The organism is Marinobacter sp. UBA2688 (genome assembly GCF_002352785.1).
GTDB lineage: Bacteria > Pseudomonadota > Gammaproteobacteria > Pseudomonadales > Oleiphilaceae > Marinobacter > Marinobacter salarius.
This window is the reverse complement of record NZ_DELU01000023.1, coordinates 58087-105653: the sequence shown is the minus strand read 5'-3', so window position 1 is coordinate 105653 and position 47567 is coordinate 58087. Positions and strand designations below refer to the sequence as shown.

At 58.0% G+C, this 47567-nt stretch carries 55 protein-coding genes; 29 read left to right on the top strand and 26 right to left on the bottom strand.

All coding sequences use genetic code 11. From position 1 onward, the window contains the following. Nucleotides 1-576, top strand: a 576-nt coding sequence (locus B3M52_RS12020; protein ID WP_286749626.1) for a proton-conducting transporter membrane subunit, incomplete at its 5' end; no start/stop codon positions are given. Next, nucleotides 576-2015 (top strand): NADH-quinone oxidoreductase subunit NuoN, encoded by a 1440-nt coding sequence (nuoN, locus tag B3M52_RS12015; protein ID WP_075195895.1) that lies wholly within the window; start codon nt 576-578, stop codon nt 2013-2015. The genes B3M52_RS12020 and nuoN, both read left to right, overlap by 1 nt. A gap of 54 nt (nt 2016-2069) precedes the next feature. On the opposite strand, the gene B3M52_RS12010 is transcribed toward nuoN, so the two are convergent. The 3 genes from B3M52_RS12010 to B3M52_RS12000 are packed head-to-tail and all read right to left on the bottom strand — an operon-like array spanning nt 2070 to nt 4552. Next, entirely contained in the window at nt 2070-2525 is a 456-nt protein-coding gene (locus B3M52_RS12010; protein WP_075195894.1) for an MgtC/SapB family protein, read from the bottom strand. Nucleotides 2526-2574: 49 nt separating this feature from the next. Further along, the gene (locus B3M52_RS12005; RefSeq protein WP_036204413.1) at nt 2575-3741 is read right to left on the bottom strand and encodes an AI-2E family transporter; all 1167 of its coding nucleotides are present in this window, start codon (nt 3739-3741) and stop codon (nt 2575-2577) included. Next, nucleotides 3725-4552: a zinc-dependent peptidase gene (locus B3M52_RS12000; RefSeq protein ID WP_075195893.1), complete on the bottom strand. Its 828-nt coding sequence runs from the start codon at nt 4550-4552 to the stop codon at nt 3725-3727. The genes B3M52_RS12005 and B3M52_RS12000 overlap by 17 nt, the downstream gene beginning before the upstream one ends. A 215-nt stretch (nt 4553-4767) precedes the next feature. On the opposite strand from B3M52_RS12000, the gene B3M52_RS11995 reads away from it, so the two are divergent. Further along, nucleotides 4768-5847 carry an alpha/beta hydrolase gene (locus B3M52_RS11995; RefSeq protein WP_036204418.1) on the top strand — a complete coding sequence of 360 codons (1080 nt, stop codon included), beginning with the start codon at nt 4768-4770 and terminating at the stop codon, nt 5845-5847. Nucleotides 5848-5856: 9 nt separating this feature from the next. Here the strand turns inward: B3M52_RS11995 and B3M52_RS11990 are convergent, their stop codons facing one another. The 3 genes from B3M52_RS11990 to B3M52_RS11980 all read right to left on the bottom strand — a co-directional run bounded on the left by B3M52_RS11990 (nt 5857) and on the right by B3M52_RS11980 (nt 8758). Then, nucleotides 5857-6708, bottom strand: coding sequence for a lipase secretion chaperone (locus B3M52_RS11990; RefSeq protein WP_075195892.1), 852 nt, complete (start codon nt 6706-6708; stop codon nt 5857-5859). A 66-nt stretch (nt 6709-6774) separates the two neighbouring features. Next, nucleotides 6775-7554, bottom strand: a complete 780-nt coding sequence (locus B3M52_RS11985) for an SGNH/GDSL hydrolase family protein (protein ID WP_036204420.1) — start codon at nt 7552-7554, stop codon at nt 6775-6777. Nucleotides 7555-7732: 178 nt separating this feature from the next. Then, on the bottom strand, nt 7733-8758 hold the full coding sequence (locus B3M52_RS11980; protein WP_075195891.1) for a 2-dehydropantoate 2-reductase: 1026 nt from the start codon (nt 8756-8758) through the stop codon (nt 7733-7735). 192 nt (nt 8759-8950) lie between these two features. Between B3M52_RS11980 and B3M52_RS11975 the strand changes: the two genes are divergently transcribed. Then, nucleotides 8951-9622: an SDR family oxidoreductase gene (locus B3M52_RS11975; protein ID WP_075195890.1), complete on the top strand. Its 672-nt coding sequence runs from the start codon at nt 8951-8953 to the stop codon at nt 9620-9622. A 21-nt stretch (nt 9623-9643) separates the two neighbouring features. Here B3M52_RS11975 and B3M52_RS11970 read toward each other — a convergent pair whose 3' ends face one another. The 6 genes from B3M52_RS11970 to B3M52_RS11945 form a co-directional block, all read right to left on the bottom strand. Continuing rightward, nucleotides 9644-10504 (bottom strand): LysR family transcriptional regulator, encoded by an 861-nt coding sequence (locus B3M52_RS11970; RefSeq protein WP_075195889.1) that lies wholly within the window; start codon nt 10502-10504, stop codon nt 9644-9646. Further along, complete coding sequence (locus B3M52_RS11965) at nt 10498-11508, bottom strand: phosphonate dehydrogenase (protein ID WP_075195888.1); 1011 nt, start codon at nt 11506-11508, stop codon at nt 10498-10500. The genes B3M52_RS11970 and B3M52_RS11965 overlap by 7 nt, the downstream gene beginning before the upstream one ends. Before the next feature lie 9 nt (nt 11509-11517). After that, complete coding sequence (gene phnE, locus B3M52_RS11960; protein WP_075195887.1) at nt 11518-12348, bottom strand: phosphonate ABC transporter, permease protein PhnE; 831 nt, start codon at nt 12346-12348, stop codon at nt 11518-11520. Nucleotides 12349-12356: 8 nt separating this feature from the next. After that, the gene (phnD, locus tag B3M52_RS11955; protein WP_036204430.1) at nt 12357-13220 is read right to left on the bottom strand and encodes a phosphate/phosphite/phosphonate ABC transporter substrate-binding protein; all 864 of its coding nucleotides are present in this window, start codon (nt 13218-13220) and stop codon (nt 12357-12359) included. Beyond that, nucleotides 13217-14068 carry a phosphonate ABC transporter ATP-binding protein gene (gene phnC / locus B3M52_RS11950; RefSeq protein ID WP_075195886.1) on the bottom strand — a complete coding sequence of 284 codons (852 nt, stop codon included), beginning with the start codon at nt 14066-14068 and terminating at the stop codon, nt 13217-13219. Before phnC ends, phnD begins: the two co-directional genes overlap by 4 nt. A gap of 171 nt (nt 14069-14239) precedes the next feature. Next, nucleotides 14240-14446, bottom strand: a complete 207-nt coding sequence (locus tag B3M52_RS11945) for a cold-shock protein (protein ID WP_007151952.1) — start codon at nt 14444-14446, stop codon at nt 14240-14242. 312 nt (nt 14447-14758) lie between these two features. Here B3M52_RS11945 and B3M52_RS11940 point away from each other — a divergent pair, with 312 nt between their 5' ends. From B3M52_RS11940 to B3M52_RS11910, 7 genes are read left to right on the top strand one after another with little or no spacing between them, the layout of a single operon-like run. Next, nucleotides 14759-15082 (top strand): antibiotic biosynthesis monooxygenase family protein, encoded by a 324-nt coding sequence (locus tag B3M52_RS11940; protein WP_036204434.1) that lies wholly within the window; start codon nt 14759-14761, stop codon nt 15080-15082. A 6-nt stretch (nt 15083-15088) separates the two neighbouring features. Beyond that, nucleotides 15089-15673 (top strand): CPBP family intramembrane glutamic endopeptidase, encoded by a 585-nt coding sequence (locus tag B3M52_RS11935; protein WP_177190601.1) that lies wholly within the window; start codon nt 15089-15091, stop codon nt 15671-15673. A gap of 46 nt (nt 15674-15719) precedes the next feature. After that, nucleotides 15720-16238 (top strand): RNA 2',3'-cyclic phosphodiesterase, encoded by a 519-nt coding sequence (thpR, locus tag B3M52_RS11930; RefSeq protein ID WP_305956646.1) that lies wholly within the window; start codon nt 15720-15722, stop codon nt 16236-16238. A 20-nt stretch (nt 16239-16258) separates the two neighbouring features. Further along, the gene (locus tag B3M52_RS11925) at nt 16259-16654 is read left to right on the top strand and encodes an acyl-CoA thioesterase (RefSeq protein WP_036204438.1); all 396 of its coding nucleotides are present in this window, start codon (nt 16259-16261) and stop codon (nt 16652-16654) included. Nucleotides 16655-16689: 35 nt separating this feature from the next. After that, entirely contained in the window at nt 16690-17118 is a 429-nt protein-coding gene (locus tag B3M52_RS11920; protein WP_041335346.1) for a PaaI family thioesterase, read from the top strand. Between the two features lie 11 nt (nt 17119-17129). Beyond that, nucleotides 17130-17408: a hypothetical protein gene (locus B3M52_RS11915; protein ID WP_075195884.1), complete on the top strand. Its 279-nt coding sequence runs from the start codon at nt 17130-17132 to the stop codon at nt 17406-17408. 3 nt (nt 17409-17411) lie between these two features. Next, a complete protein-coding gene (locus B3M52_RS11910) occupies nt 17412-18755 on the top strand; it encodes a diguanylate cyclase domain-containing protein (RefSeq protein WP_036204444.1) in 1344 nt (447 codons plus the stop codon). Between the two features lie 11 nt (nt 18756-18766). On the opposite strand, the gene B3M52_RS11905 is transcribed toward B3M52_RS11910, so the two are convergent. Next, nucleotides 18767-19168 (bottom strand): DUF2721 domain-containing protein, encoded by a 402-nt coding sequence (locus B3M52_RS11905; protein WP_036205745.1) that lies wholly within the window; start codon nt 19166-19168, stop codon nt 18767-18769. 217 nt (nt 19169-19385) lie between these two features. On the opposite strand from B3M52_RS11905, the gene B3M52_RS11900 reads away from it, so the two are divergent. From B3M52_RS11900 to B3M52_RS11890, 3 genes are all read left to right on the top strand, one after another. Beyond that, entirely contained in the window at nt 19386-20747 is a 1362-nt protein-coding gene (locus B3M52_RS11900) for a glycine cleavage T C-terminal barrel domain-containing protein (protein WP_036204446.1), read from the top strand. Nucleotides 20748-20819: 72 nt separating this feature from the next. Then, the gene (locus B3M52_RS11895; protein ID WP_075195883.1) at nt 20820-21749 is read left to right on the top strand and encodes a methylenetetrahydrofolate reductase; all 930 of its coding nucleotides are present in this window, start codon (nt 20820-20822) and stop codon (nt 21747-21749) included. Next, nucleotides 21730-23466, top strand: coding sequence for a formate--tetrahydrofolate ligase (locus B3M52_RS11890; RefSeq protein WP_075195882.1), 1737 nt, complete (start codon nt 21730-21732; stop codon nt 23464-23466). Before B3M52_RS11895 ends, B3M52_RS11890 begins: the two co-directional genes overlap by 20 nt. Here the strand turns inward: B3M52_RS11890 and B3M52_RS11885 are convergent. Further along, nucleotides 23458-24570: a GlxA family transcriptional regulator gene (locus B3M52_RS11885; protein WP_036204452.1), complete on the bottom strand. Its 1113-nt coding sequence runs from the start codon at nt 24568-24570 to the stop codon at nt 23458-23460. The two genes, B3M52_RS11890 and B3M52_RS11885, sit on opposite strands and share 9 nt — an antisense overlap. A gap of 329 nt (nt 24571-24899) precedes the next feature. Here B3M52_RS11885 and B3M52_RS11880 point away from each other — a divergent pair, with 329 nt between their 5' ends. Continuing rightward, complete coding sequence (locus B3M52_RS11880; RefSeq protein WP_075195881.1) at nt 24900-26282, top strand: L-serine ammonia-lyase; 1383 nt, start codon at nt 24900-24902, stop codon at nt 26280-26282. Nucleotides 26283-26309: 27 nt separating this feature from the next. On the opposite strand, the gene B3M52_RS11875 is transcribed toward B3M52_RS11880, so the two are convergent. Next, on the bottom strand, nt 26310-28880 hold the full coding sequence (locus tag B3M52_RS11875; RefSeq protein WP_075195880.1) for a GcvT family protein: 2571 nt from the start codon (nt 28878-28880) through the stop codon (nt 26310-26312). Nucleotides 28881-29011: 131 nt separating this feature from the next. Then, nucleotides 29012-30130, bottom strand: coding sequence for a GGDEF domain-containing protein (locus B3M52_RS11870; RefSeq protein ID WP_051946617.1), 1119 nt, complete (start codon nt 30128-30130; stop codon nt 29012-29014). A gap of 176 nt (nt 30131-30306) precedes the next feature. Between B3M52_RS11870 and B3M52_RS11865 the strand changes: the two genes are divergently transcribed. Together B3M52_RS11865 and B3M52_RS11860 are read left to right on the top strand one after the other, a co-directional pair. Next, nucleotides 30307-30702, top strand: a complete 396-nt coding sequence (locus tag B3M52_RS11865) for a DUF2784 domain-containing protein (protein WP_036204458.1) — start codon at nt 30307-30309, stop codon at nt 30700-30702. A gap of 34 nt (nt 30703-30736) precedes the next feature. After that, a complete protein-coding gene (locus tag B3M52_RS11860; protein WP_036204460.1) occupies nt 30737-31774 on the top strand; it encodes a sodium:calcium antiporter in 1038 nt (345 codons plus the stop codon). Here the strand turns inward: B3M52_RS11860 and B3M52_RS11855 are convergent. Next, nucleotides 31771-32274, bottom strand: coding sequence for a C40 family peptidase (locus tag B3M52_RS11855; RefSeq protein ID WP_036204461.1), 504 nt, complete (start codon nt 32272-32274; stop codon nt 31771-31773). The two genes, B3M52_RS11860 and B3M52_RS11855, sit on opposite strands and share 4 nt — an antisense overlap. A gap of 159 nt (nt 32275-32433) precedes the next feature. Here B3M52_RS11855 and B3M52_RS11850 point away from each other — a divergent pair, with 159 nt between their 5' ends. The 7 genes from B3M52_RS11850 (at nt 32434) to B3M52_RS11820 (ending at nt 38183) form a co-directional block, all read left to right on the top strand. Beyond that, nucleotides 32434-34002, top strand: a complete 1569-nt coding sequence (locus B3M52_RS11850; RefSeq protein WP_036204463.1) for a bifunctional GNAT family N-acetyltransferase/carbon-nitrogen hydrolase family protein — start codon at nt 32434-32436, stop codon at nt 34000-34002. A 19-nt stretch (nt 34003-34021) separates the two neighbouring features. Further along, complete coding sequence (locus B3M52_RS11845) at nt 34022-35821, top strand: YdbH domain-containing protein (protein WP_178380788.1); 1800 nt, start codon at nt 34022-34024, stop codon at nt 35819-35821. A 5-nt stretch (nt 35822-35826) separates the two neighbouring features. Next, a complete protein-coding gene (locus tag B3M52_RS11840; RefSeq protein WP_075195878.1) occupies nt 35827-36045 on the top strand; it encodes a YnbE family lipoprotein in 219 nt (72 codons plus the stop codon). A 29-nt stretch (nt 36046-36074) separates the two neighbouring features. Beyond that, on the top strand, nt 36075-36419 hold the full coding sequence (locus B3M52_RS11835; RefSeq protein WP_075196018.1) for a YdbL family protein: 345 nt from the start codon (nt 36075-36077) through the stop codon (nt 36417-36419). Further along, nucleotides 36420-37094 carry a hypothetical protein gene (locus B3M52_RS11830; RefSeq protein ID WP_075195877.1) on the top strand — a complete coding sequence of 225 codons (675 nt, stop codon included), beginning with the start codon at nt 36420-36422 and terminating at the stop codon, nt 37092-37094. It abuts the gene before it with no gap. Between the two features lie 136 nt (nt 37095-37230). Further along, nucleotides 37231-37764, top strand: coding sequence for a hypothetical protein (locus tag B3M52_RS11825; protein WP_041335843.1), 534 nt, complete (start codon nt 37231-37233; stop codon nt 37762-37764). 23 nt (nt 37765-37787) lie between these two features. Then, entirely contained in the window at nt 37788-38183 is a 396-nt protein-coding gene (locus B3M52_RS11820) for a hypothetical protein (protein ID WP_075195876.1), read from the top strand. Here B3M52_RS11820 and B3M52_RS11815 read toward each other — a convergent pair. From B3M52_RS11815 to B3M52_RS11805, 3 genes are all read right to left on the bottom strand, one after another. Further along, nucleotides 38180-39040: a PA4780 family RIO1-like protein kinase gene (locus B3M52_RS11815; RefSeq protein ID WP_075195875.1), complete on the bottom strand. Its 861-nt coding sequence runs from the start codon at nt 39038-39040 to the stop codon at nt 38180-38182. The genes B3M52_RS11820 and B3M52_RS11815 overlap by 4 nt on opposite strands. Nucleotides 39041-39147: 107 nt before the next feature. Next, nucleotides 39148-39516 carry a ribbon-helix-helix domain-containing protein gene (locus B3M52_RS11810; RefSeq protein ID WP_036205757.1) on the bottom strand — a complete coding sequence of 123 codons (369 nt, stop codon included), beginning with the start codon at nt 39514-39516 and terminating at the stop codon, nt 39148-39150. A gap of 47 nt (nt 39517-39563) precedes the next feature. Further along, complete coding sequence (locus B3M52_RS11805; protein WP_041335849.1) at nt 39564-40133, bottom strand: DJ-1/PfpI family protein; 570 nt, start codon at nt 40131-40133, stop codon at nt 39564-39566. Nucleotides 40134-40273: 140 nt separating this feature from the next. Between B3M52_RS11805 and B3M52_RS11800 the strand changes: the two genes are divergently transcribed. Together B3M52_RS11800 and arfB are read left to right on the top strand one after the other, a co-directional pair. Next, nucleotides 40274-41266, top strand: a complete 993-nt coding sequence (locus B3M52_RS11800) for a CobW family GTP-binding protein (RefSeq protein ID WP_075195874.1) — start codon at nt 40274-40276, stop codon at nt 41264-41266. After that, on the top strand, nt 41260-41673 hold the full coding sequence (arfB, locus tag B3M52_RS11795) for an alternative ribosome rescue aminoacyl-tRNA hydrolase ArfB (protein WP_075195873.1): 414 nt from the start codon (nt 41260-41262) through the stop codon (nt 41671-41673). Before B3M52_RS11800 ends, arfB begins: the two co-directional genes overlap by 7 nt. A gap of 13 nt (nt 41674-41686) precedes the next feature. On the opposite strand, the gene B3M52_RS11790 is transcribed toward arfB, so the two are convergent. Beyond that, nucleotides 41687-42703, bottom strand: a complete 1017-nt coding sequence (locus tag B3M52_RS11790; RefSeq protein ID WP_075195872.1) for a permease — start codon at nt 42701-42703, stop codon at nt 41687-41689. A 102-nt stretch (nt 42704-42805) separates the two neighbouring features. Between B3M52_RS11790 and B3M52_RS11785 the strand changes: the two genes are divergently transcribed. After that, on the top strand, nt 42806-43132 hold the full coding sequence (locus B3M52_RS11785; RefSeq protein ID WP_075195871.1) for an ArsR/SmtB family transcription factor: 327 nt from the start codon (nt 42806-42808) through the stop codon (nt 43130-43132). A 6-nt stretch (nt 43133-43138) separates the two neighbouring features. Here B3M52_RS11785 and soxR read toward each other — a convergent pair whose 3' ends face one another. From soxR to B3M52_RS11765, 4 genes are all read right to left on the bottom strand, one after another. Next, nucleotides 43139-43612, bottom strand: coding sequence for a redox-sensitive transcriptional activator SoxR (soxR, locus tag B3M52_RS11780; protein ID WP_075195870.1), 474 nt, complete (start codon nt 43610-43612; stop codon nt 43139-43141). Nucleotides 43613-43728: 116 nt separating this feature from the next. Beyond that, entirely contained in the window at nt 43729-44082 is a 354-nt protein-coding gene (locus B3M52_RS11775; RefSeq protein WP_036204482.1) for a DUF1428 domain-containing protein, read from the bottom strand. Nucleotides 44083-44098: 16 nt separating this feature from the next. Next, entirely contained in the window at nt 44099-44458 is a 360-nt protein-coding gene (locus B3M52_RS11770) for a YciI family protein (RefSeq protein WP_007151921.1), read from the bottom strand. A 79-nt stretch (nt 44459-44537) separates the two neighbouring features. Further along, nucleotides 44538-45764, bottom strand: coding sequence for an RNA polymerase sigma factor (locus B3M52_RS11765; RefSeq protein WP_075195869.1), 1227 nt, complete (start codon nt 45762-45764; stop codon nt 44538-44540). Between the two features lie 107 nt (nt 45765-45871). Here B3M52_RS11765 and B3M52_RS11760 point away from each other — a divergent pair, with 107 nt between their 5' ends. Continuing rightward, nucleotides 45872-46249: a thiol-disulfide oxidoreductase DCC family protein gene (locus B3M52_RS11760; RefSeq protein WP_075195868.1), complete on the top strand. Its 378-nt coding sequence runs from the start codon at nt 45872-45874 to the stop codon at nt 46247-46249. Between the two features lie 77 nt (nt 46250-46326). After that, nucleotides 46327-46644, top strand: a complete 318-nt coding sequence (locus tag B3M52_RS11755; RefSeq protein ID WP_075195867.1) for a DUF2007 domain-containing protein — start codon at nt 46327-46329, stop codon at nt 46642-46644. 57 nt (nt 46645-46701) lie between these two features. On the opposite strand, the gene B3M52_RS11750 is transcribed toward B3M52_RS11755, so the two are convergent. Further along, complete coding sequence (locus B3M52_RS11750; RefSeq protein WP_007151916.1) at nt 46702-47526, bottom strand: DUF6160 family protein; 825 nt, start codon at nt 47524-47526, stop codon at nt 46702-46704. Between the last annotated feature and the right edge of the window lie 41 nt (nt 47527-47567).

Here is a 47567-nt window from a genome sequence, read left to right as displayed (position 1 = left end):
CACATGGGCTTCGTGCTGATTGCCTTGTATTCAGGCTCGGAACTGGCGATTCAGGGTGCGATCATCCTCATGGTGGCCCATGCCTTCTCCAGTGCCGGGCTGTTTATTCTCAGCGGCCAACTGTATGAGCGCATTCACACCCGTGACATGCGGATCATGGGCGGCTTATGGGGTCGAATCCCGGTGCTGCCCGGTTTTACCCTGTGTTTCGTTGCCGCCTCCCTGGGTATGCCTGCCACCGCCAATTTCGTGGGTGAATTCATGGTGCTGTTTGGCACCTTCCCCAGCGCGCCGGTCGTGGTGGTGATTGCCAGCTTGGGGCTGGTGCTGGCGGCGATATACTCCCTGCTGCTGATGCAGCGGGTGCATTATGGCCCGGAATACCGCCAGGGCGCCCTGAGAGGGCCGGACGCGAGAGAATACGGCATGATGTTGGTGCTGCTTGTGCTGACGGTGATGGTGGGGCTCTATCCTCAGCCAATACTCGACATTACCGCCCCGATAGCGGGCCCGGCTGCCGAGCTGTTTGAGCAAGCCGGGGCAGAACTGGCCAGCCGCGCAGGGGAGGTGAACTGATGCTGACCCTGGCAAATCTGGTTGCACTCATACCACTGATCGTCGTTGGTGCCACCGCGGTGATCGTCATGCTTGGCGTAGCCTGGCAGCGGCACCATGGTGCCACGGCGTTGGTTTCGGCCGTTGGGCTGGTATTGGCTCTGGCCTGCGTGCCTGTGGCCTCCACAGCATTGTCATCGCCGCCACTGATGACTATGGATGGGCTGGCGTTAATGGGCAGCGTGCTGGTGCTCCTGTGTGCGCTGGTCACGGTCGCCCTGAGTCATCATTACCTCACCGGTTACATCGGCCCCAAGGAAGAGTTTTACCTGTTGCTCTTGTGTGCGGTGACCGGGGCACTGGGGCTGGTGGCCAGCGACCATCTGGCGACCCTGTTCATCAGCCTGGAGCTGCTGTCGATGCCCCTCTACGGCATGTTGGCCTATAGCTTTCGGGCAGAACGGTCTCTGGAAGCCGGCATCAAGTACCTGGTTCTGTCTGCGGCCGCGACGGCGTTCCTGTTGTTTGGCATGGCGTTGATCTATGCCCGTACCGGGCATCTCGACCTGGCGGGCCTGGCGACGGGGCTGGCAAACACCTCCGATGCGTGGACGCTGGCTGGGGCTGTGTTGATGCTGGTGGGGCTTGGTTTCAAGCTCTCCATTGTTCCCTTTCATCTCTGGACGCCGGACGTATACCAGGGTGGGCCTGCGCCGGCCACCATTTTCCTCGCCACGGTCAGCAAGTTGGCGGTGTTCGTGCTGTTACTGCGTCTGGTGACCGTTGCGCCGGTGTTTAACAGCGACTGGTTGAACACGCTGATAACACTGCTGGCCCTGATCACCATGTTGTGGGGCAACCTGTTGGCGTTGTTCCAATCCAACCTGAAGCGACTGCTTGGCTATTCCTCCATTGCCCATTTTGGCTACCTGATGGTGGCTATCGTTGCAGGTGGGGCACTGGCAGTAGAAACCGTGGGGGTTTATCTGGTGACCTACCTTGTCACCACACTGGCAGCCTTCGGCGTGGTTACCCAGCTGTCCAGCCCATTCAGTGGTGAAGATGCCGCCGGACTGCACTATTACCGTGGGCTGTTCTGGCGCCGTCCATGGCTGGCAGCCGTGATGACCGTGAGCTTCCTGTCCCTGGCTGGCATCCCGCTCACGGCGGGGTTTATCGGCAAGTTCTATGTATTGGCACTGGGGGTTGCTGAAAACCGCTGGTGGCTGGTGGGCGGTATCGTCGCAGGCAGTGCCATTGGCCTGTTCTACTACCTGAGAGTGATGGTGACCCTGTACCTGCCGGAACCCGGCATGCGCCGGATGGACGCCACCAACGACTGGGGTAACCGCATTGGTGGGCTGACGCTGCTGGTCGTGGCCGTGTTGATCCTGGTGCTGGGTGTTTATCCCTCGCCAATGATCCAGTGGGTGGCCGGGCTGTCGACAGCTGCGTTCTGACCTCCGGTTTTGGCCGGATCAGTGATCGTCAATGGCCTAATTATCGTTAATGACCTAATTATCGTTAATGACTTCGTGCTCGAACCGGCCAAGAACCACCATGATGATCAGCGCCAGCGCCGTGACCATGCCGGCCAGGGCGAGGTTGCCGATGCCGCACGCAACGCCAACTGCGCCCGCTGTCCAGATGGATGCACCAGTGGTAATACCCTGAATACTGCCACGGCTCTGAATAATGCTGCCAGCACCCAGAAAACCGATGCCGCCGATGACGCCCTCAACGATCCGCGTGGGATCGATTCGTGCCGAGGGGTCGCCTTCGGCAGTGGCGAACAGGATATGAATCCCCATCATAATGAAGGCCGAGGCCCCCAATGACACTAGCATGTGGGAGCGCAGGCCTGCGGCTTTGCCTCTCAATTCCCTTTCCAGCCCCAGTAACAGGGCCAGCCCAGCCGCGGCCAAAAGTCGGAACAACATATCCATCAGGGGGATTTCACTGTCGAACATCGTGTGTCTCCTTTGTTGTTATTAAGCGATGAATGAGTGAATGGGGCGTCTATTTTCCTAGCAGTTCACCGACCGGGCGTAAATTAACGACATGGTCGCACAATGACTTGACGATCATCAGGATTGGAGTGGCAACCACGAGGCCTACGGGTCCCCAGAGCCAGCCCCAGAACAGCAGGCCGATAAAGATGGCAACCGCGTTGAGGCTGGAGATATGGCTGGTGAGCCAGGGCGTCAGCAGATAGCCCTGAACGCTGGTGATGGCCAGCGACGTGCCGGCAACAATGATCGACATCTCCAATTCGCCAAACTGGATAAAGGCGGCCACACCTGTACCCATAAGCACCAGGAACGGACCCAGGTACGGCACGGCACTGGCGACGCCTGCCAAAACACCCCAAAAGCCGGCCTGTTCAACGCCCAGTGCCAAAAACGCCAGCCAGGTCAGCACGCCCACAAATACGGCACCTACAAACATCACAAACAGGAACTGTCGTACGCTGCGATGGAACTCGTTCATGATTCGGGCGGCTTTACGCATTCGTGCGAAGGATGGCCCGGATATTTTGACGATCTTGCGTCTGTACAGCGAGCCAATGGCGAGCACGAAATACACCAGCAACAACGCCGAGAAGCACTGGGAAATCAGCACCAGCGCTGCCGGGGAACCCTGAAGTACGTAATCTTTGATCTCGAGGGGTTCGTCCACCACGCGCACGGGCGTTGCACCCGATCGGGAGGCGTCTTCGTTGCCCTGATCGGGGCTGGCGGTGGCTTCAATTTTCTTTGCGGCGGATTGCGCTTTTTCCATCATGCTTTCCCCGTCCTTGGGGCGGCTGGCTTCATTCTGCTGAAACTGTTCGATGGCCACCGGTATCTTGTCCAGCATAGCCATGGCTTCCTGCTTCAGGGGAATACTGGCTCCGGCAATGATACCGATAAGCAGAATCAACACCACAGCCGCCGCCAGGGGGCGGGGTACTCTCAACCGATTGATTGTGGCGACAAGGGGTTCGAGGGCGTAGCTGATTAACACCGCCACCACCAGTGGCAAAAGAACCGCCTGGGCCCAGTCAATAAAATAAAGGGTTGCGATACTTGTGAGTGTGATAAGCGACATGCTGCGCATGTTGATGGCGTCAATCAGCGCCTGACTGTTCTGGGAGTTGTTGTCTGCTCCCGACTCCTCACGCTTTGTCTTATCGCCGTTCTCCATGGGATATTGCCTCCGTGTCTAATCGGTAAAACCGTTGCAGCGCTTCGTAGACTTCCGGCTGTTCCGCTTTCAGGTGCTCCGGTTGTTGGTAAAAGGCTTCCGTCAGCACTGCAAAAAACTCGGCGGGTTCGGTGGCGCCGTATGGGTCCAGCCAGGGCTTCTGGTGATGTTGAAGCGACTGTCTCAAGTGTTCATAGGCCTGAGTCATCGTTTCCTGCCAATGTCTTGCCTGTTCGCCGCTAAGTGGCGGAGCGCCGTCCGCAGTGCCGTCCAGATAGTCCAGCTGGTGGGCGAATTCGTGAAGAATGACGTTGTGGTGCCCAGCAGGATTGACGGCACCTTCCTCGCACTGTGTCCAGGCCAGAACCACCTGTCCATAACTTGAGGCTTCGCCGGCGCGAATCTCGTTACTCTCGCTCACCACCAGGCCATCATGCTCAATATCCCTGACACGATAGGCATCCGGATAGACCAGGATACTGCGGATGTCGTCGAAGTCGGAATAGCTGCGGTTCATGATGAGCAGGCAGGCATGTCCCGCGATGGTCAGGCGTACGGTGTCGTCCGCCTCGAACCCATCGCAGCCGTAAAAGGATTTCTCCGCCAGGAACAACTGTACATGCTGTTCCAGTTGTCGTTTCAGCTTGGCCGGCAACCCGGGGAATAGGGGCACCTGGGACTCGAGCGTCGCGCGCCAGTTCTCCGGAAAGGGAGTTTGAAGCTGTCTCTCGCGACGCCAGTTGCGGTAGAAAAACAGATAGAAAACCGAGGCGGCAATCACGGAAATCGCGCAGAGAGTGTAGATCAGCATGGGCAAGATTCCGGGGCCGTGTGGTGATTTGACATTTTAGTTCAGTTTGCTAATTAATTAGGTGTTGGGTAGCAACATTCCCACCGTGCGATTGAATTCTGATGCCGTTCATCATAGGGGGTTGTAGGGCGGCCGTCAGGGAACTTTTCGTTACTTCCTATCAGTAGTGGCCACCAAGTCGTTCCGTGGCATGGAAGCATAAAGGAATCTGCTCCATGTATATCGTAACCAATAGAACCGTCGATGAAAGCAAACACACAGAGAGTGAGGCCTTTGGCAGTAAACCCATTGAAGGCCCCAACGAGTTGCGGCTGGCGGAGGCATCCCGCCGGCGAAACCGCTGGCATATTGATATCCTGCCTGACCAGATCACACCGCAAATGGCGAAGAGTGTCGATCTTAATCCCGACAATACCTACCCGGCGAGCGCCTACGTGGCCCGCAAACTGATCGAGAGATCCGGCCACGGCGCTGGTGCGCGCCCGAACGGAAGAAACCTGCTGTTGTTTGTTCATGGTTACAACAACGATATGACTGATGTGCTTGATCGTGCCGAAAGGCTGGAGCAGAACTTCGGCGTTGAAGTCATTGTGTTCAGTTGGCCCGCCAATGGTGGAGGGTTGCACGGCGTGCTCAGCTACAAGAGCGACAAGCGGGACGCCCTCGCCTCGGTAGGGGCATTCAATCGCGTGCTGGAGAAGCTGGAAGCCCTGGTGAGCGACTTTCATGCGCAGTACGTGATGGATCTGGAGGCGCGTGCGGAAGCCCGGTTTGCAGACAACGCCGCCGCGTGGGACCGCTACTTTGCGAAGGAAGTCGAGAAGCACTGCCCGTTCACTGTGAATCTGATGTTGCACAGCATGGGGAACTATCTCTACAAGCATTTGCTCGGGAGTTCGGTGTACAGCGGAGATCGGCTGTTGTTCGATAACGTTGTGATGGTGGCCGCGGACACCAATAATGAGAACCACGCCGAGTGGGTGGACCGAATTCCCTACCGCAATCGTCTCTATATCACCATCAACGAAAACGACGGAGCACTAAAGGCCTCACGCCTGAAAATGGGCGAACAGCAGAAAGCCCGGCTTGGCCATTACCTGCGCCGGCTGGATTCCAGGGTGGCGACCTATATCGACGTTACCAGCCAGCCTCATGTCGGGGATTCCCACGCCTACTTTGAGGAGTCGCCGTTAAAGAACGCGAAAGTTCTGGATTTCTTCAAAGCATCGTTGAATGGAAAAGTGGCTGAGAAGCCGACTCGTTATGATCCGTCACGAAACGTTCACCGATTGTGATTGCGGATTTCAGTTAACCCCAAATCGCCGCTCTCGCTCAAACCGGAAGAATCCGTCCCGTTCCTCAAGGGCAATGGTTTTGGCAGAGCGCCCGAAGTGTTCTGCACGCAAATCGTCCAGCGCTTTATCCAGTTGATCTCCGGAATAGCGCCGGGCAAGTTGGTTTCGTTCGGCCATGTAGGCTTTGCCATTTTGCCAGCGTTCGTTGCGTTGCTGGTCCTGCTTTGAAAGGCGGCTGATGGCTTCTTCCGGATAGCCCATCTGGCGGCGCAGGCTGTTGATGCGTTCCTGGCGAGCGTCTGCCGATAAGGTGTGGAGGTGGCTCTGAACAGCGTCGAGGCTGAACAGGGTGCGAGCCATCACGTCCGGGCCAATAAGCCGTCGGGCCATATCGTTGTTGTAAAGTTGTTCTACGGAGGTTTTAAGCTGGTGCGCGGTTTCTTCCGGGGTGATTTCGTGGGCTTGGTCCAGTCGCTGCAGTTCCGCCTGAAAGGCGTCCTGATTCGCATGCATGGGAGACTCCCGCTCGCCCCATATACGGCTGGCCTCGTCACCGAACAGTGCCTCCCGTTTTTCCCAGAGCGCTGTCTGGCGTTCGAGCATGGGCATGCCCTGCAACAGCAGCCGGTTGTCTTCCAGCCATTGCTCGTACGCGGAGAGCTTTGCAAGGTCTTCATTGCTCAGGGCTGATGGCCCCTGGGATTGGGCCGGCGGTGATGTAGCTGGTTGGCCGGGCAGCACCGGAGTGGACGAGGTCTCGGACGTCAAAGGCTGTACGGGCGTCGTCGACAGGCTAAGGATAAAGCCGGCCGTGCCCAGAATCACCACGGCCAGCCCTGCAAGCCAAAGGGATGTTTTCACAAAGTATTTTCCTGTTCACCGGTTGTCAGGGAGCCTTTCAACGTCGTTGACGGCCCCCTGGTTGAGTTACAGCAAAGGCTGGAGTTTCGGCCAGATCAACTCTGCGATCTTTTGGGAGCCACTATCGGCCGGGTGTATGCCATCGAAGATGATGTCGCTCTCCGTCACCACCTGTCTTGGGTCCACGAAGGTACAGTCGAGAGTGGAATATTCGCAGGCCCTGGCGAGGATTTTGTTGCCGTAGTCGACCGCCTGTTTCATGCTTTTAAGACGGAAAAGGCCGTTCTTGGTGTAGTAGTAACCCACCAGCACGCCGTTCTCCACGCCCGCATCGGACAATTCGTTCAGATAGTTCACGCCGTCCACATACAGATCATCGATCAGATCCTTGCACTTGCTGCTGAGGCGGCCGAACTGATACCACTGGGTTTTGCAGTTGTATGGGTCAAGGGCAATCGCCGGAATAAGGATGTCGTTACCGCCGCCATTACCAACCATGGTGCGGATGTCGGGATTGTCCTCCTGTGCGGTGGCGAACTGCTCGACAACAGAGGGCGCGAGGAACCCACCGGTGAGTTCGGCGCCGGAGACCGTGTAGCGGCGGAAGGTTTCCCCGGCTTTGGCTTCCAGTTCGTCCTGGATCTTGCCGGACAGGGCGAAGATTGAGTCGCCCAGGAATATCACCTGGTCGTTGTCCGCATCAGAGACCTGGGGATTGCTGAGCAGTTGTCCCAGCTGGCCGCAGCCTGTCATAGCCATGGCCATCGCAGTGACCGCCAGGAGTCGAAACAGGGAATGGCCTTTGGAGGAGGTGTCTCTTTCGTCACAGTGTCGGATCTTGTTCATTATTGTGTCTCCGTTGTTGGGGATGAATGGTGCCTGGCGAGGCACCATTCATTCGCAACTTGCACAAATTGTGATCAGCGCAACAGGTCGGAAGTGGCTGTTTTTTTGTCTTTTTCGGCGGGATGAGCTGGAGTGTGACTGGCCTCTCGAAACGATGTGTTCGCTTTTGACCGGCAGGTTATGGTCTGGAGTGATCGGTGAGCTCATTCAGCAATTCAGAAGCACCCCAGGTTTTTTCCGTTTCCTCCCGTTGATGCATCAGTCGCACGAGTTTGCGGTTGACCGGTGCGTCCGTACCCAGCTTTTCCGCCAGTTTCACCACTTCGCCATTGATCCAGTCAATTTCGGTTGGGCGCCCGGCCTGGAGGTCTTCCCACATGGAGGAACGTGCAACAGGATCGATGGTGAGCATCCGTTTGGCTAGTCGGGTAAACAGCCAATCTGGTAGTGACATCACGGAAGGAATCAGTTTGGTAGGCAGGCCTGTGAGTTTTACCGTGGGTATGCCTGCCGATTTAAGGAGCTCTAGCGTCTCTCTCTGAGCCATTGCCAGGCAGCGGCGATAGTCCCTTTGCGAGAGCTCTTCCAGCAGCGGAACGCCAGAAAGGGCGTTGACCGGGTTATTCAGATTGAGTAACAGCTTGGACCACATCACCGATTCGATATCGCGCCGCAGTTCCAGGGGGAGCCCGGCATGCTCAAACCAGGGCAGGGCCGGTTGCAGTGACGGGTGCCGGTCGGCCATCAGGTGGCCCTGAGTGCCTTGATGGAAATGCCCCGGCTCCTGTTGCAGCACGTTGAATGGAACCATCCCGGCCAATACGTTGGCGTTGGGCATAGCGGCCTGGAGGTGCTCTGCGTTGGAGATTCCGTTTTGCAGGCTGACCACCGGTATGCCCTTGCTCACCCAGGGCGCGAGCTGTTTGCCGGCTTCGGAGGTGGCGGCGGATTTGACCGTTACCAGCACAAGATCGGCGTTGCCTGCCGCCTCGGCAGAGGTCACATACTGATGCTCGGCCAACTGGCTGTGGAAGCGAAACCCTTCATAGTCAGTGACCGTCAGTGGGGAGGTTCGAAGGCGCTCCTGCATGGTCTTTCGGCCCACCATGACCACGTTCACACCGGAAGAAAGCAGCCTGCCTCCGAGGTAACAGCCGATACTGCCAGCGCCAAATATAACGACCTTGAAAGAACTCTGCGTCACGGGCTTTGCCTTATTGTTTTCCCAAATAGTGGAAGGGCTGCCCGCGAGAGTCAACTATCAGGCGGAGCTACGGGTCGAGATGATCTTTCCCGCTAACGACAGTGCCCGGCGATTTTTCTCTCAACTTGAGGGTTGAACACTGCAGTGGTGAGTCCGTATAACGGACCTTTATCCCAATAACAGGAGGCTGTCATGCCTGAACAAAGAACCGTTGTGATTACCGGGGCCAATCGCGGCATCGGGCTTGAGTTGGCCCGTCACTATGCAGGTGAAGGCTGTGACGTGATTGGCGTATGTCGGGAAGCGTCTCCCGAGCTCAAGGAGGTGGCGACTCGAGTCATTGAATCTGTTGACGTCACCACGGCAAGTGGACTTCAGTCATTGATTGACGGCGTGAAGGGCCAGTCGATCGACCTGCTGATCAATAATGCCGGCCTGCTGCAGGATGAAAAACTGGGCAGCATTGATTTCGATTCCATTCGTACCCAGATGGAAATCAACGCTTACGCGCCATTGAGGGTGGCGGAAGCGCTGGTGTCCCAGATACCTTACGGCGGTAAGATTGCCAACATCACCAGCCGGATGGGCTCCATCGCGGACAACGACTCTGGCGGCCGCTATGGCTATCGTGCGTCCAAGGCGGCGCTGAACGCCTTTGGCAAGTCCCTGGCGATGGACCTTAAGCCAAAGGGCATTGCGGTGGCCCAGCTCCATCCCGGTTATGTGCAAACCCGTATGGTGAATTTCGGCGGACTGATTACGCCCGAGGAGTCAGCAAAGGGCTTGGCGGCGAGAATCGAGGGCCTTAACCTGGAAAACACGGGCTCCTTCTGGCACAGCAATGGTGAGGAACTGCCCTGGTAATAACTTGCCAGGGGGCCTCGCTCAGTGGCATAGGTGGCTGACAAAGCTGGAGACCGGTGGATGCCGGGCAATCGTCTCGGGGCAGATAACCACCAGTTCCTTGGCAAGCCCGGGATCGCTGACGGGGATGGCTCGCAGGGTGCCTGCTCGCACTTCGTCAGTGACCGAAGCCGCCAACACCAGCGAAATACCCACCCCCGCCTTGACCGCCTGCTTTACAGCTTCGGTACTGCCCAGTTGCATCGATACCTCCGGAAAAGGCCCGTCGTCGCCAAAGAAATTAGCCAATAAACGGCCAGTGCCGGTCCCTGGCTCGCCGCCCAGCAGCGTCATTCCTGCCAGGGCTTCCCGGTTGATCTGCGTCATATCGGCACAGGGGTGGCCAGGCGGCACAATCAACACCACTGGCTCCTGTTTCCAGTCACGGGCCTGGAAGCCGGGCTTGGGGTGCCACCACTCCATGACTGCGATATCCAATTCGCCGCTGGTGAGCTGTCGTGCGATGGCGGGGTTATTGTCGATCACCAGATCCACGTGCGGAGAGGTCTTCCGGTCCATGAAGGAGCGAACGTGAGGCTGCAGCATGTAGATACCGATGTTGGAGCTGGCACCTACCCGCAGACTTGTTCCCGTGACCGCCTCCCGCGCGCGTTGGTCCAGGCGTAACATGCTTAGGGCGAACGGCATCAGCGCCTGGGCCGCCCTGGTGGGTTCGCAACCGGACTTGCCGCGTTGGATCAATAATACGTCCAGCTGCTCCTCCAGTTTCTGAATGTGCTGGGATAGGGTGGGCTGGGCGATGCCGAGGTGATTGGCGGCGGCCTGGAAACTGCGGTGCTGAACGAGGGTGATAAAACTCTTGAGCCAGACCAGGTTCAGCATACTGTTCCCTTGGGTTCGAGCGGTGAGTTGACCGCGTCCTGGGGCTGATGGCCTCTGAGCGCCTGAAGGATGTTGTCGGCTGCCCGCTGTTCGATGGCAAATCTCACGTCCCTGACGGCCGAGCCCGTGTGTGCGGTGAACAGGGTGTTCGGGTGGGCCAGCAGTGCCGGATCAATCCGCTGCGGGCGGTCCGGTCTGGCCCAGTCTTCCATTTCAAACACGTCCGCCGCGTAGCCACCCAGATGTCCGTACGTCAGCGATTGCAGAACGGCTGCCTCGTCCACGACGGAACCCCGGCAGGGATTGATTAGAAAACTACCGCGTTTCATCTGGCGCAGGCGGTCAGCGTTGAGCGTGTGCAGGGTATGTTCATTAAGCGCCAGGGCCAGTATGACGATGTCGGATTCGGCCAGCAGGTCATCAAGCTCTGATCTGGAAAGGCCCAGGGCGTCTTCTTCGGCAGCCGGTAGGCTTTCCGGTTGTGAGTACAGTATTCGTGCGCCCCAGCCCTGGAGCCGTGTAGCCACGGCTTTGCCGATGGCTCCCATGCCCACAATACCAATGGTCGAGCCTTCAATGCCGAGGCCATAGAATTGAGGCTGCCAGCCCTGGAATTCTCCGGAACGGACGAACTGGTCTGCTGGCCGGATCTGGCGAATCAGGCCTATGGTTAATCCAACGGTGAGTTCGGCGGTGGGCACGGTCAGCAAATCGGGCACGAAGGTCAGCCAGACTCCGTGACGGGTGCAGGCGTCCACGTCAAAGTTATCGAATCCCTTCAGGGCAGCGCCGATCACTTTCAGGTCGGGGCAGGCCACCAGAAATTCCTCGCTAACGCGATCTGGCATAAACGCCATCATGGCATCGGCCGTAGCCGCGCGAGCTCTCACCGAATCCGGTGGCAGGGTGACGGCAGACTGGTTAGTGATCAGCTCGCAGTGGGGCTCCAGGCTGGCAAGTATACTGTCGTGGACCCGGTGAGTGATGACAACTCTTGGTTTCATTCGCTGTCCTTATTTGAATGTCTTACGGAGGTGGCCGCTCAGGCTGTCCACCATCGTTACCATCAGCAGTATGACAATGAGGATGGCACTGACTTCCTGATACTGCATGATGCGCAACGACCCCATGAGCTCGAAGCCGATACCGCCGGCACCGACCATGCCCATGACGGTGGAGGCGCGAAAGTTGTATTCCCAGCGATAGATAGACACATCGGCAAACTGTGGTAGCACCTGCGGCAGAACCGCGTGCCAGAGTACTTGCAAACGCGTAGCTCCGGAGGCATCAGCGGCCTCAACGGGGGCTTCATCCACATGCTCTATGGCTTCTGCGAAGAACTTGCCGACCATACCGATTGAATGCAGGCCAAGGGCCAGTACCCCTGGCAGTGCGCCAAAACCCACGGCCGCGACGAAAATAATGCCCATGATGAGTTCCGGTACGGAACGCAGGCCGTTCAGCAGGGTGCGGGTCAGGTGAAACACAGCAGGGTGGGGCGTGGTGTTTCGGGCCGCCAGAAAAGCCAGGGGCACAGAGGCCGAAACCGCAATCGCGGTGCCGGCGATGCTCATCGCCAGTGTGTCCAGCAGGGGCGACATCCAGTCCATCACATTGGTGAAATCAGGTGGTAGTGACTCTCGCAACAGGGTGGCGATCGCGGGGACGCCGTTAGCAAGGGTGCGGAAGTCGAGCAGGTTCACGTACCAGCTGGCGAAAAAGACCACCGCCAGTACCAGGCCTGCCTGCCAAAGCTTGCTCCGCCAGCCCCGTGCGTGTTCGTCCAGCACGGAAGCCGACGGAGCCGGCGACAGGGCCGCCGGTTCCGTCGTCGTGTGAGTCATAAAGCCTCTTACATCTTCGCGAAATCAAGGTTGAGCAGGCCGCCCATCTTGCGGATCACGTCGTAGTCGGAATCCTCGATAGCGGCAAACCCCTCGGCCTTAAGGTTGTTCAGGATTTCTTTGTCATTAATGCTGATGAAGGCGTCGCGTATCTTTGCCTTGAGGTCCGGGTTCAGGTTTGACCGCATGGCCCACGGATACTGTGGGAACTCGCCGCTGTAGCCAAGAATCCGGACGTTATCGCGATCAATCAGGCCGCGGTCCATGACATGCTGGAAGATGACTTCCGACAGGCCGCCGGCCTCAGCGTTGCCGTTGGCCACGTTCACCGCAACGGAATCGTGGCTGCCGACGAAGTGGGCTTCATAGTCCCTGTCTGCTTCCAGTCCGGCAGATTCAAGCAGCACCGTTTTGGGGATGAGGTGGCTTGAGGTGGAGGCGCGATCGCCATAGGCCATTTTCTTGCCCTTGATATCGTCATAGGACTTCACGCCCGAGTCCGCATTGGCGATGAGGATGGAACGGTACGTGGGTTTGCCGTCTACAATCATGGCGGCGAAAGGCTCGATGTCGCTTTTACTCTTCGCCATCACGTAGGACAGTGGGCCGAAATAGCCAAGGTCGATACGGCCGAAGCGCATGGCTTCGATCATGGACGAATAGTCCGTTGTGACGATCAGTTCCACTTCTTTCCCGAGGGTGCTTTCCAGGTAGTCTTTCAGAGGCTGGTTGCGCTTGATCAGTTCAGAGGCATTTTCATCGGGGAGCAGGGCGACCTTCAGCAGATCCGGGTTGGGGTCTGCTGCGGAGGCCTGCATGTTCATTCCCATCATCAGGCAGAGCACTAACACGAGGTTGAATAACGGTTTCATTGGGCGATCTCCAGTTGCTTGGTGGGATGGTTCGATGGTTGAGGGTGGGAGGGCTGCGCGGCGGTCTTGCCGGGGTCGGAAACTGCAACGCTCGCGCTGTGGTAGATCTCATCAAGATGGTGTTGCTCCAGCTTTGCCGGTTCCGCATCGAATACGATCCGGGCGTTTGCCAGGCCGATGATGCGATCGGCAAACCGCCGGGCGTACTCCAGCTGGTGCAGTGACATTACGGCGGTGATACCGTCCTCCCGGCAGATATCGCGCAAGAGTGTGAGTACCCGTTCGGACGTTGCGGGGTCCAGACTGGCGACAGGCTCATCCGCGAGGATCATGGACGGCTGTTGCGCCAGGGCGCGGGCGATACCCACCCGTTGTTGTTGGCCGCCAGACAGTTGATCCACCCGCGCAAGGGCCTTTTCACCAAGACCAACACGCTCCAGGCAACGCAAGGCGTACTCCAGTTCCGCCCTCGGTAGGGGAAACAGGCTGCGCCACGTACTGTGGTAGGCAAGCCGGCCTGTGAGTACATTCTGGAGCGCGGTATGTCGTTCGATGAGTTGGTGGTGCTGAAAGACCATGGCAGTTCTACATCGGTGCCGGCGGACCGTCCTGCTGGTCTTCAGGGTGCCGAACTCAGCCGAGATCACCGTGCCGGTGGTGGGTTGCACCAGATGATTGAGTGAACGCAGAAGGGTCGATTTGCCCGCGCCCGAAAGGCCGAGTAGTACCGTAAACTCACCTTTGTGGAACTCGACGGTGGTAGGTCGCAGCGCCAGGACGTTGCCGGGGTATGTTACTCCCATGTCCTCGATGCGGAGCATCATATCGGGGGAATGCACAGACGGCATGGAATCACCTTTTGCAATACATAAGCTCGCTTTATTGCGAGTTACAATGCAACGGTAATCCTTGAGGGTGACAAAACAGTGTCAGGTAGGTGACAGGTCAATGACGAAATTATGAAGGGGCAATAAAAAAAGGCAGCCGAAGCTGCCTTTTTCAAACGTGCTGACTGTTATTTAAACAGCAACAACGTTCTCTGCCTGAGGGCCTTTCTGGCCGTCAGTTACGGTGAACTCAACCTGCTGGCCTTCTGCCAGGGTCTTGAATCCGCCGCCTTGAATAGCGCTGTAGTGAACGAATACGTCAGGGCCGCTTTCACGAGTGATGAAACCAAAGCCTTTTGCTTCGTTGAAAAACTTAACAGTACCGGTAGTAGTCGACATAATCATAATCCTGAAATCGATAATTTAATGTGCCGCCAGACCATCTTGAACGATGACTGATCAGCGTTGTGCGGAAACAAAAAACGCGCGGAATCAAAAACAGGACGGACAACTACCAAAACAACAGAGATGCGTCTTATTCGTGAAATGCTGTGCTAAATCTTTCCTACGAAACGAACTTTACTCCTATGTCCCCGGAATTGCCAAGTTTATTTGTAGGCATTTACCGATGCGATCCAAAATCAAAACAATTACTCTGAGAGTCAGAGGCCCGTTATTTGGGAAATTGCCGTTTGGAACGAGGGTGAACTCATGAAATACATCTTCGAGGTTCGCATACGAGAAGGGCACACGGCAGAGGAATACGCCGATGCCTGGGTTCGTGCCAGCGAGATCATCCAGCAGGCGCCGGGCGCGCGCGGAACAGAGCTGCACCGGAAAATTGGTGACCCGAATGTGCTGATTGCCATCGCCAGTTGGGACAGCAAAGAGCAGCGGGATGCCATGGAAGGGCAGCATAACCCGGAAGTGGCCCGAATCATCCGCAGCGCCGCGCCATTTTGCGAAATTACGCCGCTTGGCGAATTCGAGGACCCTGAGTGGGTAGTTATGCCGCCTGGCAAGCGAGGTAGATGAGTGGCCATGGCTCGAAAACGCCCGCAGATCCCATCCACGGCCGCATTGGGATTCCAGGCCGGCATTGGTGTGGTGGGGCTGCTGGCGATTTTTCTGTTCGGTATACCGGTTCAGTACGATGGTTTGAGCTTTGGCTCGGTCGTTCTATGGGGAGTGGCCGGCAGTGTGGCAACGTACGTCGTGATCATGATGCTGACCTGGCTTCCGGGCCGGCTTCGTGACTCTCTGGAATCCCAACTGGAGCAGTTGCATCGTTTCGCCTGCGAGTATTCCTGGTCGGTGCTGGTAGCCTTGGCAGTCTTCGCAGGAGTCGGTGAAGAATTGCTGTTCCGCGGGGCGATCCAGGGTTGGCTGGCCCAACACACCCACGATGCGGTTGCGATAGTCGCTGCGTCGGTGCTGTTTGGCATGGTGCATTATCTTTCGTTCACCTACTTTCTATTGGCGACCGGGTTGGGAGTGGTGTTGGGAGTAGCGTATGCACTGACGGACAGCCTGCTGCTGGTAATGGTCTGGCATGGTGTTTACGACATGATTGCGCTGTACTGTCTGCGTCGGTTTCCGGAATGGTTTGGGGTGCGGGTTGGATAAACCAGAAACACATCGTCTGTTCTTCGGGTTGGAAATCCCCGATTCGGTGAAGCAGCGTCTGGTGTCAATTCAGCAACCGGTTGCAGGGGCGCGCTGGCAGCGACCGGATCAGTTGCATCTTACGCTGGTATTTCTCGGTAGTGTGGCCAGGCAGCGGTTGCCAGATGTATGTGATGCTGCCCGAAACCTGCCAGTTGGACAATTTGATCTCACCGTTTGCGGCCTGGGCTGCTTCGGCCGACCGGACTTTCCAAAAAATCTGTGGGCCGGAGTTCAGCCAGCGGATAAACTGGCTGAGCTTCACGAGGTGCTTAACCAGAGTCTGTGCATGCCTGGGTTTGAGCAGGAAAAACGCCCGTTCTGCCCACATATCACGTTGGCTCGTTTCAAGAGGCAGCGTGGGTCAGTCGCCGAATTGCTTGAGTCTCAGGAACGACAACCTATAGGGACCTTTTCGGTGGGCGGGATCGCGTTGTTTGAAAGCACACAGGGGGCTCATGGGTCTGTCTATCAGATCATTGAACGGTTTCCCCTCGCCGGAAATCCCGAGAGACTTTGCCGCTAACACGATGTAAGGGGAGTCAAATGTTCCACTACGAAACCGAACCAAGATTCAGCGACACCGACGCACTTGGCCATATCAATAACACGGTTTACCCGGTCTGGTTTGAGCAGGCGAGAACACCGGTGTTCCGTATATTCCATCCTTCCCTGGAGCCGAAAGGCTGGCCACTGATTCTCGCCCGCATGGAAATTGATCTCAAAGCCCAGTGTTACTGGGCCACGCCTGTTAAGGTGCGGTCCGGAATTGGCAAAGTCGGCAACTCTTCCTTCGAGGTAATCCAGGAAGCTTGGCAAAATGGTGTTTTGGTTGCGCGTGGCGTTACCGTGCTGATTCATTTCGACTACGAGACTCAAAAGTCGGTCCCCATCCCTGAAGCGGTTCGTAGCGAGCTTGCAGTGCATACTTTTGAGGCATAAACCGCTGGATTGCCAACCACAGTTCCGGAGACAACGTGGACACGCTTAACAATAACGAAGTGGAACGGATTTTTTCATCGGCACCGTTTGTTGCAGATATTGGTCTGGAACTGGTGTCTATCAAAACCGGTGAATGTCGCTCCCGTCTGGTACTGGCGGAACGGCATCTGCAGCAGGACGGTTTCGTGCACTTCGGGGTGCAGGCTACGGTGGCGGATCATACGGCCGGTGCTGCCGGTGCCTCCGCTGTTAAATCCGGGCAGATGGTCCTGACATCGGATTTCTCGCTGAAGCTGCTGCGGTCAGCCAGCGGGACACATATCGAGTGTGTCGCCACTGTGCTCAAGGCAGGCTCCACGTTAACCGTGGTAGAGTCTGAGGTGTACTGTGGCAAGGCCGGCGACATGAGGCTTGTCTCCAAGGCAACGGTGACACTGGCCATTGTCAGCCCCAAAAACAGGTGAGGTGGCGTGCAGTGAAAGACATTTTTCGAAAGCTGTTCTGGCCCATTCTCTGTTTTTTCGAGAAAGGTGGAAGCGTCGAGGGTTATCGTCAGTCGCATCGTAAAATACTGCTGGTGGTCGGTTTCCTGTTCCTGGTTCTGTCCGGGGTGTCGCTTTTCTTTTCAATCTTCGCGGAAACCTTCAGCGCTTTGTTACCTATTGTGCTGTTTTTCGTGATCAGTCTCGTCTGTTTCGTGGTAGGACTGCTGGGCAGCGATAGTGCTGTAGCCCGGATCTGGGGCACCCGATAGGCCATGGGCCCCACCATTCCGCCGGAAAGCTTTATCGACCTGCTGCTGGACGCACTCTGCGTTGTAGATCGCGATGGCTACGTTCGCTACGTCAGCGCAGCCAGTGAGCGGGTATTTGGTTATCTGCCGGAGGAAATGATTGGACGGCGAATCCTGGATTTTGTTCATCCGGAGGACCTTGAGAAAACGCGCCAGGCTGTCAAAGAAATCCTGCGGGGAGAGCTGAAGCCGTACTTTGAGAACCGTTACATCCGCAAGGATGGCTCAACAGCCCATATCATGTGGTCTGCCCGTTGGTCTGAAAAGGAACAGATCCGCGTGGCGGTCGCCCGTGACGTGACCCAGCGCAAGCGGGCCGAGGCTATGCAGGCCGCCATGTATGCCATATCGGACGCAGCGAACAGTTCGGATAGCCTGCCTGCCATGTTCCGGCGAATTCACCAGGTTGTGGAAGGCCTGATGTCAGCGCCTGCTTTTATGGTGGCGCTCGTGGATACGCAGGGCGGTGAGTTGTACTTTCCCTATAATGCCGACCGTCATGAGACGGGAACCCCCGGTTTCTCTCAGGATATCGGTTCTCTCTGTGAACAGGTCATCCGTTCCGCCAGGGCTCTGTTGCTGACGCCCGGAAGCAGCGTGGCTTTTTCGCCTCAGGCGATCGATACCTCGCACGTTGAGGTACGTCACCACTGGCTGGGTGTGCCTCTGAAATCATCCCAGGGTGTGTTCGGCGCGATTGCCGTACAAAGGCAATCAAAGAGTGCGTGTTACACGGACGAAGACAGAGAGCTGTTGGAGTTTGTCGGCATACAGGTTGCCGCCGCGGTGGAGCGTAAGCAAATGCAAGCGCAATTGGAGCATATGGCCAGGTACGACCAGCTGACGGAATTGCCGAACCGTAGCCTGGTCCTGGACCGGATTCAGACAGCGCTTGCGCGTGCAGCCAGGGAAGTCGGCTTTCTGGCGATACTGTACCTCGATCTGGATGACTTCAAGCAGGTCAACGATACCTACGGACACGCCGTCGGAGATCAGGTCTTGCAGGAAATGGCTCGCCGATTGGTGCAGGGGGTTCGGGCCGCAGATACGGTTGGTCGGCTGGGTGGCGATGAGTTCATCGTGCTGCTTGATGGAATTGAACAGCCAAGTGACGCGGACAGTGTTGCTGAAAAATTGCGGGCAACTCTCAGTGAACCCTACGAGTTGCCGATGGCATCCCTGACATTGATTCCAAGTATTGGTGTGGCTGTCTATCCCGAACACGGGGACAACCATGAAGCACTGATTCGCTACGCAGACAGCGCCATGTACCGGATGAAAAAAGGAAGACCGGATCCGGTTTCCTGAACGTTTGCGTGTTACTCCCCGGCTCGTTTCCTGGCTTCGAAGTTTTCAAGCTCAACGTTGATGGCGTTGGTCGAAATCACGATTTCGTACAGCGAATACAACAATGAGACCGACAGTAATATCAGGCTGATGCCGAACGCGATGGCCCCTGCAAGCTGAGCTCCCACAAACAGAACAAACATGGACATGGTGCAGACAAAAAAGCTGAGTACACCGTAAGCCTGCATCCGTTTAGTCAGCAAAATGCGTTTGCGCAGCATGCTGATCTGGCGGGCGATAAGGGCATGGTCTTCTTCCGTATCCATTTGCTTAAGCTGGCGTATCAATTGCGCTAGAACAAGAAAGCGATTGGTGTAGGCCAGCAGCAACAGTGAAATGGCGGGAAACAGAAGGGCGGGGGTGGTCAGTGTCAACGTCGACTCCTTGATCTGCACGGACAGGTTTGACCAATATAGCAGGCTTTGTCGGTTGCTGTAGCCCCATCTCATGCTTGGCACTTTGGCGCGGCTTCCAGGATTCATCACGGTGGTGTTGACGTTTTTGGTTGTGCCAGTGTCGTATTGGTTCAACCTGATAACTGAAAACAGGGTCACATTAGAGCTATCGACAACCCGGTAGGGGGAGATAGCAATGGCCGTTAAATTTGAGCAAGCACTTCTGGATTATCCGCAGCAACGGGCGGGCGCCGCCCGCCAGCCTGACAGTGTTGACCAGTCCGACCGTCGGGTTCCCATTAACCTGCGCCAGTCCGGCCCCACGCCGGTGGAGATGTTGATCTCCACCCGTGTACGCAAGTCGCCATACTGGCACCTGGCGTACGAAGCTGGATGCTGGCGGGCGACCGTTTACAACCGTATGTATCACCCCCGGGGCTATGTCCGTCCGGAAGATGGCGGCGCCATGGTGGAATACGAGTCGCTGATACATGACGTCACCATGTGGAATGTCGCCGTAGAGCGCCAGATTCAGGTAAAGGGGCCGGACGCGGAACGCTTCGTGAACTATGTGATTACTCGAGATGCCACCAAGATAAAACCTATGCGTGGCAAGTACGTCATCTTGTGCAATGAAGAGGGCGGCATTCTCAATGACCCGGTTCTGCTTCGTGTTGCCGAGGACGAGTTCTGGTTCTCCCTTTCCGATAGCGACCTGGAATTCTGGTTGCGGGGCGTCAACATCGGGATGGGCTTCAACGTCACCATCGCGGAAATCGATGTAGCACCGGTGCAGATCCAGGGTCCCAAATCTGAGGCGCTCATGGCTGACCTGTTCGGTGAGCGCGTGAAGGAGATTCCGTACTATGGCTTGATGGAGGGCCAGGTGGCCGGTCATGACGTGATTATCTCCCAAACCGGTTTTACCGGTGAGAAGGGTTACGAGATTTACCTCAAGGAAGCCACCAAATACGCCGAAGACCTCTGGTACACCGTGCTTGCCGCCGGTGAGGCCCACAATCTGAGAGTGATTGCGCCGGCGCATCACCGCCGAATTGCTGCCGGTATCCTTTCCTGGGGCCAGGATGTGGATCAGGAAACCCTGCCATTCCAGTGCAACCTGGCGTATCAGGTGCCTCGCAACAAGGACGCGGATTACATCGGTAAGCAGAAGCTCGAGAAAGTCCGCGAGCAACTGGACGCTGGCCGACCGCCTTTCAGTCACATCATGGTGGGTATCCGTTTTGGCGGTGGCCAGGTAACCGACTATGCCAACGACTTCTGGCTGGTCAGCGGACCAGAAGGCGGCGAGCCAGAGGGCTATGTTACCTCGCCCTGGTATTCGCCCGAGCTGGAAACCAATATTGGCTTGGCCTATGTGCCGTTTGACCTGCGTGCTGTTGGCACCCGCCTGACGGTCCACCTGCCGGTGGAATACGCCGCTACGGATGGCTCAACGGCTGTCGAGGCGGAAGTGGTGGAAGTTCCGTTCCGGCCTTCGGTGAACCCCAACGCCCGCGAGAGGGCACGGGCGAAGGGAATCGACTTCGCGGACTAGCAATGCAGTGGGGCAGACGGCGGTGGCCGTCGCCTGCCCGATGCAAGCAGGTATCAATGGGGTGCGTGATTCATGAAACTGGTGAGTGATAAACAGCCGTTCAGTGCCCATGACGCGGAAGCCACCGCACGGATGCAGGCCCTGGTACGTTGGGCGTCCATTGAGGCAACACCCCGCCAGATACTGGCACAGGAGCATTTGCCGGATTTGCTGCCGCGGGGCACCTGTGTCTACGTGCCTTTTCTGCCAAAAGGCCAGTTCAGCGATACCCTGCGGGCATGCCGACATCTGCTGAGCGTTGGCATGCAGCCGATTCCTCACGTACCCGCACGTATGGCCGAGAGCCGCGGGCAACTTCGGGACTGGCTCTCGCAACTGAATGAAAGCGGCGTTGACCGTTTACTGCTGATTGCCGGCGACAGCGATGCGATCGCCGGCCCTTTTCCAGATACCCTGGCCGTTCTGGAATCTGGCTTGCTGGCCCAGTTCCAATTCCATGGTATCGGTGTGGCAGCCCATCCGGACGGGCATCCCATGGCGGACCGGGCAACACTCATCCAGGCCCTTGGTATCAAACGCGAATACGCGCGCACGACGTCCACGCGGCTCTGGGTGGTCACCCAGTTCACCTTTGACGCCAACGTGGTCATCGACTGGCTGCAAAGCCTCGGCAGCATCCTGGAAGAGGTGCCGGTATACATTGGCATGGCCGGCCCGACACGGGTGAAAACGCTCATTGCCTATGCGGCTCAATGCGGAGTGGGAGCATCGGCCCGCCTGATGCTGCGACGCCCTGGCAGCGCCAAACTGTTGCGTGCGTGGTCGCCGGACGGAATGGTGCGCGCGCTTGTCCAGTATTGCCTGGACAACCCGGATACTTTGCTACGGGGCATTCATCTTTTCCCATTCGGTGGCCTGCGCCAATCGGCGCAATGGATTCAAGAACACAGTGGGTCCATTGAGGACCAGAGAGGTCAGTTCCATGAGTCTTCAGTACAGTAAGCTGACACCCGCAACACCACCGGAAGCTGACTTTCCGCCGCCGGGCACTCCTGACATTGAGATCGCTCGCTCGGTCCAGCCTCAGTCTATTCTGCTGCTGGCCCAGCAGCGTTTCGGTCTGCCAGGGGAGAGTCTGGTGCCGTTCGGCCACTACAAGGCCAAACTGGATATGGCCTATGTGGATACCTCAGATAGTGCGCCCCGGGGCAAGCTGGTACTGGTGACCGCCATAACGCCCACGCCAGCGGGGGAGGGCAAGACCACCACCAGTGTGGGATTGAACGACGGTTTCAATCGCCTGGGCGTGCGTTCGTCCGTGTGCCTGCGGGAGCCCTCCCTGGGCCCCTGTTTCGGCATGAAAGGGGGCGCAGCCGGCGGTGGCCGCGCGCAGGTGATTCCGATGGAAGACATCAATCTGCATTTCAACGGTGACTTCCACGCCATCACCACGGCCCATAATCTGCTGGCGTCGTTGATCGACAACCACATTCACTGGGGTAATGAAACTGGCCTGGACCCTCGTTATGTGAGCTGGCGGAGGGTGATGGATCTTACCGACCGATCCCTGCGCAACATGGTGTGCGGACTTGGTGGTGCGGCCCATGGCGTGCCCCGGGAAACCGGGTTCGATATTACGGTGTCCTCCGAGATCATGGCGATCCTGTGCCTGGCGGACGGTCGGGCGGACCTCAAGCAGCGGCTGGGCAATATCATTATCGGCAGGCGCTCTGATATGACTCCGGTGACCGTTCGTGACCTGGGTGTGGAAGGGTCGTTAACCGTGCTTCTGAAAGAAGCGCTGCAGCCTAATCTGGTCCAGAGTTTGGAGCACAACCCGGTGTTTATCCACGGTGGGCCGTTTGCCAATATCGCCCATGGCTGCAACTCCGTGACCGCCACCCGTGCGGCTCTGGCACTGAACGATGTGGTCGTCACCGAGGCGGGATTTGGCGCCGACCTGGGGGCGGAAAAGTTCATAGATATCAAGTGCCGGCAAACAGGCTTGCGGCCAGACGCCGCCGTGGTTGTCTGTACCATTAGAGCACTCAAGATGCAGGGTGGGGTCCCTCGCAGCCAGCTCTCCGTTCCCGACCTTGCTGCTTTGAGGGCCGGTGCCGCCAACCTGGAGCGACACGTTCGTAATCTGCAGCAGTTCGGACTGACGCCAGTGGTGTGCATCAACCGTTTCCCAGACGATACCGAGGAGGAAATGTCGCTGGTGCAGTCCATCAGTGAGTCGCTGGGTGTGCGTGCTGTGCCTGCCGACCACTGGGCTATGGGTGGTGAGGGTGCCACCGAACTGGCCCAGGCGGTGCTTGATCAGATGGACGAAGGCACACCTGAGGTGAACTTTCTCTATGAAGACGGCCTGCCGCTGGCGGATAAAATCCGCACCATCGCCACGCGCATTTACCACGCCGGTAGCGTGGAATTCACCACGGTGGCGAAGCGGCAGCTGGAGGAATACGAAAGCCTGGGGTTTGGCCACCTGCCAGTATGTATTGCCAAGACTCAGTACAGCTTTTCGGCGGACTCGTCGGTGAAGGGAGCGCCGTCCGGCCATATGCTTCCGGTAAGGGAAGTGCGCCTGGCGGCCGGCGCCGGCTTTGTGGTGGCGGTGTGTGGTGACATCATGACCATGCCCGGTTTGCCACGCCATCCCGCGGCACTGGACATTGCTCTGGATGAAAACGGCCTGGTGGTGGGGTTAACCTGACCCGGTGTTCTCGAAAATGCCATAGGTCGGCTCAGACCGGGCGCGCCTCAATGCCTGCAGAGAGGAAGACGGCAGGCTGGCCATGGAATCGGTAAAAACCGCGCTGGAAGAGCCCTGGGAATAAATTTCCATTCGCTCGTGTTTGGGCGCTCGCCCCATGGTCTTGCGATAGCATCGGCTGAAGTGGGTGGCGGACACGAACCCACACATGGAGGCGATTTCCACAATCGAGCAGGATGTCTGCTTGAGCAATCGGCGTGCCCGGTTAAGGCGCACCCGCAGGTAATAGCGCGAAGGCGTGCAGCCCGTGTGCTTGAGGAACAACCGTTCCAGTTGCCGCCGCGAAATGCCGGCCAGTGTTGCCAACTCCTTCAGTTCGATGGGCTCTTCGATATTGGCCTCCATCAACTGGGCCGCCTCCGCCAGTTTGGGTTGGGCGCACGCCAGTCGCGGGTGCATGGGCATCGGTTGCTGTTCACTTTCCTCGCGCACCCGGTCGCACACAAACATGTGGGATATTGCATTACTGAGCTCCTGGCCGTGACGCCTTGCCAGAAAGCTGAGCATCATGTGCATGGGGACGGTACCACCGGTACAGGTCATGCGTTCCCGCTCGACGGTGAACAGGCGGTTGTTGGTCTGTACCCGTGGGAAACCCTCCTGCATGGCCTCCAGGCATTCCCAATGGGCGCTACAGGCATGACCGTCGAGAAGGCCTGCGCTGGCCAGGACATAGGGGCCAGTGCAGACCGCCCCAAGGAGGACGTGGCGACGCGCCATCTGCTTCAACCAGACGACCTCTTTGCGGGAAAAACTCCGGGTAACATCAATACCGGCCACCACGATCACCAGGTCAAACCGGTGCTCTTCCTGGATCGACCCGTCGGGCAGCATGGTAATGCCATCGCTGGCACGGGCAGGTTCGCCTTCGGCGGTAAGCAGCTTCCAGGAATAGAGTTCAGTACCGGCCAATTGGTTGGCCATGCGCAGTGGCTCAACGGCCGTGGCGAGGGCAATCAGGGTGAAATTATCGATCAGCAGGAAGCCGACCCGATAGGGCTCTTGGGCGGGCCTGTCTGTGTGTGAGCCTGTGTCAGCGGTCATGGTAAACCCCCTTGCCCCGCCTGGGCCTGTCGCGGCAATGTCTGGCTGTCACACCAATTGTATTACCTCAACCTGAACACTAGTTGTTGCCTTTTGATAGTGCAATAAGTGATCAGTTCCAATGTGATCTCATTCTATGCTGGCGGCCCGGTAGCGAATGGTCCACAACCGACACGGAAGTTTGCGGAATGATCCAGAAGCGACGTTTATGCCACTATTCTGGTTGGTCAGAACTGTCGTAAACCATCGTTCGAATGTCGTCAGCAAGCAGGCGGCGGATCGTCGAAGGAGCTATCCTTGAAGCACACCCCAAGGTAGGAGGCTGAAAAGTGGCTGTCAGTCTGTTTGAGCTGTTCAAGGCAGGCATTGGCCCGTCCAGTTCCCATACCGTCGGGCCCATGGAGGCCGCGCGCCGGTTTGCAGGTGGCCTGGATGATGAATGTCTGCTGGCTTCCGTGCATCGACTGAAGGTATCCCTGTATGGCTCTTTAGGTGCTACCGGCAAGGGGCATGGTACTGGACCGGCTGTGATGATGGGGCTGGAAGGCGAGCAACCGGCCCGGATTGATCCGGAGCAAATGCCGGGGCGGCTTGAGCGTATTCGAAGCACAGGAACACTCAGCCTCGCTGGTCAACATCAGATTCGTTTCCGCGAGAGTACCGATATCGTGTATTACCGACGGAAATCCCTGCCAGAACACCCCAACGGCATGGTCTGTCAGGCATTTGACGAGCACGGGCAGTGCCTGTGTGAGCATACCTATTACTCGGTCGGCGGTGGTTTTGTGGTGGCGACGAACGCCGATGGCAGCCTGGAAATCCGCGCAGACGACACGCCCTTGCCTTATCCCTTCAACAGCGGGAAAACCCTGTTGGCCCTTTGCCAGGAACACGAGCTCACCATCGCCGACATAATGTTGGCCAATGAGCAGGCCTGGCGTACGGCCGATGACATTCGAACAGGCATTCTCGAGCTCTGGCGGGTGATGCGTGAGTGTGTGCAAAACGGTATCCGCCATGAAGGGGAGTTGCCCGGAGGCCTCAAGGTTCGGCGCAGGGCTGCGTCGCTGTATCGCTCGCTGATGGATAAAACGCGAGTGGACCTGATATCGCCGTCGTTGAGCGCGCTCGACTGGGTGAATCTCTATGCCCTCGCCGTCAATGAAGAGAACGCGGCCGGCGGTCGGATTGTGACTGCACCGACCAACGGCGCCGCCGGCATTATTCCTGCGGTGCTGCACTACTACTGGGAGTTCTGCCCCCAGGCGGATGAAGACGGCGTTGTCCGCTTTATGCTGACAGCGGCGGCAATTGGCGTTCTGTTCAAAGAAAACGCGTCCATTTCAGGGGCGGAAGTGGGTTGTCAGGGCGAAGTGGGATCGGCCTGTGCGATGGCTGCTGCCGGCCTGGCTGCAGCGACAGGCGGCTCACCAGAACAGGTTGAGAACGCGGCCGAGATTGGTATGGAGCACCATTTGGGGATGACCTGTGACCCCATTGGTGGGTTGGTGCAAATTCCCTGTATCGAGCGTAATGCCATGGCATCGGTGAAAGCCATCGACGCAGCCATTATGGCTTTGCGAGGAGACGGCAAGCATTTTGTGTCCCTCGACAAGGTGCTGCACACCATGCGGGAAACCGGTCGCGATATGCTGGACAAGTACAAGGAAACTTCAAGAGGCGGGCTGGCGGTCAACATCATCGAGTGCTGACCGCCAGTGTTGGCTGAACGACAGCGTTCAGGACTTGACCCGCTCGTTGTCCGGATCAAACAGCGCCCGGTAGCCGACGGCTTCGATACGGATGGGGTAGTGCTCCTGGAAGTATTCCAGGGTCAGTTCCCGGCCCTCCTGAGCATACTCCACGGGAATGTACCCCAGCAGGATGATCTTGCCCACTGACGGCCCCCACACCACGCTGGTGTTGTAGGAGCGGCGGCCGTGACTGTCCACCAGCACTTCTCCGGTTTGCGGGTCGAGGATCGGCCACTGGCCAACCGGGTAGCGCAATACCCCGTTGGCATCCCGATGTTCCGTCATGGTCATGGTGCACAGGTACGCGGCCTGCTGTGACCAGCTTCGTTGTTCCAGGTAGGCGGCCTTGCCATGGAAGTCTGCCTCCTTGACCTTGGGTCGCTTGAGTCCGGCTTCGTAAAGGTTGTACTCCGTTTCGAGGTCTACGTTCTGCAGCCGCAGGCTCTTCTCCAGACGGCGCGTGTTGGCGTAGGTTTCGATGCCAACCGGCGTAACGCCAGCGTCGTACAGCAGATCCCAGATTCGCAGGCCATAGCTGAACGGGAAGTAGAGCTCCCAGCCCTGTTCGCCCACATAGGATATCCGGAATGCCCACACCGGAACGCCCTGGACATTCAGTTCCCGGGCGGTGGCAAATGGGAAATTCTCTGCCGACAGCTCGTCAGGGTTGGTGACGAACTGTGCCAGCGTTTCCCGCGCCTTCGGCCCCCAAAGCCCCAGGGTGGCCAGCTCATCGGTGCGGTCCTGCAGGCGGATATTGTTCAGGCCTTTTTCCCGTGCGATGCGTTTGATCCAGCAATGGTCCCGATGGCCAGTGTCGCCGCCGCAGACCACCCGATAATCGTTGTCGCCCCGCCGGATGATGGTCAGGTCTGAGCGGATGCCGCCACGGGCATCCAGAAAGTGAGTATAAACACCCTTGCCATGAGGGATGGTACCGCCCACCTTGGCGACGGACAGATACTCCAGCAGAGTTTCGGCGTCGTCTCCGGAGATGTCGAAAATAGCGAAGTGGGACAGGTTGATCATGCCCACCGATTCGCTCATTTCCAGTTGCTCGGCGTTGGACACTTCCCAGAAATGCCGGGCGTCCCATTCATGTTCCCGTACCGGAATGCGGTCGCGGTATTTCGCCAGCAAAGTGGACTCGTTCGCGGCGTAGCCGTGAGCCCGCTCCCAGCCGGCGGCTTCCATGAAGTAGGCACCCAGCTCGACTTCCCGCAGATAGAAGGGGCTGGTTCGCATCTTACGACCGGTCATGTAGGGCTCGCGGGGATGCACCGCCGGGGTGTAGATTTTTTTGGCGGTTTCGTAGCATCGGTTGTAAACGTAGTCCGGGGTTTTCTGCAGCGGATAGTGGCGGGCGATGTCGATGCTGTGGGGGTCCATCTCCGGAGAGCCATGGGTCATCCAGTCCGCCAGGATTTTGCCTGCACCGGGGCCATCCTTGACCCAGACCGCTTCACAGAACCAGAGGTTGCGCACTTCCGGGGATTCCCCCATCAGTGATCCGCCGTCGGGTGTGACCGACAGCAGGCCGTTAAAGGAGTGCTTTTCCTCCCAGCCCAGTTCGCCAAGGATCGGCGTCATTTCGATGGCTTTTTCGTAGGCGTCCATAACCTGATCCAACGTCAGATCTCGCATGGATGGCGACATCCGCGCCTCGCCGGGCTCGGAGATGGCCGCGGGGTAGACCAGTCGGGGATCTTCCGCTTCGTAATAGCCCCACTCAATGCGGCCACCCTCGGTGGTGGTAGGGTCGCCAGTATCCCGCACGTAGGCGGAGTTGCCCTGGTCGCGGAACAAGGGGTAGACAATCTGCTTGCCGGTGCCGGCCAGTTCCTCGTAAGGGCCGAAGAACAGCAGCGGGTGTTCCAGTGGCATCAGCGGCAGGGGCGAGTTGGCGGTATTGGCCATCAGGGGCCCCCAGATGCCCATGGACAGCACCACGTACTCGGTTTCGATATAGCCCTTGTGGGTTTCCACGCCCCGTACCTGGCCGTCCTGTACGTCGATGCGGATGGCCGGAGTGTAGGCAAAGGCCTGCAATTTCCCGGTAGCGACCGCCTCTTCAACCAGATCGCCTGCAACGCTCTGGGAGCGGGGCACCACCAGCCCCGCGTCCGGGTCCCACATGGCGCCCTGGATACAGTCTTCGTTCAAAAGGGGAAACAGTTCTTTCGCCTGTTTCGGTGAAATCATACTGACGTTGGTGCCGAATGCCTTGCCGGAACCGACCTTGCGGCGGAGTTCGTCCATGCGCTCGTCGTCATCAGCGCGAGCCACTTCCATGCCGCCGCATTTCACATAGTTGCCGCGCTTTTCATAGAACGCCTGGCTGTACTTGGTGGTATAGATATTCAGCTTGTCGTGGGAGGTGGTGAAGCAGAAGTCCGAGGCATGGGAGGTAGAGCCGATGTCCGAGGGAATGGCGGATTTTTCCAGCCCGACGATGTCGTCCCAGCCCTGTTCGATCAGGTGGTGGGCGACCGATGAGCCAACGATACCGCCCTGGCCAATGATGACGACTTTTGCACGTTTCGGTAGTTGTGCCATCTCGATCCCCCTTTACCCACAATGTCAGCCGCGTGCGCGGCCTTGATTCAATGTGGCCCGGATTGGTCATGGGTGGTAAATCCAATACGACACCAAGTCGTCCAAAAACGGCAGGGATGCTCGCGTAGCGTTCAGGCCAGTTCGCAGGCCTCCGTAATCACCCGGTTTCGGCCAGCGGCCTTGGCGCGGTATAGCATGGCGTCGGCCCGGCTGATGGCATCCTCTATGCCCTGTCCAGGCAGGTACTCGGCAATACCGACGGTGGCAGTCACGGAGACACCCGCGATGGGTGCCCTTTCAATGGCGCGGCGGCAGCGTTGTGCGGCGTGGCGGGCGCTTCGAAGGTCCACGCCCGGTGTGGCGACGAGGAATTCGTCTCCGCCCCAGCGTGCGGCGAGGTCCACTTCACGAACGGTTTTGGAAAGGATAGCGGCAAATTCGCGAATCACCGCATCACCAACTTCGTGGCCGTAGTCATCGTTGATGCTCTTGAATTCGTCAATATCAATCAGAATGATGGTCAGAGGGCGCTGGTATCGGTCTGCCTGGGCGGCTTCGGCAGACAGGAAACGGTCAGCACCCCGGCGGTTTGCCAGGCCGCATAGCGGATCTGTGTTCGCCCAATGGTGCAGGGTTTCAGCTCGCGCAAAGGCACTCCAGGAGCGTTCACGCAGCAGCGTTCCGGCGCTGGTAAGCACCAACAGAACGGTGAGGAACAGATGGATGCGCAGCAGGTATACCCAGTTTTGACAGTGATCGCCTGCTGCCAGGAAGCATTGAGAGACTTCCTGAGTGGTCAGCGCGCCCGAAAACAGCAAGGTTGCGACACCTGTCACCATGCCGCCCCGAAAACCAAGCGCAATAAAACCGCCAACGATCATGATACCCACTGCCCAGTAGTGCCCGCCCGTGAGCAAAAGAAGGTGTTCGCCGAGCGGGTCGCCAACCGCAAAATGCCATGCGAGGCGGCTGAGTATCATCGTACCGACCACGGCAACGAGGGTGATTTCCATGGTTCTGAGCTGCAAGGATCGGCGCCAGAATGCGAAGCCAAGAATGGTGAGAATGACAGAAAAAACAGGGTAGGCGATGGTAATGAACGGGTCGCCCTGTTCCCGGAAGGCCCAACTGAGCATCATGATAGCCACGGTCAGGGCCAGAACGCCAAGATAGGTGCGCCGCCGGTAGGTCTCAAGGCGGTTAAGTTCTATTTTGACGGCTTGGAGATGATTTCCGGGTGCTGGGTCCATAGCGTTTGTAATTCCGTTTATCGCGGGCGCGCTTGGGGCGCCGACATAACCACAGAAGATTGTAGGTATTTGCTACAGATATTATCGTGCATTCCGTGCGCGAGTCCACGTTTGCCAACCGATGTTGTCTGGCGGGATCATGGGGACCTGGCAATTTGATAGAGTAGACAGTCGACATGGGCAACGTTTATCAGATTCTCGCCGATACCGTCCTGACCATTCATCTGCTGGTGGTGGCCTTCGTTCTGTTCGGGTTGGTTCTGGTGCTGGCGGGCAACGGCCTGGGTTGGCGCTGGGTGAACAACTTGTGGTTCCGGCTGGCTCACCTGGGTGCGATTGCCATCGTGGTTGCAGAGGCCTGGCTTGGCATTGTCTGCCCGTTGACCACACTGGAAATATGGCTGCGGTCAAAGGCCGGTATTGATGGCTATACCGGCAGCTTTATCGAGCATTGGCTGCAGCAGATTCTCTATTACGATGCGCCTGCCTGGGTATTCATTGCCGCCTATACGGTATTCGGGCTTGTGGTCGTCGCTACCTGGTGGTGGTTTCCGCCTCGCTCGCGCAGATAGGTGCCATTCTCTCTTTTCCAAGGAGATTTTTAACGTGGAGCTGTCGTCTCCCGGAAGCTGGACCCTTCTTCAGGGTAGTCTCGTGTTTTTCGTGTGTGCCGCCATTATCGCGCTGGCCGGCACGCGTATCACACGGGTTGTGGACCAACTCGCTGACCGCACTGGAATAGGAGAGGCCGCTGCGGGCGCGGTGCTTCTGGGGGCGTCGACATCCCTGGGTGGGTCGGTGCTGTCGGTGACTGCAGCGTGGCACGGCAACGCGGAACTGGCCGTGAGCAACGCTTTGGGTGGCATTGCTGTCCAGACGTTTTTCCTTGCGGTGGCGGATATGGTTTATCGTCGCGCCAATCTTGAGCATGCGGCTGCGTCTGTGCCGAACATGATGCAGAACGGCTTGCTGATTTGCCTTCTGGCGTTGATCCTGTTCGCGCCCCACCTGCCGGACGTGACGTTCTTCGGCGTTCATCCGGTCACGCCGGTTCTTCTGGGCGCCTACATCTACGGAATATACCTGGTGCGGGACGCATCGGAATCGCCCATGTGGCGGCCTTCAATAACCAGGGACACGCGGCAAGACGAGCCTGACGACGTTACAGCCATGCCGCCGCTGCTGCGGCTTTGGATAGAGTTCCTGGCGCTGATGCTGGTGCTCGGAATTGCAGGCTGGATGCTGGAGCCGGCGGCAACGGTGATTGCAGACAGGGCTAACCTGAGCCAGACCATTGTTGGCGTGATGTTGACGGCGATCAGTACGTCAATCCCCGAGTTGGTGACGTCCATAGCCGCAGTTCGCCGAGGCGCTCTGACCTTGGCTGTAAGCGGTATTATTGGCGGCAACGCGTTCGACACGCTGTTTACTGCAGCCTCCGACATCGCCTACCGGGACGGGTCGATCTACCATGCCATGCCGGAGGATTCGGTATTCTGGGCGGCGCTCACCCTATTGATGTCCGGCGTGCTGATGATGGGATTAATCCGCCGTGAGCGCCACGGTATCGGTCAGATCGGTACAGAAAGCGTGGTTATCATGGTTCTCTATCTGCTGGGCGTGGTGTTGCTATTGGCGGGCTAGTCAAACCGTCTAGCCTGGCTGAAACGATCCCGCCAGTAGTATCCGTTGAGGGACGAGCGGGTAACGCCGATGGAGGTCGAGGAATGAATGAAGCTGTCACCACCCATGTAGATGCCAGCATGCTGGTCCTTGCCTTTGATACGGAAAAACACCAGGTCGCCAGCACGCAGCTGGTCACGCCCGACCACGTCACCGGATGCCAGCATCTGTGAGGTTGTACGGGGTAACTGACGGCCGAGGGCTTCATCGAAGGCAGTGGCGATGAAGCCAGAGCAATCGAAGCCATTGGCTGAGGTGCCACCGTAGCGATAAGGCGTGCCTTCGTAACGCTCGAATACCTGCCATAACCGATCTGCTGTCGCCGCATCCTCGGGTGTGGCGTTGTGAGGGGGCTGCCAGGTGGTGCCATTCGTTGGAGGCAGGTTCTGGTTACTGGCGCAGCCTGCGAGGCCGACGGCCATCAGGATTGCGAGCATCGGAAGCACTGGGCGCCGATTCATGGGAAAGCCTCTAATCGTTTTACATGGGCCTACTCTAAAAGGCCTGGCGCCGGTTTGTCAGGTTAAAGTTTGCTTCGATTTGTTTTCTGCAGAGGCCACTTGACGGCTCGAGGACATTTCGCGAACTATGCCTTTAGGCTTCCAGCTTCCGAGGTTTCCATGAGTCCTCCCTTTTCAGACAAGACACAGCGCCTGTACGTAAGAAACGCCACCCTTGGCGATATACCGGGAATCATCGCCCTGAGCCGCCGGGTGTACGCGGGCACAGGGATGTATGGCTACACCGCTGGCCCCCTGACAGGGCAGATCAACACCTTTCCTGAGGGCCAGTTTGTCGCCATGCTGGGTGACCGCGTGGTGGGGTATTGCGCCACGTTTCGTATTGGTGAAGACGTTGCATTGGCGCCCCATGACTGGACAGAAATTACCGGTAATGGTTATGCCTCGCGCCACGACCCGGAAGGGGAGTGGCTGTACGGCATGGAGGTGTGTGTAGACCCCGACTGCCGTGGCTACCGCATTGGTGAGCGCCTGTACAACGAACGTAAAACGCTCTGCCAGGCGCTGGAGCTGCAGGGCGTTGTGTTCGCGGGCAGGTTACCGACACTGGCCAAACGCCTGAAGAAGTTTGAATCGGTGGAAGAGTACGTGGAGGCGGTGAAATCGAAAAAGCAGCGGGACCCGGTGCTGTCGTTCCAGTTACACAACGGCTTTGAAATCCACGGCATTATTCCGCACTACCTGGATGCTGACCACGCTTCCCTGGGTTACGGTATCCACCTGACCTGGCGGAATCCCAAGGTGGCCCGCAACGGCGACAACGGCAAGCGCAAGCGATACGGCCGGCGAATGCCCGACACCGTTCGGATCGGCACGGTCCAGTACCAGCAGCGCCGGGTGGCATCGTTTGAAGAATTCAGCGACATCGTCCGGTACTTTGTGGATGTGGTGTCCACCTACAAAGGTGATTTCGTGGTGTTCCCGGAGTTGTTCACGCTGCAATTGCTGTCCATTGAAAGCCGTGAAGGGACCCCGGCGGAAGCCATCGAAGCGGTGACGGAATACGCCGAACCTTTCCGCAACCTGATGCGCGATCTGGCCCTGAGGCACAACATCAACATTATCGGTGGCTCCACGCCGGTCAAGGAAGAGGACGGCCGGGTTCGCAATGTTGCCTATGTCTTCCTGAGAGACGGACAGGTGTTCTCTCAGCCCAAGATTCACCCCACGCCGAACGAAGCCTATTGGTGGAATATCACCGGTGGCAGCCGTGTCACTGCCATTGAAACCGATTGCGGCCCCATTGGTGTCCTGGTTTGCTACGACGCGGAGTTTCCCGAGCTGACGCGTCATCTGGTGGACCAGGGCATCCAGATTCTGTTCGTGCCTTTCTGTACCGATGAGCGCCAGAGTTATCTGAGGGTACGGTACTGTTGTCAGGCCCGTGCGGTGGAGAACCAGCTGTTCGTGGTCATGTCTGGCAATGTCGGCAACCTGCCCAAAGTGCCCAACATGGAGTTGCAGTACGGCCAGAGTTGCATCCTGACACCCTGTGATTTTCCGTTCGCCCGTGATGGCATCGCCGCGGATACCACGCCGAACGTGGAGACCGTCGCCTTTGCCGATCTACGGCCGGAAACACTGCTTACCGCCCGCAACAGCGGCACCGTGAAGAACCTCAAGGATCGCCGCCACGACCTGTACACGGTGAACTGGCGCGGACACTAACCCATTGATGGCTGCTTTCATGACATTACGCCGATGCCTGCTACTGCTTCTGAGCCTGATTGTCATGTTGTCGATGGCGGGTGGCCTGTACACCCTTGTGGCGTGGGAAACCTGGCGGAAGGCAAACGGCATCAGCAACCTTGAATGGCGATGGGGTGACGTCTCGCTGGCGGGCCTGCGACTGCACCGATTGTCTGCGACCCAGAGCCGGGAAGGGCAGCGCTATCACCTGGTGGGGAAGCAACTGTCGCTGGCCTGGCGCTGGCACTGGTATGGCCCCATGCCCGAGGCTATTGTGATCGAACAACTGGCACTGACTCTGCCGCAAGGTGTCCATGCCGAGGGCGATCTGACAATCTCAAGGCCCCTGGAACCCGGTGAACGGCTACTCACCACCAACGCCATGAAGATCGAAGGGCGTCTGGCTGAACGGGGCCTTGCTGGCTGGACCATAGGTGAGGGCCGGATAAACCTGACGGTCAGCGGTACAGCCAGCGAGCGGTCTGCAACACTGACCCTCGGTGAACAAAGCCGCGTCGAGTTCGACGATATTGCCGCGCCCGGCAAGGATTCCCGGTTGGATGACCTGGGGGTCAACCTGGCCGGTGTGACTCTGGTCGGGGAGTATCAGCTTGCTCCCATGGCATTGGAGCGTCTTGCGGTCGAGGGGCCGTTTGAGGCGACCGTCGCCACCATTCACCACCCCCAGTTGCTTCCCCAGCCCTGGCGATTCGATGGGCAGCTGGACGGCACCCTCGGCGAATTGAAGATCGACGGCAGGCTGTCGTCGGACGCTGGCGTCGATGCTGACATGGACATGAACTATCCGTTCGAAGGCGTACCGGCGCTTGAGGTGAGCATGAACGCTGCCGGAGCAAGTGGCGGTCGCGCGCTGGCGGATACGTTCACCGCGTGGCCAGCGGCGCTCGAGGTGAGTGACGGCCGCGTCGAGACGGCCCTGAGTGCGCGCTTCCCATCCCAGGGCTTCCGCGTTCAGGGAGATCTTGTTTTCGATAATCTTGATGGATTGTACGACCGGACGGCCTGGACCGGTCTCGACGGCAGGGTGAATCTGAACCTGGACAATGACCACGTAAATGTCCGGACCTCCGACCTGGTATTGGATGCCCTCAATCCGGGCATCGCCTTGCGCGATGTGCGGGTCGCCGGCCTCTATCGCTCACCCCGGGATCAGATCGCCAACGGTACCCTGGTTCTGGACCAGGCCTCTTCCGAGCTTCTGGGTGGCGAGGTTCGGGTCACACCCGGAGAATGGCAACTTGCCGACATGCCGCTGCGGATTTCCCTTGAACTCAGCGGCATTGAGCTGGCGAAACTGATGCAGGTATACCCCGCCGAGGGGTTGGCGGGCAGTGGTTTGCTTCAGGGCGCCATTCCGGTCCGGGTTGGTCCGGAGGGTGTGAGCATTGATGCCGGGCATGTCCAGGCGGTGGCCCCTGGCGGCACGCTGAAACTGCCAGCCGATCGATTGAAGGGGATGGCCCAGGGTAACCAGGCGATGGCACTGGTGGTCCAGGCCATGGAAAACTTTCACTACTCGGTTCTCAACAGCACGATAGACTACGCTCAGGATGGTACCCTTATGCTGGGATTGCGGTTGGAAGGCAGCAGCCCTGAAGTACGAGATGGTCATCCCATTGTCCTGAATATCAATCTGGAAGAGGACATTCCAGCGTTGCTGACCAGCCTGCAACTGAGTGGCCGGGTCAATGAAGCCGTGACAGAAAAAGTGCGCAACCTGATACGGGAGCGGGACGCGCAACGTCAATCCACCGGGGCGGGAAACAATCAGGAGTAAGGAATATGGTCGCATTTGGGCCGGGCGGTTTGTCCGGAAAAGGTGGTTACACGCTGGTGCTGCTGGCACTGACCCTGGGTATGGCAGCCTGCACGCCTACGGTCAGAATGGAGGCGCCCAAGGAGCCCATCACCGTGAACCTGAACGTCAAGATCCAGCATGAAATCTACGTGAAGGTGGATGAAGAGGTGGATGAACTCTTCGGCGAGAAGGGGTTGTTCTGATGGTCAATTCTGAATCCAGGGAGTCACTCATGAAACGGTTTTCCAAACTCGGTGCGTTTTTCCTCGTGCTTTGCCTGGCACTACCTGCCGCGGCCATGGGGCTGCAAGAGGCCAAAAACCAGCTGGATACCGCCAAACAGCAAGGGCTGGTAGGAGAAACCCCAACGGGTTATCTGGACGTGGTCAAGGCAAGCGGAAACGCCCAGGGAATTGTCGACACCATCAACCAGGCACGTCGGGATGAATACGCCCGCATTGCGGAGAAACACGATATTCCTGTCACCCAGGTGGAAACGGTGGCTGGCCAGAAAGCACTGGAAAGAACACCATCGGGGCAGTACATCCTGAAGGATGGCCAGTGGGTTAAAAAATAGATGGGCCGATTCCAGGAAATCGGTACAGCGACGATTCCCGGTAACGGGACCCGGTTGCGACTGCTGCAACGCAATGATGAGTTCTCTATCAAGATTGCCGGTACCACCGGTGAGCTGATGAACAGCCGCCTGCATGGCTCGGAGGACGCGCTGGCCACGCTCGCCTGCGAGCGTATCGGTGGCGTGGCTGGGCCCCGGGTATTGATTGGTGGGCTGGGCATGGGGTTCACGCTGGCTGCGGCGTTGTCGGCCCTTGCAGAGGATGCCAGGGTAACCGTGGCGGAGCTGGTGCCCGAGGTCGAGGACTGGAACCGGGGGCCGCTGGGCGCTGCCGCCGGGTATCCACTGAACGATGCTCGTGCCAGTGTTCATGTGGGCGATGTGGCGGAGTTGCTGAGAGAAGGCGATGGCAACTGGGATGCCATCCTGCTGGATGTGGACAACGGCCCGGAAGGGCTCACCCGCAAGGAGAATAACTGGATTTACTCCCCGGACGGTATTGCAGCTGCCCAGAAGTCCCTTAGCCCCGACGGCGTACTGGCCTATTGGTCCGCCGGCCCGGAGCATGCATTCACCGAAAGGCTGCGCCGCGCGGGCTTCTCCGTAGAGCCGGTTACGGTCAGGGCTTTGCGACCGGGCAAGGGCGCACGCCACGTGATCTGGCTGGCCTGGTAGAGCGGGCCCTCCGAGGGCCTTATTGCTGGATGGTCATTCGAAATACAGGTATGTGTGTTGTATGTTTGTGGATAGAGGGGCGATGCTCCACAGCAAACGCCCCATCCATTCGCTGAAAGACTCAGGAGGTATTGTCATGAAACCCTCAATGAGTTTGACCGGTGAGCACGAAAGCCACAAAGTGGCTGCTGTTTTCGAGACAGAGTCAGATGCCAATGGAACGGCAAAAGCATTGTGCAACGAGACCAGCCTGACCAATGATCAGGTATCCGTGCTGAGCCCCGCGGACCGGCGCCAGGGAAAAGAACTTGAACCTGAAGACCAGGGTATCTGGCAGACGCTTGTGCGTTCCCATGTGGGCCTGAGTGTCGGCGGTGCCGTGTCGGGTTTTGTCGTCTATGTGATACTGAATGCCCTTGGCATTGGCTTTATTTCGCAGAATACGGTGGTTTCAGCGTCTGCGCTCACCGCGCTTGGTTTGATGCTCGGGCTATTGCTCGCAGGGGGCATAACAATCCGCCCGGACCATACACCCTATCTGATGAAGGCACAGTCCGCATTGCGCAAGGGCCATTACGTATTGGCCATTCATGCAGAAAGCACACAACAGATTCAGGAAGCAAAGTCGCTTCTGCGCGCCCGGAATGTTAAAACAGTGCAGACCTTGTGATGTAACCGACCGGGATTCTGTGTATGGAAGATCTGAAGCGTTCGCGGGTAACCATTGTCGCCGTCAGCGCCGTTGTTCTGTTTTTTCTCACCAACTATCTGGCGCGCTTCCTGTTCGGGCTGACAGGAGTGGTGGTTTCCGTGGTGATTGCAGCATTGATTGCGGCCTACATCGGCTGGTCGGTGGCCCGGGTATTGAAACGGGCGCCGACCAGTGAAGAGCGCGGGCGCGTGCTGTGGGCCTATGGCGGCTTTCTCGGCGCACTGTTCGTGGCCTGGGGTGCCTATGTGGGCCTGTCTGCCGGGCTGGATTCCTCGGGAGTACTGTTCCTGCTTAGTCATTACCTGCCGTACCCGGCGCTGGCCCACCTGATGTTGTCAGACCGTATGGCAGCCCGGTTTGTGGGGAAGGCCGGTTAGTCGTCGCCGGCCTCGGCATCCCTCAGCCGTTCCAGACGTTCGCGCTCTTCCTCTTTCGCGGCATCAATAACCGCCATCAGCTCGTCCACATCCGCGCTTTCCGTGTCGTGCTCGAAACACCCGGTCAGCCGGCTGTCGGGGTGCAGGTCGCCGGACTCATAGAGCGCCCAGATTTCCTTGCCATAATCCGTGTTCAACAGTTCAGGGGCGAAGCGGCCAAAATAACGGCGCATGTTGTCCACGTCCCGTTCCAGCATTCTTTCCGCGCTGTTGTTGCCAGAAGCATTAACCGCCTGCGGCAGGTCGATGATGACCGGGCCAGTGGCATCGACCAGTACATTGAACTCTGACAGGTCGCCATGGATCAGGCCGGCGCTGAGCATGCGCACCACGTCAGCAATGACTTTGCTGTGAAAATCCCGGGCCTGCTCCGGCGTGAGTGTGACATCGTCCAGCCGTGGCGCTGCTTTGCCGTCTTCGTCGGCAATCATCTCCATCAGCAGCACGCCATCCACGAACCCAAACGGTTCCGGTACTCGCACGCCAGCGCCTGCCAAACGATAAAGGGCGTCCACCTCGGCGTTCAGCCAGGCGTCTTCCTGTTCCTTTTGCCCGTAGCGGGTTTTCTTGCCCATGGCGCGGGCGCGACGGCTGTTACGAACCTTACGGCCTTCCTGGTATTGAACGGCCTGTTTGAAGCTACGTTTCTGAGCCTCCTTGTACACCTTGGCGCAGCGAACACTGTCACCGCAGCGCACTACGAACACCTGGGCCTCCTTGCCGCTCATCAACTGGTAGAGCACTTCGTCCACCATGCCGTCATCGACAAGGGGCTGCAATCGTTTGGGTATCTTCATAGATCCTTTCGGTCGGCTGGTTGGGCCTGGCGGGTCATCGGATGTCGACCGGCGTGTATGGGGGCATCTTACCTGAAATTGGTAAAAGACCCCTCATATTCGCGGATTTAGTGCGTGGCTTCGCTGGGGGGCTTCTGGTCCATGTTCCTGGCGAGGATCTTGTCGGCATCCAGGGAGGCGATGGGTATCTGGGTGTCGCGGGGAATATCGCCGCTGAGTTGCAGGGCGACGTATCGCATGGCACAGACCCGCAGAAAGGAGGTGAAGTTGCCCAGGTCATGCCCGGCATCGATGGATTCGTGATAAAGTCTGGTGATCATCTGGGGCAGGTTCATGCCGTCCCGGGCGGCGATTTCTGTGAGTGCGTTCCAGAACGCGTTCTCCATGCGAATACTGGTGACCATGCCGTCGATGCGCAGGGAATGGGTGCGGCTGATCCAGAGTTCGGAATCCGCGTGGACGAAGAGTTTACACATGGTGTGGTCCTCGTGAATCCGGGGCTGCATTGGCAGCCCCGTTTCCGTCACTTGTCCAGCAGTTTGAAAAACTGTGCCAGCCACTGCGGATGCGCTGGCCATGCCGGTGCTGTCACCAGATTACCATCGGTGACCGCGGCGTCAACGTCGATGGCGGCGAAGCGGCCTCCCGCCAGCTCCACTTCCGGTTGGCACGCCGGGTAGGCAGAGCATTCGCGGCCTTCGAGCACACCGGCCGCGGCCAGCAGTTGTGCGCCGTGACAAATGGCAGCCACCGGTTTTTCGGTTTCAAAGAAGTGGCGGACCAGTTTCTTGACGTCATCGTTCAGGCGTAGGTATTCCGGGGCGCGACCACCGGGTACGACAAGCGCGTCATAATCCGCGGGGTTGAGTCCGGCGAAATCGGCGTTCAGGGCGAAACGATGGCCCGGCTTTTCGGTGTAGGTCTGGTCGCCTTCGAAGTCGTGGATGGCCGTGGCCACGGTGTCTCCTGACTTTTTGTCAGGGCAGACCGCATGCACCGTGTGGCCAACGGCCTGAAGTGCCTGAAAGGGCACCATGGTTTCGTAGTCCTCGGTGAAATCACCTGTGATCATCAGTATTTTTTTACCGTTCATACCCGTCTCCTTGTGCTTGTTGGTGGTAGCCTGAATACAGTATCAGCGGGCGAATCGCAGCGGGTATTAGGGGAATACTACAGTGTTATGTTATAACACTATGTTCTGCCGACCTTTTCAATGAACGACACGGGCGATCTATGACTTCACCAATACCCACCAATCTGGTGCTCGGCTTTCTGGGCGTGGGAAAGACCACCGCCATACTGGACCTGCTGAAAAAAAAGCCGGAAGGGGAGGTGTGGGCGGTTCTGGTGAATGAGTTTGGCGAAGTGGGCATTGATGGCGCCTTGCTGGAAACCGAAGGTGCTTTCGTGCGGGAAGTGCCAGGAGGCTGCATGTGTTGCGTGGCCGGGTTACCGATGCAAATCGGACTCAACCAGTTGATTCATAAAGCCCGCCCAGACCGGTTGCTGATTGAACCCACGGGCCTTGGGCATCCCTCCCAGATTATTGAAACCCTGACGGGAGGGCATTATCAGGATGTGCTTCAACTGGGCCCCGTGCTTTGCCTGGTCGACCCGAGAAGGCTTGAGGAGCAAAAGGTTCTGGAAAACGTACAGTTTCAGGATCAGGTTGCGGCAGCTGATATTGTGATCGCCAATAAAACTGACCTTTGCACACCGGAGCAGGTTGACCGGTTTGATCATTGGGTGGCCGAGCTGCAGCCGGAAAAGACGGCTGTTTTCCACACCCGGCAAGGCCGGTTGGAATCCGCCTGGCTCGACGGGGAGACCGCGCTCTCCGAGGTCAGTACGCCCCACGCGCATCATCACCATGCCTCTTCGGAAGCCTCGCCGGTTCCCGATATCCAGGACGAACCGTGGCAGCGGGTCAGCAACCGTGGGCAGGGGCATTTCAGCGTGGGCTGGCGTGTCCATCCAGACACGGTCTTTTCAGAAACCGCTCTGCTGGCATTATCGCTCGATAGCCGTTTTGTCCGGTTCAAGGCTGTGGCTCAAACCAGTGATGGCTGGCGGACGATCAATATGGCGGACGGCGCGCTGTCGGTATCTGAGTGCGAACCACGAGAACTGTCCCGTCTCGAAGTTATTAGCGAGCAAAGCCTGGACGTTGACGAGCTGGATGCCAGCCTGCGTGAATCTATCGAGAAAACGGGCCTGTCATGCTGAAAATTTCCAATGCGGTGGAACTGGGGGACTGGGAGATCGAGCTTACCCAGATCCGGGCCCAGGGCGCCGGTGGCCAAAACGTCAACAAGGTAGCCTCCGCCGTTCACCTGCGCTTCGACGTCCTCAACTCCAGTTTGCCACCGTTCTATAAAGAACGGTTGATGCGACTGTCCGATCAGCGCATTAGCAAGGAAGGTGTGATTGTCATCAAGGCGCAGAAATTTCGCACCCTGGAGCTGAACAAGGAAGACGCCCTTGAACGCCTGAAAGCCTTGATTCAGGACGCGGTAAAGCAGCAGAAAGCCCGCCGACCCACGCGCCCCACCAAGGGATCACAGCGACGGCGCGTGGACAAAAAGACCCGCAAGGGGAAAACCAAGGCCTTGCGGGGGAAGGTCCCGTTGTAAGTATCGGGCGTGTTCAGTACAGCAAAAAGGTTGCATAGCCGGCACTGATTGCCATGCCTATTACCACCGCCAGGAAGACAGCCACGAGCGGCCAGCGGAACAGAGACTTCAACAGGATCAGTTCTGTCAGGCTGGCGCCTGCACTGCCAATGATCAAAGCCATCACCGCGCCAGCGCTGACACCTTTACCCAATAGGGCCGCTGCCAATGGGATGACCGCCTCGGCACGGATGTAGAGGGGCGCGCCAATAACCGCTGCAATCGGTATGGCAAAGGGGTTGTCGTCGCCTGCATACGCAGCGAGCAGGTCTGCTGGAACAAAACCGTAGATAACACTTCCGACCGTGATACCCACTATCAGGTATGGCAGCACCTTTCTGAAATCCGACCAGGTTTCGTTCCATAAACCGTTGAATTTCCCGGCACGGATATCCCCGAGAAGTGATTCGTAGTAGGACACGACGGGAATAGCGTACCCCTGGCTGCTGTATGTAATGGAACTGCTTGCCCCGGAGCTGCCGCCGGAGCAGAAGGGTTCCGTATTCGTGGACCCGGCGTTGCCGGATGCCGCTGAGCAGCCACCCTTAACGGTATCGACGTTGAGCAGATACCGCTCGAATCCCAGGCGTTGCAGTACCCATCCGGCAATAACGGAGACCAGCAGGCCGAAGGTAACGAAAATACCGGTTAGCTTCAGGCCAAACGTGACGGCCAGCAGCACCACGACGACCGGATTCAATAAGGGAGACGCGAAGAGGAAAACCATCATCGGCCCAAACCCGGCACGGGCACGGATAAGCCCTTTCAGCAAGGGAATTGTGGAGCAGCTGCAGAAGGGGGTGATCGCTCCCAGTAGAGCGGCATACAAATAGCTTTTGCCGCGCCGGGCGCTGAGCGCGGCTGCGATCTTCTCTTGCGGCACATAACGTTGCAGCACGCCAACGAGATAGCTGATCAGTAGGAACAGGGCTGATAGTTCCAGGGCGAGAAAAGCGAACATCCCCAGGGTGTCTTGCATTTCCTGTGACATGGCAACCTCTATATTTCTAGATATATGGAAATATAAATCTAAATTGCGCTTGGCTTTGCTGTCAAGTAAATTTCTAGAATTATCGAATTAAGGATGATGGCTATGACAAATGAAGAAGCGGCTATGTGTCTCGCAGAGCTTGGAAATACTCACAGGCTGTCGATCTTCAGGTATCTGGTAAAAGCGGGCCACGACGGCGCGTCCGTCGGCGATGTGCAGCGCCAGCTTGGAATTCCCGGGTCAACTCTTTCTCACCATCTGTCGCGCATGGCCAACGCGGGTCTTATCAAGCAGGTGAAGCACAGCCGTGTTATTACCTGCTTGCCAAATTTCGAACTACTGGAAGCACTGACCGGGTTTCTCAAGGAGGAGTGCTGTGTGGGACATGAATCGGAAAAACCTGTAACAGAGAGCGGAAAGCAGCCTTGATAACGTCTATTTCTCGGGAGCGTCGCTATCGAGCAATCTCGCGCCAGGGCCTTCATCGCCAAGCTCGTCCCAGGGGTTGCGTAGCCGGCAGGCGTCAATGGACAGGCAGCCGCAGCCGATGCAGCTTGTGAGTTGATCCCGAAGTCCGACCAGTAACTCTATGCGGTGATTCAGATCGGACTTCCATTGCTCGGAGAGCCGCTGCCAGTCGTGGGATGTCACGGTGCGGTCGGTTGGCAGGGTTGCCAGGGTTTCGCCGATCTCCGACAACGGAATGCCAAGCCGTTGCGCTACTTTGATAACGGCGATTCGACGCAACACGCCCCGATGGAAACGTCGCTGGTTTCCGGCATTGCGCCAGCTGTCGATCAGTCCTTTCTTCTCATAGAAGTGTATGGCTGAGACTGCGACTCCACTGCGCTCAGCAATCTCGCCGACGCTCAGAGCGGTTTTAATTTCTCCGTTTTCTATGCTCACCATAGCCAACTCCAATCGCTGGATTTGTTGACCTCAAGTTTACTTCAGGTTTTAAGCTGCTGTCGAACCTGGCTTGGTGGTGTCGCCCATCGAGAACGCGTTGAAACGGCTGGGGTAGACTACTCGTCCACAACCGTTTCAAATCCGCCATAAATGAGGCGTTTCCCATCGAAGGGCATGGGATTTACATCCGCCTGGATACGGGGGTCTTCCATCACTTTTGGCATGCCCCTGTTCCGGGCCTCGCGTGAGGGCCAGAGTATCCAGGAAAACACCACCGTCTCATCGGGCTTGCACTTCACCGCCATGGGGAACGATGTGACCTCGCCGTCGGGCACATCGTCACCCCAGCATTCCACCAGTTTGAGGGCGCCGTGATCCTTGAACACCACGGCCGCATCGCTGGCGTGTTTGATGTATTGCTCTTTGTTGGCGGTGGGGACCGCTGCTACAAATCCGTCGACATACGTCATGTTGAATCTCCTGGTATCAGTCCTTGGGAGGAAGTTCGCGCGCGGGCCTGACTTCAATGCTGCCAAAGCGCGCAGGGGGGATACGGCTCGCGAGTTGCAGAGCCTCGTTCAGGTCGTTGGCATCCAGCAGGTAGAAACCCGCCAGTTGTTCCTTGGTTTCGGCAAACGGGCCGTCTGAGATCAGCACCTCGTCGTCCCTGACTCTCACCGTTGTAGCCGTGTCGATGGGCTGCAGAGGTTGGCCGGTTACAAACTTGCCCTGACTGGTGAGCTTCTCCACGCCGGCAATACACTCCTGGTTGAGGTCGTGCCACTCCTGTTCCGTCATGTTGTTGATGATGCTTTCCTGGTAGTACACCAGAGCCACGTACTTCATGTGAATCTCCCTTTTTGCGTGTGGTTATCTGTATGTCGTACGGAAGGTGGCTGAATCGACAGCCCGGGAAAATTTTTTATCACGCGCTGTCGAGAGCCGTCAGCCGTCGGCTCAGGTAGCGTTGTTCCGGCCCCTGTTGCGTGAGGGTCAATGCTCTCTGATAAGCAGTGCGGGCGCCTGCGAGGTCGCCCGAACGGCGAAAGAGATCGGCGCGTGCGGCGTGATAGAGGTAGTAACTCTGGATGGCTTTGTGGCCGGCCAACTGGTCGAGCAGCTTCAGGCCTTCCTCCGGTGTGTCTCGCATGGCCACCGCCACGGCGTGGTTCAGGGCAATGACCGGGGATGGCTGACGTTGATAGAGAGCCTGATATAGCCTGGCGATACGGGCCCAGTCGGTATCCGAAGCGGTGGCGGCCTTGGCGTGGGCGGCGGCGATGGAAGCCTGAAGGGTATAGGGTGCCGCTGGTGTCAGTTCCAGGGCTCGGGCGAGCCAGGCCAGTCCGGAGCGAATCTGCTCCTGGTCCCAGAGGGTACGGTTCTGGTCCTCCAGGGTTATCAGTTCGCCATTCGCGTCCTGGCGCGCATGCCGCCGTGAATCGTGCAGGAGCAACAGCGCCAACAGGCCGAAGACTTCCCCATCCGGCAACAGTTCGGCCAGTAGTTTGGCCAGGCGAATGGCCTCGCCAGCGAGGCTGATGTTGACGACGGTGTTGCCTTCGCTGGAGGAATAACCCTCGTTGAAGATCAGGTAGACGACCTTCAGGACGCTCTGCAGGCGCTGAGGGAGCTCCTTTCGTTCCGGAACTTCGTAGGGAATATTCGCTTCACGTATCTTGCGCTTGGCGCGGACAATTCGTTGCGCTGTGGTGGTGGGTTTCTGCAGCAGGGCGCTGGCGACCTGTTCGGTAGTAAGGCTGCATATCTCGCGCAACGTCAGCGCCAGTTGGGCCTCGATGGCAAGGCTCGGGTGGCAACAGGTGAAAATCAGCCGCAGCAGGTCGTCGTCAATGTGGTCGGTGTCCGGCTCTGAGGTGTAGGGCTCGTCCTCGGCGACGCGGGAAAGGTTGTCCCGGGCGGTCTGTCGCCGGCGAATGTGGTCAATGCCGCGTCGATGGCCGGTTTTGATCAGCCAAGCCGCAGGATTGTCAGGAATGCCCTGTTCAGGCCACTGTTTCACCGCAGCGGCGAAGGCCTCCTGCATGGACTCCTCGGCCAGGTCAAAGTCGCCAAGCAGGCGAATGAGCGTGGCCTGCACCCGGCGTGACTCGGTTTGGTAAAGCGCGTTGATACGGCTGGCTATGGTCATAGTCGCTACACCTGGTCCCTTGCGGCGATTTTCTGTTTGTTTTGATAACAGTAATCATTGTTTTATCGTGTAATCAAGTGAATGCGATGCAACAAATGGAGAGGGCTATGACCGCATCAGAAGATCGGCTTCGGGTATTTTATGATGGCGCCTGTCCAAGCTGTGTGAGGGATCGCAAATTTTATGAACGGCTGGCGGGCCGAACCGGTGACGCTGTCGAGTGGGTTGATATCACCGGTCGTGACGAAGAGTTGAAACAGCTGGGTATTGACCCGGTTGCAGCACTTCAGGAACTGCATGTTGAAGATGGCCGGGGCAACATTCATCGGGAACTGGATGCCTACATTTTGCTGATGTTGCGGGTGTGGTTGCTGAAGCCACTGGCATGGCTGATTGGCTTACCGGTGATTCGCCCGGCACTCGCAAAGCTTTATCACCGCTGGGTGGGTGAACGGCTGGAGAGGACCGGTCGACTGCCAAAATAACCCGCGAGAATCGACGAATGTCGTGAAGCAGGCTAGGGTTCAATTAAGACATTCCTGGAAGTGACCGGAGCCTGCCAATGCAAATAGCGTATCGCGCCCGAGATCTGGCCGAAGCCCATATCGTCGCCGGCCTCCTGCAGTCCAGAGGCATCGAGTGTCATGTTGGCGGTCATTACCTGCAAGGGGCCATGGGCGAGATAGGTGCCGCGGGATTTACCAATGTCCATGTTGAGGATGAAGATTACGTCCTGGCTCGTACCCTGGTCGCTGAATACGAATCGGCAAATGCCCCGGAGAGTGCGCCTGCCCATGGAGAGGATCGGGCCAACCGTTACGCCACCTGGTTTCTGCTGTTCCTGGCGGTCGTGATGGTGGTGCTCTTTGGCGCGTTGTAGCGACCGGTCGGAGATTGGGGGCTCCCCGGGCTTGCGCCCGGAGAGCGATGCCGGGTGTCAGTGCCCGTACACCCGCATAGAGGTGTTGCGGATAGCAAGATCATCCAATCCCACCGAACCAATGGAGGTGCCTCCCACCAGCACCTGGCCGATGGACATATCGGCTTCAAAGGTGTTGATGTCGATCGCCAGGCTGTCGGTACCCGCCGCATTGGCATCCTTGTAGATGTCCATATCCACCAGTGTGAACAGTGGCAGAAGTGAAGGGTTGTCCGGATCGTAACCTGCGCCGGTAATCCGCATGTCACGAATCCCCACGGCCATGAAGGGCACATCCAGTTCCAGCTCATCGATGGCGAACCGGGTGGTCAGGTTGAGGGTGTCCGTGTCGGTATCCACGGTTGCCTGGGCCTGGAGTATAAGACCCTCCGCAGAGAAGTTGTCCGCCAACAACGTGCTCTCGCCGCCGTTGCCCCGCAGCTCCCAGGCGCCGGTACGTACGGCGAAGTCCACGGGCCGTGCGGTGATGGGGAATACGTTGATAATGGCATCGCCATCGTCGGCGACATCCAGTTCAATTTTGATGTTGTCGATCAGATCCGTACTGCTGGTGCCGAAAATGGCATCGCGCCCGGAGGTGAATTCCTCGAACATGTCGATGCGATCCGCACCGCCAATGAAGATGTCGCTGATGCCCAGCGTGCCTTCATCGGTGTAGGTGAACTCGTCCATGGTGACCTGGGTTTCGAGTTCAATGGTAACGCCCGCCTGGCCGGTAATCTGGCCCATGTCGGCGTCGTGCAGTGGTTTGAGTTCGGCATACCCGCTCAGGGGCAGGCCCGCGATGGCTAACACTAACGCTGATTGCTTCAGGCTTTTCATTGTTATCATCCTTCCTGGTGTTGTTATGGTGGTTTGCCGGC

Excerpts from the sequence above, each read along its gene's own strand:
- B3M52_RS11840 (WP_075195878.1), top strand. The coding sequence starts at position 35,827 with ATGGTCGCATTTGGGCCGGGCGGTTTGTCCGGAAAAGGTGGTTACACG.
- B3M52_RS11970 (WP_075195889.1), bottom strand. The coding sequence starts at position 10,504 with ATGCTGAACCTGGTCTGGCTCAAGAGTTTTATCACCCTCGTTCAGCAC.
- phnD (WP_036204430.1), bottom strand. The coding sequence starts at position 13,220 with ATGAAACCGTTATTCAACCTCGTGTTAGTGCTCTGCCTGATGATGGGA.
- B3M52_RS11945 (WP_007151952.1), bottom strand. The coding sequence starts at position 14,446 with ATGTCGACTACTACCGGTACTGTTAAGTTTTTCAACGAAGCAAAAGGC.
- B3M52_RS11790 (WP_075195872.1), bottom strand. The coding sequence starts at position 42,703 with ATGTCACAGGAAATGCAAGACACCCTGGGGATGTTCGCTTTTCTCGCC.
- B3M52_RS11895 (WP_075195883.1), top strand. The coding sequence starts at position 20,820 with ATGAAACTGGTGAGTGATAAACAGCCGTTCAGTGCCCATGACGCGGAA.
- B3M52_RS11770 (WP_007151921.1), bottom strand. The coding sequence starts at position 44,458 with ATGAAGTACGTGGCTCTGGTGTACTACCAGGAAAGCATCATCAACAAC.
- B3M52_RS11785 (WP_075195871.1), top strand. The coding sequence starts at position 42,806 with ATGACAAATGAAGAAGCGGCTATGTGTCTCGCAGAGCTTGGAAATACT.
- B3M52_RS12005 (WP_036204413.1), bottom strand. The coding sequence starts at position 3,741 with ATGGAGAACGGCGATAAGACAAAGCGTGAGGAGTCGGGAGCAGACAAC.
- B3M52_RS11985 (WP_036204420.1), bottom strand. The coding sequence starts at position 7,554 with ATGAACAAGATCCGACACTGTGACGAAAGAGACACCTCCTCCAAAGGC.
- B3M52_RS11890 (WP_075195882.1), top strand. The coding sequence starts at position 21,730 with ATGAGTCTTCAGTACAGTAAGCTGACACCCGCAACACCACCGGAAGCT.
- B3M52_RS11940 (WP_036204434.1), top strand. The coding sequence starts at position 14,759 with ATGAAATACATCTTCGAGGTTCGCATACGAGAAGGGCACACGGCAGAG.
- B3M52_RS11820 (WP_075195876.1), top strand. The coding sequence starts at position 37,788 with ATGGAAGATCTGAAGCGTTCGCGGGTAACCATTGTCGCCGTCAGCGCC.
- B3M52_RS11855 (WP_036204461.1), bottom strand. The coding sequence starts at position 32,274 with ATGAATCGGCGCCCAGTGCTTCCGATGCTCGCAATCCTGATGGCCGTC.
- B3M52_RS11835 (WP_075196018.1), top strand. The coding sequence starts at position 36,075 with ATGAAACGGTTTTCCAAACTCGGTGCGTTTTTCCTCGTGCTTTGCCTG.
- B3M52_RS11935 (WP_177190601.1), top strand. The coding sequence starts at position 15,089 with ATGGCTCGAAAACGCCCGCAGATCCCATCCACGGCCGCATTGGGATTC.
- B3M52_RS11815 (WP_075195875.1), bottom strand. The coding sequence starts at position 39,040 with ATGAAGATACCCAAACGATTGCAGCCCCTTGTCGATGACGGCATGGTG.
- B3M52_RS11870 (WP_051946617.1), bottom strand. The coding sequence starts at position 30,130 with ATGGACCCAGCACCCGGAAATCATCTCCAAGCCGTCAAAATAGAACTT.
- phnC (WP_075195886.1), bottom strand. The coding sequence starts at position 14,068 with ATGCCGTCTGTGCATTCCCCCGATATGATGCTCCGCATCGAGGACATG.
- B3M52_RS11965 (WP_075195888.1), bottom strand. The coding sequence starts at position 11,508 with ATGAAACCAAGAGTTGTCATCACTCACCGGGTCCACGACAGTATACTT.
- B3M52_RS11925 (WP_036204438.1), top strand. The coding sequence starts at position 16,259 with ATGTTCCACTACGAAACCGAACCAAGATTCAGCGACACCGACGCACTT.
- B3M52_RS11800 (WP_075195874.1), top strand. The coding sequence starts at position 40,274 with ATGACTTCACCAATACCCACCAATCTGGTGCTCGGCTTTCTGGGCGTG.
- B3M52_RS11825 (WP_041335843.1), top strand. The coding sequence starts at position 37,231 with ATGAAACCCTCAATGAGTTTGACCGGTGAGCACGAAAGCCACAAAGTG.
- B3M52_RS11875 (WP_075195880.1), bottom strand. The coding sequence starts at position 28,880 with ATGGCACAACTACCGAAACGTGCAAAAGTCGTCATCATTGGCCAGGGC.
- soxR (WP_075195870.1), bottom strand. The coding sequence starts at position 43,612 with ATGGTGAGCATAGAAAACGGAGAAATTAAAACCGCTCTGAGCGTCGGC.
- B3M52_RS11760 (WP_075195868.1), top strand. The coding sequence starts at position 45,872 with ATGACCGCATCAGAAGATCGGCTTCGGGTATTTTATGATGGCGCCTGT.
- B3M52_RS11900 (WP_036204446.1), top strand. The coding sequence starts at position 19,386 with ATGGCCGTTAAATTTGAGCAAGCACTTCTGGATTATCCGCAGCAACGG.
- B3M52_RS11805 (WP_041335849.1), bottom strand. The coding sequence starts at position 40,133 with ATGAACGGTAAAAAAATACTGATGATCACAGGTGATTTCACCGAGGAC.
- B3M52_RS11975 (WP_075195890.1), top strand. The coding sequence starts at position 8,951 with ATGCCTGAACAAAGAACCGTTGTGATTACCGGGGCCAATCGCGGCATC.
- B3M52_RS11750 (WP_007151916.1), bottom strand. The coding sequence starts at position 47,526 with ATGAAAAGCCTGAAGCAATCAGCGTTAGTGTTAGCCATCGCGGGCCTG.
- phnE (WP_075195887.1), bottom strand. The coding sequence starts at position 12,348 with ATGACTCACACGACGACGGAACCGGCGGCCCTGTCGCCGGCTCCGTCG.
- B3M52_RS11810 (WP_036205757.1), bottom strand. The coding sequence starts at position 39,516 with ATGTGTAAACTCTTCGTCCACGCGGATTCCGAACTCTGGATCAGCCGC.
- B3M52_RS11775 (WP_036204482.1), bottom strand. The coding sequence starts at position 44,082 with ATGACGTATGTCGACGGATTTGTAGCAGCGGTCCCCACCGCCAACAAA.
- B3M52_RS12000 (WP_075195893.1), bottom strand. The coding sequence starts at position 4,552 with ATGCTGATCTACACTCTCTGCGCGATTTCCGTGATTGCCGCCTCGGTT.
- B3M52_RS11830 (WP_075195877.1), top strand. The coding sequence starts at position 36,420 with ATGGGCCGATTCCAGGAAATCGGTACAGCGACGATTCCCGGTAACGGG.
- B3M52_RS11845 (WP_178380788.1), top strand. The coding sequence starts at position 34,022 with ATGACATTACGCCGATGCCTGCTACTGCTTCTGAGCCTGATTGTCATG.
- arfB (WP_075195873.1), top strand. The coding sequence starts at position 41,260 with ATGCTGAAAATTTCCAATGCGGTGGAACTGGGGGACTGGGAGATCGAG.
- nuoN (WP_075195895.1), top strand. The coding sequence starts at position 576 with ATGCTGACCCTGGCAAATCTGGTTGCACTCATACCACTGATCGTCGTT.
- B3M52_RS11850 (WP_036204463.1), top strand. The coding sequence starts at position 32,434 with ATGAGTCCTCCCTTTTCAGACAAGACACAGCGCCTGTACGTAAGAAAC.
- B3M52_RS12010 (WP_075195894.1), bottom strand. The coding sequence starts at position 2,525 with ATGTTCGACAGTGAAATCCCCCTGATGGATATGTTGTTCCGACTTTTG.
- B3M52_RS11755 (WP_075195867.1), top strand. The coding sequence starts at position 46,327 with ATGCAAATAGCGTATCGCGCCCGAGATCTGGCCGAAGCCCATATCGTC.
- B3M52_RS11885 (WP_036204452.1), bottom strand. The coding sequence starts at position 24,570 with ATGACCGCTGACACAGGCTCACACACAGACAGGCCCGCCCAAGAGCCC.
- B3M52_RS11765 (WP_075195869.1), bottom strand. The coding sequence starts at position 45,764 with ATGACCATAGCCAGCCGTATCAACGCGCTTTACCAAACCGAGTCACGC.
- B3M52_RS11910 (WP_036204444.1), top strand. The coding sequence starts at position 17,412 with ATGGGCCCCACCATTCCGCCGGAAAGCTTTATCGACCTGCTGCTGGAC.
- B3M52_RS11995 (WP_036204418.1), top strand. The coding sequence starts at position 4,768 with ATGTATATCGTAACCAATAGAACCGTCGATGAAAGCAAACACACAGAG.
- B3M52_RS11865 (WP_036204458.1), top strand. The coding sequence starts at position 30,307 with ATGGGCAACGTTTATCAGATTCTCGCCGATACCGTCCTGACCATTCAT.